Source organism: Gilliamella sp. BG2 (genome assembly GCF_046635645.1).
GTDB classification, from domain to species: Bacteria; Pseudomonadota; Gammaproteobacteria; order Enterobacterales; family Orbaceae; genus Gilliamella; species Gilliamella bombi.
In genome coordinates this window covers 1-57,671 of sequence record NZ_JBIDFF010000013.1, presented here as the reverse complement: position 1 = coordinate 57,671, position 57,671 = coordinate 1, and the positions used below count along the sequence as shown (strand labels likewise).

At 35.7% G+C, this 57,671-nt stretch carries 49 protein-coding genes, 1 tRNA gene, 1 pseudogene, 1 riboswitch and 1 other annotated feature (1 of these 53 running past the window's edge); of the genes and pseudogenes, 20 read left to right on the top strand and 31 right to left on the bottom strand.

Annotated elements, in window-relative coordinates:
* Positions 1-737, bottom strand: the 5' portion of a protein-coding gene (locus ACGH6Q_RS07210; protein WP_411592483.1) for an MFS transporter. Its footprint begins 460 nt before the window's first position; 737 of the gene's 1,197 nt are visible here — the first part of the coding sequence; its start codon is at positions 735-737; its stop codon lies off the left edge, out of view.
* 135 nt (positions 738-872) lie between these two features.
* Between ACGH6Q_RS07210 and dapB the strand changes: the two genes are divergently transcribed.
* From dapB to ACGH6Q_RS07185, 5 genes are all read left to right on the top strand, one after another.
* A complete protein-coding gene (dapB, locus tag ACGH6Q_RS07205; RefSeq protein WP_411592481.1) occupies positions 873-1,694 on the top strand; it encodes a 4-hydroxy-tetrahydrodipicolinate reductase in 822 nt (273 codons plus the stop codon).
* Between the two features lie 7 nt (positions 1,695-1,701).
* Positions 1,702-2,199, top strand: coding sequence for a tRNA adenosine(34) deaminase TadA (gene tadA / locus ACGH6Q_RS07200; RefSeq protein WP_411592479.1), 498 nt, complete (start codon positions 1,702-1,704; stop codon positions 2,197-2,199).
* A gap of 132 nt (positions 2,200-2,331) precedes the next feature.
* Complete coding sequence (hpt, locus tag ACGH6Q_RS07195) at positions 2,332-2,871, top strand: hypoxanthine phosphoribosyltransferase (RefSeq protein ID WP_034909910.1); 540 nt, start codon at positions 2,332-2,334, stop codon at positions 2,869-2,871.
* Positions 2,872-2,927: 56 nt separating this feature from the next.
* Complete coding sequence (locus tag ACGH6Q_RS07190; RefSeq protein ID WP_296300700.1) at positions 2,928-4,604, top strand: autotransporter assembly complex protein TamA; 1,677 nt, start codon at positions 2,928-2,930, stop codon at positions 4,602-4,604.
* A 1-nt stretch (position 4,605) separates the two neighbouring features.
* Complete coding sequence (locus ACGH6Q_RS07185; RefSeq protein WP_411592477.1) at positions 4,606-8,421, top strand: translocation/assembly module TamB domain-containing protein; 3,816 nt, start codon at positions 4,606-4,608, stop codon at positions 8,419-8,421.
* Positions 8,422-8,632: 211 nt separating this feature from the next.
* On the opposite strand, the gene ACGH6Q_RS07180 is transcribed toward ACGH6Q_RS07185, so the two are convergent.
* A complete protein-coding gene (locus ACGH6Q_RS07180) occupies positions 8,633-9,562 on the bottom strand; it encodes a hypothetical protein (protein ID WP_174798042.1) in 930 nt (309 codons plus the stop codon).
* Between the two features lie 172 nt (positions 9,563-9,734).
* A complete protein-coding gene (gene mnmD / locus ACGH6Q_RS07175) occupies positions 9,735-10,442 on the bottom strand; it encodes a tRNA (5-methylaminomethyl-2-thiouridine)(34)-methyltransferase MnmD (RefSeq protein WP_411592473.1) in 708 nt (235 codons plus the stop codon).
* A gap of 86 nt (positions 10,443-10,528) precedes the next feature.
* On the opposite strand from mnmD, the gene ACGH6Q_RS07170 reads away from it, so the two are divergent.
* From ACGH6Q_RS07170 to ACGH6Q_RS07145, 6 genes are all read left to right on the top strand, one after another.
* On the top strand, positions 10,529-11,260 hold the full coding sequence (locus tag ACGH6Q_RS07170) for a 1-acylglycerol-3-phosphate O-acyltransferase (protein WP_034914875.1): 732 nt from the start codon (positions 10,529-10,531) through the stop codon (positions 11,258-11,260).
* Positions 11,261-11,263: 3 nt separating this feature from the next.
* Positions 11,264-12,043, top strand: a complete 780-nt coding sequence (locus ACGH6Q_RS07165) for a methyltransferase domain-containing protein (RefSeq protein ID WP_411592471.1) — start codon at positions 11,264-11,266, stop codon at positions 12,041-12,043.
* Positions 12,044-12,143: 100 nt separating this feature from the next.
* Positions 12,144-13,070, top strand: a complete 927-nt coding sequence (gene rfaD, locus ACGH6Q_RS07160; protein WP_085164186.1) for an ADP-glyceromanno-heptose 6-epimerase — start codon at positions 12,144-12,146, stop codon at positions 13,068-13,070.
* A 15-nt stretch (positions 13,071-13,085) separates the two neighbouring features.
* Positions 13,086-14,135, top strand: coding sequence for an ADP-heptose--LPS heptosyltransferase RfaF (rfaF, locus tag ACGH6Q_RS07155; RefSeq protein ID WP_065589172.1), 1,050 nt, complete (start codon positions 13,086-13,088; stop codon positions 14,133-14,135).
* Positions 14,135-15,097, top strand: a complete 963-nt coding sequence (gene rfaC, locus ACGH6Q_RS07150; protein ID WP_174798037.1) for a lipopolysaccharide heptosyltransferase RfaC — start codon at positions 14,135-14,137, stop codon at positions 15,095-15,097. Before rfaF ends, rfaC begins: the two co-directional genes overlap by 1 nt.
* A gap of 24 nt (positions 15,098-15,121) precedes the next feature.
* Positions 15,122-15,322 carry a YaeP family protein gene (locus tag ACGH6Q_RS07145; protein ID WP_065560145.1) on the top strand — a complete coding sequence of 67 codons (201 nt, stop codon included), beginning with the start codon at positions 15,122-15,124 and terminating at the stop codon, positions 15,320-15,322.
* Here ACGH6Q_RS07145 and ACGH6Q_RS07140 read toward each other — a convergent pair.
* The 3 genes from ACGH6Q_RS07140 to trmA form a co-directional block, all read right to left on the bottom strand.
* On the bottom strand, positions 15,315-16,721 hold the full coding sequence (locus ACGH6Q_RS07140) for a heavy metal sensor histidine kinase (RefSeq protein WP_065589174.1): 1,407 nt from the start codon (positions 16,719-16,721) through the stop codon (positions 15,315-15,317). The genes ACGH6Q_RS07145 and ACGH6Q_RS07140 overlap by 8 nt on opposite strands.
* Complete coding sequence (locus ACGH6Q_RS07135; protein ID WP_034914857.1) at positions 16,699-17,385, bottom strand: heavy metal response regulator transcription factor; 687 nt, start codon at positions 17,383-17,385, stop codon at positions 16,699-16,701. Before ACGH6Q_RS07135 ends, ACGH6Q_RS07140 begins: the two co-directional genes overlap by 23 nt.
* Positions 17,386-17,746: 361 nt before the next feature.
* Positions 17,747-18,844, bottom strand: a complete 1,098-nt coding sequence (trmA, locus tag ACGH6Q_RS07130; RefSeq protein WP_065589175.1) for a tRNA (uridine(54)-C5)-methyltransferase TrmA — start codon at positions 18,842-18,844, stop codon at positions 17,747-17,749.
* A gap of 362 nt (positions 18,845-19,206) precedes the next feature.
* On the opposite strand from trmA, the gene srmB reads away from it, so the two are divergent.
* Both srmB and ACGH6Q_RS07120 read left to right on the top strand, forming a co-directional pair.
* Positions 19,207-20,505 (top strand): ATP-dependent RNA helicase SrmB, encoded by a 1,299-nt coding sequence (gene srmB, locus ACGH6Q_RS07125; RefSeq protein WP_411578130.1) that lies wholly within the window; start codon positions 19,207-19,209, stop codon positions 20,503-20,505.
* 131 nt (positions 20,506-20,636) lie between these two features.
* Positions 20,637-21,239, top strand: coding sequence for a peroxiredoxin C (locus tag ACGH6Q_RS07120; RefSeq protein WP_065589177.1), 603 nt, complete (start codon positions 20,637-20,639; stop codon positions 21,237-21,239).
* Positions 21,240-21,332: 93 nt separating this feature from the next.
* On the opposite strand, the gene ACGH6Q_RS07115 is transcribed toward ACGH6Q_RS07120, so the two are convergent.
* Positions 21,333-21,647 (bottom strand): DMT family transporter, encoded by a 315-nt coding sequence (locus ACGH6Q_RS07115; RefSeq protein ID WP_085164172.1) that lies wholly within the window; start codon positions 21,645-21,647, stop codon positions 21,333-21,335.
* A 24-nt stretch (positions 21,648-21,671) separates the two neighbouring features.
* Positions 21,672-21,995, bottom strand: a complete 324-nt coding sequence (locus ACGH6Q_RS07110; protein ID WP_296300705.1) for a DMT family transporter — start codon at positions 21,993-21,995, stop codon at positions 21,672-21,674.
* 559 nt (positions 21,996-22,554) lie between these two features.
* On the opposite strand from ACGH6Q_RS07110, the gene ACGH6Q_RS07105 reads away from it, so the two are divergent.
* Genes ACGH6Q_RS07105 through ACGH6Q_RS07095 form a run of 3 tightly spaced genes read left to right on the top strand, consistent with a single transcriptional unit; the run spans position 22,555 to position 24,786 of the window.
* On the top strand, positions 22,555-23,211 hold the full coding sequence (locus tag ACGH6Q_RS07105; protein ID WP_411592469.1) for a nucleoside recognition domain-containing protein: 657 nt from the start codon (positions 22,555-22,557) through the stop codon (positions 23,209-23,211).
* Positions 23,204-23,671 carry a YjiG family protein gene (locus ACGH6Q_RS07100; protein WP_065589180.1) on the top strand — a complete coding sequence of 156 codons (468 nt, stop codon included), beginning with the start codon at positions 23,204-23,206 and terminating at the stop codon, positions 23,669-23,671. The genes ACGH6Q_RS07105 and ACGH6Q_RS07100 overlap by 8 nt, the downstream gene beginning before the upstream one ends.
* 14 nt (positions 23,672-23,685) lie before the next feature.
* Positions 23,686-24,786: a M20 peptidase aminoacylase family protein gene (locus tag ACGH6Q_RS07095; RefSeq protein WP_174798032.1), complete on the top strand. Its 1,101-nt coding sequence runs from the start codon at positions 23,686-23,688 to the stop codon at positions 24,784-24,786.
* A gap of 122 nt (positions 24,787-24,908) precedes the next feature.
* On the opposite strand, the gene ribB is transcribed toward ACGH6Q_RS07095, so the two are convergent.
* The 6 genes and pseudogenes from ribB to eco form a co-directional block, all read right to left on the bottom strand.
* Positions 24,909-25,556 carry a 3,4-dihydroxy-2-butanone-4-phosphate synthase gene (gene ribB, locus ACGH6Q_RS07090; RefSeq protein ID WP_065589182.1) on the bottom strand — a complete coding sequence of 216 codons (648 nt, stop codon included), beginning with the start codon at positions 25,554-25,556 and terminating at the stop codon, positions 24,909-24,911.
* A gap of 161 nt (positions 25,557-25,717) precedes the next feature.
* Positions 25,718-25,895, bottom strand: a riboswitch (FMN riboswitch).
* Positions 25,896-26,004: 109 nt separating this feature from the next.
* A complete protein-coding gene (locus tag ACGH6Q_RS07085; RefSeq protein WP_141671718.1) occupies positions 26,005-26,763 on the bottom strand; it encodes an ABC transporter permease subunit in 759 nt (252 codons plus the stop codon).
* A gap of 240 nt (positions 26,764-27,003) precedes the next feature.
* Positions 27,004-27,873 (bottom strand): annotated as a pseudogene (locus ACGH6Q_RS07080) (ABC transporter permease subunit); the annotation flags it as partial.
* Between the two features lie 321 nt (positions 27,874-28,194).
* The gene (potG, locus tag ACGH6Q_RS07075) at positions 28,195-29,331 is read right to left on the bottom strand and encodes a putrescine ABC transporter ATP-binding subunit PotG (RefSeq protein WP_081296719.1); all 1,137 of its coding nucleotides are present in this window, start codon (positions 29,329-29,331) and stop codon (positions 28,195-28,197) included.
* A 101-nt stretch (positions 29,332-29,432) separates the two neighbouring features.
* Positions 29,433-30,542 (bottom strand): extracellular solute-binding protein, encoded by a 1,110-nt coding sequence (locus ACGH6Q_RS07070; RefSeq protein WP_085164164.1) that lies wholly within the window; start codon positions 30,540-30,542, stop codon positions 29,433-29,435.
* A gap of 339 nt (positions 30,543-30,881) precedes the next feature.
* Positions 30,882-31,376 carry a serine protease inhibitor ecotin gene (eco, locus tag ACGH6Q_RS07065; RefSeq protein ID WP_085164162.1) on the bottom strand — a complete coding sequence of 165 codons (495 nt, stop codon included), beginning with the start codon at positions 31,374-31,376 and terminating at the stop codon, positions 30,882-30,884.
* A gap of 100 nt (positions 31,377-31,476) precedes the next feature.
* Between eco and ydiK the strand changes: the two genes are divergently transcribed.
* Together ydiK and pssA are read left to right on the top strand one after the other, a co-directional pair.
* On the top strand, positions 31,477-32,529 hold the full coding sequence (gene ydiK / locus ACGH6Q_RS07060) for an AI-2E family transporter YdiK (protein ID WP_085164160.1): 1,053 nt from the start codon (positions 31,477-31,479) through the stop codon (positions 32,527-32,529).
* Positions 32,530-32,710: 181 nt separating this feature from the next.
* Entirely contained in the window at positions 32,711-34,066 is a 1,356-nt protein-coding gene (gene pssA, locus ACGH6Q_RS07055; RefSeq protein WP_085164158.1) for a CDP-diacylglycerol--serine O-phosphatidyltransferase, read from the top strand.
* Between the two features lie 207 nt (positions 34,067-34,273).
* On the opposite strand, the gene ACGH6Q_RS07050 is transcribed toward pssA, so the two are convergent.
* The 12 genes from ACGH6Q_RS07050 to ACGH6Q_RS06995 form a co-directional block, all read right to left on the bottom strand.
* On the bottom strand, positions 34,274-35,824 hold the full coding sequence (locus tag ACGH6Q_RS07050) for a hypothetical protein (RefSeq protein ID WP_085164156.1): 1,551 nt from the start codon (positions 35,822-35,824) through the stop codon (positions 34,274-34,276).
* Positions 35,825-36,673: 849 nt separating this feature from the next.
* The gene (gene truB, locus ACGH6Q_RS07045) at positions 36,674-37,573 is read right to left on the bottom strand and encodes a tRNA pseudouridine(55) synthase TruB (protein ID WP_411592488.1); all 900 of its coding nucleotides are present in this window, start codon (positions 37,571-37,573) and stop codon (positions 36,674-36,676) included.
* Between the two features lie 66 nt (positions 37,574-37,639).
* Positions 37,640-38,017 carry a 30S ribosome-binding factor RbfA gene (gene rbfA / locus ACGH6Q_RS07040; RefSeq protein ID WP_065560170.1) on the bottom strand — a complete coding sequence of 126 codons (378 nt, stop codon included), beginning with the start codon at positions 38,015-38,017 and terminating at the stop codon, positions 37,640-37,642.
* Positions 38,018-38,083: 66 nt separating this feature from the next.
* Positions 38,084-40,747, bottom strand: coding sequence for a translation initiation factor IF-2 (gene infB, locus ACGH6Q_RS07035; protein WP_411592466.1), 2,664 nt, complete (start codon positions 40,745-40,747; stop codon positions 38,084-38,086).
* A gap of 17 nt (positions 40,748-40,764) precedes the next feature.
* Positions 40,765-42,240 carry a transcription termination factor NusA gene (nusA, locus tag ACGH6Q_RS07030; RefSeq protein ID WP_034910699.1) on the bottom strand — a complete coding sequence of 492 codons (1,476 nt, stop codon included), beginning with the start codon at positions 42,238-42,240 and terminating at the stop codon, positions 40,765-40,767.
* A gap of 16 nt (positions 42,241-42,256) precedes the next feature.
* Complete coding sequence (rimP, locus tag ACGH6Q_RS07025) at positions 42,257-42,718, bottom strand: ribosome maturation factor RimP (protein ID WP_065560173.1); 462 nt, start codon at positions 42,716-42,718, stop codon at positions 42,257-42,259.
* Positions 42,719-42,909: 191 nt separating this feature from the next.
* Positions 42,910-42,986: transfer RNA gene (locus tag ACGH6Q_RS07020), tRNA-Met, on the bottom strand.
* Positions 42,987-43,204: 218 nt separating this feature from the next.
* The gene (gene trpA, locus ACGH6Q_RS07015; RefSeq protein ID WP_296208526.1) at positions 43,205-44,011 is read right to left on the bottom strand and encodes a tryptophan synthase subunit alpha; all 807 of its coding nucleotides are present in this window, start codon (positions 44,009-44,011) and stop codon (positions 43,205-43,207) included.
* Positions 44,008-45,201: a tryptophan synthase subunit beta gene (gene trpB, locus ACGH6Q_RS07010; protein ID WP_065560175.1), complete on the bottom strand. Its 1,194-nt coding sequence runs from the start codon at positions 45,199-45,201 to the stop codon at positions 44,008-44,010. Before trpB ends, trpA begins: the two co-directional genes overlap by 4 nt.
* 27 nt (positions 45,202-45,228) lie before the next feature.
* Complete coding sequence (gene trpCF / locus ACGH6Q_RS07005) at positions 45,229-46,611, bottom strand: bifunctional indole-3-glycerol-phosphate synthase TrpC/phosphoribosylanthranilate isomerase TrpF (RefSeq protein ID WP_411592465.1); 1,383 nt, start codon at positions 46,609-46,611, stop codon at positions 45,229-45,231.
* A 15-nt stretch (positions 46,612-46,626) separates the two neighbouring features.
* Complete coding sequence (trpD, locus tag ACGH6Q_RS07000; protein ID WP_411592464.1) at positions 46,627-48,258, bottom strand: bifunctional anthranilate synthase glutamate amidotransferase component TrpG/anthranilate phosphoribosyltransferase TrpD; 1,632 nt, start codon at positions 48,256-48,258, stop codon at positions 46,627-46,629.
* Positions 48,258-49,820, bottom strand: coding sequence for an anthranilate synthase component 1 (locus tag ACGH6Q_RS06995; RefSeq protein WP_174798023.1), 1,563 nt, complete (start codon positions 49,818-49,820; stop codon positions 48,258-48,260). The genes trpD and ACGH6Q_RS06995 overlap by 1 nt, the downstream gene beginning before the upstream one ends.
* Before the next feature lie 54 nt (positions 49,821-49,874).
* Positions 49,875-49,960: a sequence feature (Trp leader region), on the bottom strand.
* A gap of 219 nt (positions 49,961-50,179) precedes the next feature.
* Here ACGH6Q_RS06995 and ACGH6Q_RS06990 point away from each other — a divergent pair.
* Both ACGH6Q_RS06990 and ACGH6Q_RS06985 read left to right on the top strand, forming a co-directional pair.
* Positions 50,180-51,088, top strand: coding sequence for an SPFH domain-containing protein (locus ACGH6Q_RS06990; protein ID WP_034910684.1), 909 nt, complete (start codon positions 50,180-50,182; stop codon positions 51,086-51,088).
* 107 nt (positions 51,089-51,195) lie between these two features.
* Positions 51,196-51,660 (top strand): NfeD family protein, encoded by a 465-nt coding sequence (locus ACGH6Q_RS06985; RefSeq protein WP_065560179.1) that lies wholly within the window; start codon positions 51,196-51,198, stop codon positions 51,658-51,660.
* Positions 51,661-51,713: 53 nt separating this feature from the next.
* Here ACGH6Q_RS06985 and yqfB read toward each other — a convergent pair whose 3' ends face one another.
* From yqfB to ACGH6Q_RS06960, 5 genes are all read right to left on the bottom strand, one after another.
* Positions 51,714-52,022, bottom strand: a complete 309-nt coding sequence (gene yqfB, locus ACGH6Q_RS06980) for a N(4)-acetylcytidine aminohydrolase (protein ID WP_034910676.1) — start codon at positions 52,020-52,022, stop codon at positions 51,714-51,716.
* Positions 52,023-52,065: 43 nt separating this feature from the next.
* Positions 52,066-54,348 carry a beta-glucosidase BglX gene (gene bglX, locus ACGH6Q_RS06975; protein ID WP_296318335.1) on the bottom strand — a complete coding sequence of 761 codons (2,283 nt, stop codon included), beginning with the start codon at positions 54,346-54,348 and terminating at the stop codon, positions 52,066-52,068.
* Between the two features lie 211 nt (positions 54,349-54,559).
* Positions 54,560-55,051 (bottom strand): YajQ family cyclic di-GMP-binding protein, encoded by a 492-nt coding sequence (locus ACGH6Q_RS06970; RefSeq protein WP_411592462.1) that lies wholly within the window; start codon positions 55,049-55,051, stop codon positions 54,560-54,562.
* 104 nt (positions 55,052-55,155) lie between these two features.
* The gene (gene dapD / locus ACGH6Q_RS06965) at positions 55,156-55,980 is read right to left on the bottom strand and encodes a 2,3,4,5-tetrahydropyridine-2,6-dicarboxylate N-succinyltransferase (protein WP_034910674.1); all 825 of its coding nucleotides are present in this window, start codon (positions 55,978-55,980) and stop codon (positions 55,156-55,158) included.
* A 735-nt stretch (positions 55,981-56,715) separates the two neighbouring features.
* On the bottom strand, positions 56,716-57,671 hold a 956-nt coding region (locus ACGH6Q_RS06960; RefSeq protein ID WP_411592461.1), incomplete at its 5' end, for a hypothetical protein.

Here is a 57,671-nt window from a genome sequence, read left to right as displayed (position 1 = left end):
ATTGGGACTCCATGTGTTCCTAATAAATTCATACTGAAGCCACAGGTAAAAAGCCCAAAACTCAGTTGCCAAAATGGACGTGTTTTTAACACATCTATAAGTTTGATACTAGGCTCTATTTTTTGATTGATAACAGGCTCTATACCAGAGACTTCGATCTCCGATTGATTATCTTTCATAATAAACAAAGCAATAGGCAAAGCGATAATCATAAAAATCACAGCAAATGAAATTAGCGTTGTTTGCCATCCATAAATAGGAATGAAGAAAGCAAAAACAGGTAACATCACTGCAATACCTGCCATACTTCCTGTTGATAAAATAAATAAAGCCAATCCTCTACGCTTGATAAACCAACGTGCCACAATGGGCGTAAAACTGACAGAACCAACAAAGGAAGTACCAAAAGATAACGCAACACCAAAAGATAGAAAAAAGTTCCAATAATCATTTGAGTTAGCTGACCAAACAGTAGAAATAATAATAATGATGGAACCTAATATTAGGACAAAACGAGTACCATATTTACCGACTAAATATCCCGATATTGGCATAGCAATTCCAGAGAAAAGCATACCTATAGCAATGATTCCAGAAAGTACGCTACGACTAAAATTCAGATCATTTGCAATGGGCAGAAAAAAAACCCCCATACTCATTCTTAATCCACTAGAAAGTAAAGTTAGAAAGGAGGCCGCAATAACAATATTCCAACCAAAATACCACGGAGATCGCATAATAAACTCCTGATTATTTTTTATAGAAAACGGTTCAAAAATTCTAGCATTTAAGTTTAGTCGATGTGTATAAGTTATTTATTTTCCGCTATAATATTTATTTATCTATATTCACAAAAAGTTAAGGAAAGTTATATGTCAACAAACATGATTCGTATTGCGATCACTGGTGCTGGTGGCAAAATGGGACGGCAACTTATCCAAGCTGTTTCGCAAATCAAAGGGGTTACCTTAGGAGCAGCATTTGAACGAGCAGGTTCCTCACTAATTGGTAGTGATGCAGGTGAGCTTGCAGGGATCGGTATTTGTGGCATTAAAGTCACCGATAATCTAGAACAAGCTAAAGATCAATTTGACGTATTGATCGATTTTACGCGACCTGAAGGTACACTCGCCCACTTAGCTTTTTGTGTTGAAAATAAAAAAATGATAATCATTGGCACAACTGGTTTTGATGATGCAGGTAAACAAGCTATTGCTGATGCAGCTAAAAACATTGCCATTGTCTTTGCCGCAAACTTCAGTGTCGGTGTTAACTTAGTGCTAAAATTGTTGGAAAAAGCCACCAAAATTATGGGCGGTTATACTGATATCGAAATTATTGAAGCTCATCACCGTCACAAGGTTGATGCGCCGTCTGGTACAGCATTAGCTATGGGTGAAGCAATTGCAGATGCACTTGATTGCAACTTAAAAGATCGTGCAGTTTACTGTCGTGAAGGTCATACAGGGGAAAGACCACAAGGCGCTATTGGCTTTGCAACTATCCGAGCAGGTGACATAGTAGGAGAACATACCGCTATCTTTGCCGATATTGGCGAGCGCGTTGAAATTAGTCATAAAGCATCTAGCCGCATGACATTTGCTAATGGTGCTGTTCGAGCCTCGCTCTGGCTTGCCAAACAGCCAGTTGGTTTATACGACATGCGTGATGTTCTAAATCTCAATAATTTGTAATTTGAAAATGTCAGATGAAATTTGGATGCAACATGCACTAGTGCTTGCTAAACGCGCCGAATTGCTTGGAGAAATCCCAGTCGGCGCGGTGATTGTTGATGAAAATAATCAAATTATTGGTGAAGGTTTTAATCAACCCATTAGTAAGCATAATCCCACTGCGCATGCTGAAATGATGGCTATTGAACAAGCAGGTAAATATTTGAATAACTATCGATTGATTAATACAACTCTGTATACCACTCTTGAGCCTTGCATTATGTGTGCTGGAGCCATTATACATAGTCGTATTAAACGCGTAGTATATGGTGCAAAAGATTACAAAACTGGTGCAGCAGGTTCTTTTATTGATATTCTTGCTCAGCAAGGCATCAACCATTATGCAGAAGTGACAGGTGGAGTGTTAACTAACGAATGTAGTACTATTTTGAGTGATTTTTTTAAAAAACGGCGTTTACAAAAAAAAGTGGCTAAAAATTGTTGTCAAAAAGTTTCAGGTAACTAGGTGTTTGAGTATAAAATACGAAAATCTGTTACTATGTTAGTTTAATAAAAAATGGGATCGCTTATTCTTTTTATATAGGAAAATTGCTAGAATCTCATTTAATTTTTTAAAAATTTAATTTGAGCATTATTAATGAAAAAACACACATTAGAAATGATGATATCTACTGATGATATCCAAAAACGTGTAATTGAGCTAGGCCAACAAATAAGTCAAGACTATAAAAATAGCCAAAATGAACTTATTTTAGTTGGACTTTTACGTGGCTCTTTTATTTTTATGGCCGATTTGAGTCGAGCAATTACTGTCGGGCACGAGGTTGATTTTATGACAGCATCAAGCTATGGTAATGCTGTTATTAGTAACCGTGACGTTAAAATCTTAAAAGACTTAGATGAAGATATCCGTGATAAAGATGTATTAATTATCGAAGATATTATAGATACAGGTAATACTCTTAGCAAAGTCATGGCTATTTTAGAATTGCGCCATCCACGCAGTATTGAAATTTGTACGCTATTAGACAAACCCTCTCGCCGTGAAGTAAACGTTCCAGTTAAATATATCGGATTTTCAATTCCTGATGAATTTGTTGTGGGTTATGGTATTGACTATGCTCAGCACTACCGTCACTTACCTTTTATCGGTCATGTAACTTTACTTGAATCTTAATATTATACGAGGTATATGTGTCTCGATTCTCCTGTTCATTAGGTTTACTTTTAGTTATGACAGCTACGACAAGTTATGCTGACATGAAGTTATCCATTAAGGGATTAAAAGGCGATCTTGCAGATAATGTTGAGGCACGAACTTCATTAATTACACCTGACAAAGTTAGTGATACTCCAAATTTTAAGCGTTATTTTGAAAGCGAAGCAAAAAAAGCATTACGTGCATTGGGTTACTACTCTCCTAGCTTTGAATATAACGCACAAAACCCAAAAGCTCTTGTTGTTAACGTTTCACCTGGCGAACCCGTATTAGTTGAGCAGCTTAATATTAATATTACTGGTGAGGGGAAACAAGATCCTGATTTTCAATATTTACTTAAAAACAACTTACCAAAAATTGGCGATGTGTTAAATCATGGTATTTATGAATCATTTAAGAAAAGCCTGCAAAATTTATCACTAAAAAAAGGTTACTTTGATGCCAATATGCCTAAACATCAATTAGCTGTATCTATGTCTGATCATCAAGCCTTTTGGAATATTGATTATACAACAGGTAGGCGATATCGATTTGGTAAAGTTACTTTTCATAATGCCAAAATTCGTGATGACTATTTAGCTAATATTGTGCCATTTAAAGACGGTGAGGAATATACAGCTGAACAATTATCATTATTAAATAGACGCCTTACTTCTACAAACTGGTTTAATTCAGTGGTTGTTGTCCCAGATTTTCCTCATCTAACCGAAGATAGAGTTCTTCCCATTGATGTAGAAACCTCACCCCGAAAAAAAAATAATATGGACTTAGGGTTGGGCTTTTCAACAGATAACGGCGTGCATGGTAAGATTGGTTGGAATAAACCTTGGATCAATAGTCGAGGGCAAAGTTTTCAAAGTAACTTATCACTATCTTCGCCAGAACAATTGGTGACCATGAGTTACAAAATCCCTTTAAAAAAATCACCTTTAGAGCAATATTACACTATCCAAGGTGGTTATAAAAAGATAGATAATAATGATACCTACTCACGTTCTTATACGTTCGGGGCTTTACGTAATTGGGATAATTTTTATGGATGGCAAACTGCATTAGGGTTAAATGTGTTAAATGATGACTTTACCCAAGGTGATTCAAGTTTTAAAACATTCTTGTATTACCCATCGCTTAGCATATCAAGAATCCGTTCTGATGGTAATTTATTAGCAATGTGGGGCGATTCACAACGTTATTCTGTTGAATCAGCTGGAGAAGTATTAGGTTCAGATATTAATCTAGTGCGATTTCAAGCACAACAAACTTGGATTCGCTCCTTAAAAAAATCGCATCGATTTATAGCTCGTGGCAATTTTGGCATTATACAAGCGAGCAATTTTGACCGTGTTCCACCATCATTTAGATTTTTTGCTGGTGGTGAACGCAGTATTCGAGGTTACAGTTATCAGTCTATTTCGCCTAAGGATAAAAAAGGTAAATTAAAAGGAGCTTCTAAACTCATCACTGGTTCACTTGAATATCAATATAATTTATCTGGATCATGGTGGGGAGCTGCATTTGTAGATACAGGTGAAGCTATAGATAAAGTTGATAAAACTAAATTTTATACAGGAACTGGTTTTGGCATTCGTTGGGCTTCTCCGGTTGGGCCAATAAAGGTCGATTTAGCAACACCACTTAACAAAGATACGGGTTCAATTCACCTATACATTGGCCTAGGAAGCGAATTATAATATGACTAAATATTCAGCTAGAATTAAAAAAGTAAAAAAATTAAAGCGGATACGTAAATGGAAAAAGCGAAGCATCGCCATTTTATCTGTTATCGCCTTTCTAATTGTTTTTGTTATTTTGTTTATATACACCAGTCTTGGTGTAAAACTAACCACCTATGTTTTAAATAAATTTCTACCTGAGTTAAAAATAACTCAAGTTGAAGGCACCTTTCATGATTTGCATATACAAGGACTTTCGCTTGAATTACCGGGTATTAATGTTCAAGTTAATGATGCTGCATTTTCACTCACAGGACTTTGTTTATTAAAGACTGAAGTCTGCATCAATCAATTCAATGCCAATGGTGTAAATGTTTCAATTAACACTAAAGAAATCGAAAGTTCACCAAGTGAAACTACTATTGATACTACCACCGCAGAGCAACATTTTGTTCTCAAAACTCCATTACCTATAGAGCTTAACAGCACACACCTTACTAATGTAAAAGTCACTGTTGATGATATGCAATTTGGAATGTCTGACTTCACGGGTAAAGCCACATGGGTTAATAATCAGATTCATGTTTATCCTGCTGTTGCTACAGAGTTGAATGCTATTTTTACAGATAATAAAGCAGCAAATGTACCAGTAAAAACGTCCGATACAGATATCGCACTTAATGAAAAAATCGCCCAACTTTTTAATCAACCACTGATTGAATCATTGCCTCAAGTTAATATTCCATTAGATATTAATGTAACTAGTTTAAGAGGGACAAACTGGCTATTACATATGGGGGGGCATGATTACCTATTTGATAACGTTACAATTCAAACCAATATTGTTAATAGCCGTATTATTATAAAACAATTAGATACAGATGCTATAATTCCCTATGCTAGCGGACATGTTTCACTTTCAGGCGAAATCACATTACACGATAACTGGCCTATATTAGCTTTAATAAAAGCAGATACTGAACAAAACCGATTGGAAGCACAGTTTTCTGGTAAATTGCTTGGTGAGTTATTAACCAATATAAACCTTGATGGTTCGAATCAAATGGTGATGAGTGGACACATCAATTTTATTGAAAAATACTTACCTATAATCACTCAAATTGAAGGTAAGCATATTCAATGGCCAATTGAAGGGCAAGCACAATATCAATTAAATGATTTTTCCACATCAATAAACGGTAATGTACAGCAGTTTCAAATGTCGGCCAAAGGTATTATTCAAGGGAAAGAATTAATTAATACTTCGTTTGATATTGCTGGCAAAGGAACTAATCAAGAGGCAAGCATTGATCATGGAATCATTAAATTACCTCAAGGTGAAATTAATATAGATGGAAATATAAGTTGGCCACAAGCATTACAATGGAATGTCAACATAAAACTAAATAATGTTGATATGTACAAAGGACTACCTAACTATCCGATTCGATTAAATGGTCAATTTAAAACTACAGGCGTACTAGACAAAGATAAATGGGCGTTTGATTTTTCCAATCTACAACTAAAAGGTAATATTAACCATGCTAATTTTTTAGCATCTGGTAACGTATATGTTGATTCTGAAAACTTAGCCACTGCAAATAATTTTGCAATCAATTGGGGTAAAAATCAGATCGATTTAAATGGTTCAGCTGAAAAAGGCAACTTACTGGCGAAGCTAAATCTCGGATCATTATCGTTAATAGTTGATGATATGCAAGGTTCAATTGTGGGTAATATAAAATTTAATCGCACACATGATAATGCAATTATAGATACTAGTTTAGCTATTAACTCGCTATCTTTTAACACCATCAAAATAGCCAAAGCTAATCTTATAGGTAAAGTTGAGTATAAAGAACAGATCAGTGGCAACATTAAACTCACAGGACAATCAATAGAACTTTCAAATCAAACCATAAAAAAACTAAATGTTGATCTATCTGGTAGTGAAAGCCAACATATATTAACCGTTAATATTGATGGTGAACCTGCATCACTAAAAACATCGTTAACAGGAAAACTTGATAAAGAACGCACAAAGTGGAACGGAACCATTTCAGGTGCGCTACTCAATTTAAACAAAAATAACAGTTGGCAATTAGCTAAATCTGTTGACTTATCTTATGATGTTAATAATCAAATCCCAGCAATTAATGCTCATTGCTGGATTAATGGAAAGTCAAGCATTTGCCTTGATAAGCAATTTTTGTTAGCTAAAAATACCGATACAAGTATCACCTTAAAAAACATTAATCTATCTAGGCTACCAATACCAAATGACGGTGAAACCAAACTTACTGGTAATGTAAATGGAAAAATAACTATTCAATTTAATAATGACAATACAATACCATTAATAAAAGCAAATTTAACAAGTTATGATGTTTATATTCAACAAATGGTTACCTCCCAATCGTTACTATTGCCTTTTGATGTTTTCAAAATAGATGCTGAATTTAATGAACAACAGGCTAAATTGGATTGGAAATTTGGTCTGAATAAATTAGGAAAAATAAACGGTAATCTTGTTATTACTGATCCAATTGAACAAAAAAAATTAAGTGGTCAATTAAGTATCGATCACTTAGCTTTAGCAATTATTAACCCATTATTAGATAGCAAAGACTATGCTAAAGGGGCTATTAATGGTAACGTTAAATTTTCTGGCTCATTAAATGAGCCATTGCTAACAGGAAATATTAACTTACAAAATAGCGAAATCAAATCTAGCCAATTACCAATTGATATTAAATCAGCTAAATTTGACCTCAATTTCAATGGTAAATCATCCACATTAAAAGGTGTTTTAACAACTCAAGCTGGCAATGTTAATATTAATGGTAATGCCAGCTGGAATACTATAGATAAATGGCAAGCCTCGTTAGCTGTTAATGGCGCTGCCATGGAAGTTACTGTGCCACCAATGATTGTTATGTCAATTGTTCCAGATATTAAAATCAATGTAACACAAGATGAATTAACGTTATTAGGTAAAGTTAGCATTCCAAAAGGAAAAATAACAGTTGAATCACTACCAGCATCAAGTGTTGATGTCTCACCAGATGAAGTAATGCTCGATATAAATCGGAAACCTATTAGGCCTCAGGAATTTGGCATTAAGATCAATAGTCATCTTGAAATTGATATTGGTGATAACGTTATTGTCGATGCTTTTGGACTAAAGGCTTCGCTTAAGGGTAGTTTAATTGCGGCACAAACCAATAAAGGACTTGATTTGCATGGTGAAGTTTTGATTCCAACAGGTCGATTCCATGCTTATGGGCAAGATTTAATTATTCATAAAGGCATCATTACTTTTTCAGGATCGGCTGATCAAGCTACACTCGATATAGAAGCAATTCGTAATCCAGAAGCAATGGAAAATAGTAATATTATGGCTGGAATCCGTGTTACAGGATCTTCTGAATCGCCAAAAATTGAAGTATTTTCAGATCCCGCCATGTCACAGCAAGAAGCACTCTCCTACTTAATCCGAGGACAAGGACTCGATAGTACAGAACAAAGCGATAGCGATATGATGACAGCTTTGCTGGTTGGTATTGGCACAGCGAAAACAGGTAAATATATTGGCGATATTGGTAATGTATTTGGTATTAAAAATCTAACACTTGATACGCAAGGTGCCGGTAATAACTCTAAAGTTGTGGTTAGTGGCTACATATTACCTAATTTACAACTTAAATATGGTGTAGGTATATTTGATTCATTGGCCACTTTTACTTTACGTTATCGCCTAATGCCTAGTCTCTATTTAGATGCAACATCAAGTTTAGCTCAAACATTGGATCTGATTTATCAATTCGATTTTTAACATTACCCCAAAGGACTCTATGCCCATTATCTTATGCAGAATCTCAATAGGGTAAAAGGCTAACACCAGCCTAGCCTAAAACGTGCTAACTGACGCTTTAACTAAGCTGCATATAAGGTTAGCCATTTCAACGGTAAAAAAGTGCTATCAACATTCGTTTTTGTTTGATATTACATAATTTGTTCCTGTCTGACATGGAGCTACTATTAGGTTATTCTTCAATTTTTTTATCAAACCAAGAATATCCCATTCCCCTTTTCGTGTAAGCATCCTTTACCTGACTACAAGGGTATCCTTCTTTTATTGCTTTTTGTAATTTACTTTCTTTGTTCCAGTCTAATTTTTGAGATTTAACTGCTTCTAATTTATCTATGCATGAGTTATATGTAGTAATAAATTCCGCATTATTTTCTGTATAGAATTTAATGTACTTATCATTTTCTCTTTTCCATGCTTTTTCCCAACTAATACTACAAACTGGTAAAAAAACTAGATCATCTGCACAGTATAGTGATTTTTTTGATTCAATGGTTTGAATATCAGCATTAGCTAATTCATCAGTCGCCTTTTCCTCTAACGCTTTTTCGGCAACACTACAATTAGAACCAGTTCTTTTGTCTAATTTACATAAAGACTGCATTTTTGCTTTAATTTCATTAAAAGATAGTTGTTTTAACTCTTTTTTACCTTCATCTACTTTTTCTTTATAAATCGTTTCCCAAGCTTCACATTTCGGGCTTTTATTAAATGAAAAACTACTTTTACATTCATCTACCTTTAAATATTCATTAACTGATTCGCCCCACGACATACCAGAAATTTGTTTTTTAATAGCACTCATTTCAGAATCTACTGCTTGTTTTCTTTCGTCTTCTTTCCGTTTGTTTTCTAATTCATATTTTATCTTTTTGTCTTTTTTAATTGCAGACATTGCAGCACGACATTCAGGATCTTTTTCTACCTTTTCGATACCGCCTTTATCACTTGCCATAAATGCCTTTTTTAGATCCTGATTACATTGCTCTACTTTTTTATTTGCTGAGTCTATATTGTTTAAATAATATTCTTCGTTTTTTTCTTCACAACCAGTTAAAACCATAGCGGTGGTTAATATAAGTAAAACGTTTTTTAAGGCTTTCATCTATTCTCCTATTTAACTTACTTTTATTTTCATAAATATAGTATAAATAATAAATTATTATTGTTTAATATTTTATATGAATTACCTTATCATTTCTAGAAAATTACTTAATAGTGGAAATTACTCATGTTGTTTATCTAATTTGCAAAAAGACTGTAACAAATATACATACTCAATTATAGCCAACTAACATTTCACGTTTTGAACCAAAGCCTTTTCGTTTTTGAACGATAAATCCTGCATTAATTAAACGACGACGAACAAATCCTGCTGCAGTAAAAGTAGCAAAACTACCACCAGATGCTGTCAGGCTAAAACAATTTTTAAATAAACGTTCTGACCACATATCTGGATTCTTAGCTGGTGAAAACCCATCAAAAAACCAAGCATCAATCAAAACATTTTGCTTTATTAAAAAATCTGAAAAATTGCTAATATCATCATTACATATCTTTAAACTAACATCGTCAAACTGGAAAGTAGAATCAATTAAAAAAGCCTGAAGTCGTTTTGATAATGAAAGTAATGTTTTATTTTTAAAAAGCACACTATTATGAATCTTTATTAATTCATTTAACGATAACGGGTACTTTTCAACACTAAAAAATGCAAGATGTTTAAGTATATGATTCGGGTATTGACTTCTAAAATGTAAAAATGTTTCCCATAAAATCAAAAAATTTAGCCCTGAACCAAAGCCTGTTTCGCCAACTATAAATGTATCTTGCTTGTGATTCAAAAAACGCTGACGTAAATCATTACCTTCAACAAATACATATCTGGTTTCCTCAATTGCGCCTTCAGTATTAAAATAAACATCATCGAAATAGGTAGAGACAGGAGTTTGATTTTCGTCCCAAGTTATAGTTGGTTTATACATAATCACCCTTTAGAAGAAGCCGTTAACGAACTGTATATTAGCTTAGATTAAGTATATAATACGTAAATTAACTTATGAGGTAAATTATGCTATTTCTTTTTCGCTTAATTAGTGGTGTTATAATTGGTATTATCGTTTGTGTTTTAGGCGTCATTTTTTGCCTATTTAACCCAAGAAATCCCAAAAATGTAGCAAGATTTGCTCATTTATTTAGCTTTCTATTCAAACCTATATTGGGAGTAAAAGTTGATACTCGTACGCCTCCTAATATCAATATAATAGGTAGCTGTATCTATATTGCGAATCATCAAGATAACTATGATATAGTTGTAGCTGGTGATGTTGTGCAACCTAAAACGGTAACAGTAGGTAAAAAAAGTCTGGCTTGGATTCCTTTTTTTGGGCAACTTTATTATCTTACAGGTAACATTCTTATTGACCGTAATAATAAATCAAAAGCTCACGACACAATCGGACAAGTTGTTAATGAAATTAAAAAGCGTGGCATATCTATTTGGATGTTTCCTGAAGGTACTCGTAGCCGTGGACGGGGATTATTACCGTTTAAAACAGGTGCATTTAAAGCTGCCATTGCTGCTGGAGTACCAATTGTGCCAATCTGTGTATCGCAAACCAATAATATTAAATTAAACCGCCTAAATAATGGACATATCATTGTTGAAATGTTAGAACCTATCGAAACCAAAAATCTAGGCAAAGAGGATGCTAGAGCCTTAATGGAACAGTGCTATAGCCAAATGGCAACTAAAATAGAGCAAATAAATGCTGAAGCAGAACAACTAAACAATCAAAAATAAGTCATGAATAAACAAAATCGTAATTTTGATGATATCAGCAATAAATTTGCACAAAATATTTATGGCACAACCAAAGGTCAAATTCGCGAAGCGGTAGTATGGCAAGAACTAGAAAAAGTTTTAGCTACCTATCCACACAATAAATCATTAAATATTCTAGATGCAGGTGGAGGGCAAGGTCAGATCGCCTGTCGGCTAGCCAAACTTGGGCATCAAGTAACGCTTTGCGATATCTCTGAACAAATGCTAGAACTGGCAAAACAAAAAGCTCAATCCGAAAAGATAAATATAGATTGTCTATGCTGCCCTATTCAGCAGCTTGATAACTTAATAAACAAAAAGTTTGATTTAGTCATTTGTCATGCTGTATTAGAGTGGGTTGCTGAACCAATTGAATTAATAAAGTCATTAAAACAACACATTAAATCTGATGGTTTTTTATCGTTAATGTTTTATAACTATCATGCGCTTTTGTTTAAAACGGTCACATTAGGCAATTTTGGTTACACAAAATCAGGGTTAGCTAAGCGTAAGAAAAAGACACTTTCTCCCGATTATCCAAGAGTTCCAACAGACGTATATCACTGGCTTACACAACTTGATTTTGATATTTTGCAAAAAACAGGGATTCGTATTTTTCATGACTATCTAATCAATAAATCCAAAGCAGAAACTCATTTTGTACAACTATTAGAACTGGAACAAAAATACTGCCAAACTGAACCTTATCTTAATTTAGCAAGATATATTTTAGTTACTGCAAAAAATAAAGTGAATTCATAAAAAACTCGTCTTGCCCATGCTTTTTTAAATGAGCACTCGAAAAATTTATCATAAATCGCTATTATAAGCAGATTAGTTTTATTGATTAAGGAAAATGATCATGATTGTTGTAACAGGCGGCGCAGGGTTTATTGGTAGTAATATTGTTAAAGGTTTGAATGACCTGGGGCACAAAGATATTTTGGTGGTTGATGATCTAACTGACGGCACCAAGTTTTCTAATCTAGCTGATCTAGATATTGCCGATTATATGGACAAAGATGAGTTTATCGCAGCTATTATTAGTCATGACGATCTTAATATTGATGTTGTTTTTCATCAAGGTGCCTGTTCGTCAACCACAGAATGGGATGGCAAGTTTATGATGGAAAATAACTATGACTATTCTAAAGACTTGTTGCATTACTGTCTCGATTTCAATATTCCATTTTTATATGCTTCATCAGCCGCTACTTATGGTGGGCGCAGTGATAACTTTATTGAAGATCGCACTTACGAAAAGCCATTAAACGTATATGGATATTCTAAATTCTTATTTGACCAATATGTGAGACAATTACTACCCCAAGCTAATTCGCCAATTTGTGGATTCCGTTATTTTAATGTATATGGACCACGTGAATCACATAAAGGTAGCATGGCAAGTGTCGCATTTCACTTAAATGAACAAATTAATAAAGGTGAAAAACCAAAACTCTTTGCAGGTAGTGAAAACTTTAAACGTGACTTTATTTATGTTGGTGATGTCGTTGCGGTCAATTTATGGTTCTGGAAAAATAAAATATCAGGAATTTATAACTGTGGAACAGGTCGAGCAGAGTCGTTCCAAGCTGTCGCTGATGCGGTTCTTACTTACCATAAAAAAGATGAAATTGATTATATCCCCTTTCCTGAACATCTAAAAGGACGGTATCAAAGCTATACCCAAGCAGATCTGACTAAATTTAGAAAAACTAAATGCCCAATTGAATTTAAGAATGTTGCAGAAGGAACTGCTGAATATATGAAATGGCTCAATGAACAATAAGATGGAATTGATTAAATGAAAACACTCATTATTGGTCCTTCATGGGTTGGCGATATGATGATGTCGCAAAGCCTGTATCGTACATTAAAACAACTTGATTCTAATAACGAAATTGATGTTTTAGCACCGGCTTGGTGTCGAGCGTTATTAAATAAAATGCCAGAAGTGAATCAAGCAATTGCAATGCCATTAGGCCATGGTGAGTTTGCGTTAAAAAAACGTCATAAAATAGGTAAATCACTGCGTGATAACCATTATGATCATGCTATTGTATTACCTAATTCATTCAAATCAGCACTGATTCCATTTTTTGCCAAAATTCCTAAACGTACAGGTTGGAAAGGCGAGATGCGTTATGGTTTATTAAACGATCTTCGTAAACTTGATAAGCAAGCATTTCCGTTGATGATTGAACGCTATATTGCTCTTGCTTATCCTAATAGACAGATTCATTCGGCTTCCGATTTACCACAACCACTACTATGGCCAAAACTCAATGTCGAACAAAATGAAATAACCCAAGCTCTTTCAACTTTTACTATAACACAAGATGAACCATTAATTGGCTTTTGTCCTGGTGCTGAATTTGGTCCTGCAAAACGTTGGCCCGATTATCATTACGCGGCACTTGCTGATATGCTAGTTAAACAGCACGCTAAAGTTATTATTTTTGGGTCCAAAAATGATCGCAAAGTAGGAGAACAAATTATTGCTAAAATGATACATCGCGATAAATGTATCAATCTAGCAGGTCAAACACAATTAGAACAAGCTGTTAGCCTAATTGCTGCTTGTAAAGCCATTGTAACTAATGACTCTGGACTAATGCATATTGCAGCAGCTTTAGACAGACCACTGGTTGCTCTTTATGGGCCAAGTAGTCCAGATTTTACCCCTCCACTATCAGATAAAGCCGAAGTTATCCGTTTAATTACCGGTTATCACCGCGTCCGTAAAGGCGATGCAGAACAAGGTTACCATCAAAGTCTGATCGATATTAAACCCGATATTGTTTTCGAAACTTTGATGAAACTCATCATGCGCTGTAAAAAGAGTAAAGAATAATGAGAGTATTAGTGGTTAAAACATCATCCATGGGGGATGTACTTCATTCTTTACCGGCATTAACTGATGCGGCTAACAATTTACCAAATATATCCTTTGATTGGGTAGTAGAAGAAAATTTTGCCCAAATACCTAGTTGGCACTTTGCTGTAAACCAAGTGATACCGGTTGCAATAAGACGCTGGCGAAAAAATTGGTTCACTAAAACAATTCGTCAAGAGCGCCATGATTTTATTAATACCTTAAGACGACAACGTTATGATGTGATTATTGATGCACAAGGACTCATTAAAAGTGCGTTTCTTATTACTCGTAAAGCACGGGGTATTAAACACGGTTTGGATCGCAAAAGTATCAAAGAACCAATTGCTAGTTGGTTTTATGATGTAAAACACAATGTACCTAAACAAATGCATGCTATTGAACGCGTTAGATTACTGTTTGCAAAAAGCCTACAATATAAATTACCTGATTCAATGGGTGATTATGCTATTGCGCGTCACTTTTTATCTTCATTACCTAACGATAATCAGCAATATCTAATTTTTTTACACGCAACAACACGAGATGAAAAGCACTGGAGTGAAGATGCCTGGCGGAAATTAATTAAATTAGTTGAGCCTACTGGGTTAAAAATAAAATTACCTTGGGGAGCACCACATGAGCAAGCACGAGCAATTCGTCTAGCACAAGGATTCCAACACGTAGAGGTACTTCCCAAGCTTTCACTTTCCGATATAGCAACCGTTATTGCGGGAGCAAAAGCCGTTGTTTCGGTAGATACAGGTTTAAGTCATCTAACTGCTGCATTGGATCGTCCAAATATTACTTTATTTGGCAAAACCGATCCAAAATTGATTGGTGGCTATGGAAAAAATCAATTTAGTATTATCTCAGATGAAAAATGCATGCAAACCATTCAAGCTGAACAAGTTTATAAACAATTAGTTAGCTTTTTATAAGTGGAATAAAAAGAAATGAATTTAATGAATAAATATAGCGATCTTATTTATGAAAAATACGCACAAATTGGCAGTAATGATCTCGGTTATATTGATGATGCCTTAGGCGCTGTTATGCAAGTGTTAGACGAAGTTGTTCGTAACGAAAATGTCCCACAAGAACTAAAAGATAAAGCCGCTTATGCAGCGGCTAATTTACTGATCAGCGACTTTGATGTTAAATAGTGGTTGGTAAATTAATAATAAAACGGGTTGATTGCTCATCAGACTCAGCGTAAATTGAACCTTTATGTGTTTCAATAATGGATTTGACGATAGCAAGCCCTATTCCTGTACCTGAATTATCATTACGATGACGTGATTCGTCAACTCTATAAAACCGATCAAAAAGGTGTGGCAAATGTTTACTATCAACTTTCTTGCCTGGATTCGAAATGATGATTCGAACTCGCTTTTCACTTACTTGACTTAAAATTATAGTGATAGTCTGATTTTCAGGTGTATAACGAATTGCATTGGATAAAATATTACTGATTGCCCTTCTTAACATCATCTTATCACCTTGAATATGGGAACAATTTCCTTCAAGATTAAAGGCAATATTCTTCTCGTCGGTAAGTGGTTCAAAATATTCACACATCATTGTGATCAAGCTATGTAAATCAATATCGATTAAATTAGGCACCAATTGACGATTATCTGCTTGTGCTAAAAATAACATATCAGAAATCATCTGTGACATTTTTTCGTATTCTTCTAAATTTGAATATAATATCTCGCGATATTCATTAGTTGTTCTGGCATTACTCAGTACTATTTGCGTTTGAGTTGTTAAATTGGTAATAGGCGTTCGCATCTCATGAGCGATATCTGCTGTAAAATTACGTTGCCGCTGAAACACATCCTCTATCCGATTAAGCATCTCATTGAATGCTTTCACTAAACTAACATATTTAATTGGTACTAAAGAAGCAGGAATACGGTAATTTAGACTTTTAAAATTAACTTTTTCGATCTTTTTAATCAACCGATTAATTGGTTTTTGGGTAAAATAGACACTGACAAAAGAACCAATTAAGGCCAAAATACAAGCAATAGCAATAAGCAAGCCTAAACCATCGTGTAATCGCCGAATGAATTCGAGATGTAAATCACGACCAACAGCAACTATAGTGGTATATTGTCTACCATTTTCAATCGAAACTCGTGAAGCGGCAATTCGATATGATGCTTTATCTTGATTCCAAATAGCGGTACTGTGATTTGCAATAATGGTATCAAAATCAATATGATTTTTAGCAACGGTTAGATTAGGACCACGTGTTCGATAAACAATTTTACCTTTCTCATCAATAACATAAACAAATAGGCGATGATGTCCTGTCAAAATTAATAATAAATTTTGAATAAATTCGTCACGATTCTCATCTGGGGAATAGTAAACTAATTCACGTTCTATAGAATCAATAACCGAATTAAGTTCGGACACATTTTGTTGGATTGAAATTTTTTCAAAAGAACGTTCAATAAAAAAACTAAAACAATAAAGTAAACCGCAGGTTAATAAACAAACAATAAGAGGCAAGCGAAATGATATTAACTTATTCTGTTTCATCCAAGACATCTAACTTATACCCCATTCCACGGACTGTATGAATCAATTTTGGCTCGAAATCAGCATCAATTTTATTTCGCAATCTCCGAATTGCAACATCAATCACATTAGTATCACTATCAAAATTCATATCCCAAACTTGAGATGCAATTAATGATCGTGGTAATACTTCCCCCGGATAACGTAAAAAATATTCTAATAACAAAAATTCTTTATTGGTTAAATCAATGCGTTTATCTCCACGTGTTACCATACGTTTAGGAAGATCCATGACCAGATCTGCAATACTCAATTGGGAATTATTGACTTGAGGGACATTACGTCGGAGCATAGATTTCACACGAGCTAATAACTCAGCAAACGAAAAAGGTTTTACTAGATAATCATCAGCACCTAAGTTTAGGCCTTTAACTTTATCATCCACACTTCCCATAGCGGTAAGTAACATGATAGGTGTCTCTTTGCCTGCTTCACGCAGTGACTGAACAATTTTCCAACCAACTATATCGGGCAACATCACATCTAAAATAATTAGATCATAATCTTCTGTCATGGCTCTATGATAACCATCAAGACCATTATTTGTTAAATCAACAACAAACCCAGATTCAACTAAACCTTGACGAAGATACTCACCTGTTTTTTGCTCATCTTCAACTACTAACAATTTCATACTTGAATATTTCCTTTGTTATTTGTCTGGTTGTCGTAATTGCATAACACAGCTATAGAATAAATGATAAACACCAAACCAATCATGATGGTTTAATGACTATTTTGTAATCATAATGTCATTAATTAGTTGGTTTATCTTTGTTATAGTAGCTACACAATGATTCATGAGGCTAGACATTATTGTTTCATTGTTTTATTTCCTTTCATCCATTCCTTGCAATTTAATGCAGCCCTAGTTTATCTAGGGTTTTTTTTTGTTATAGATCGATGCAAGTTTACATACACCCGAAACAACAATTAGTTAGGTACGAATTGAGTATATTTTAACAAAAATACTCTACATTGAATATTACTTCCTTTTACTTTTTATACAACACAATACCCGTCTCGACATGATCTGTATAAGGAAATTGATCAAACATAGCAAAATGTTGAATTGAATGTGTTTTAGTCAATAACTGTAAATTGTCACGCAATGTATTAGGATTACACGAAATATAAATAATTTTTTTATAGGTTTTTAATATATTAATGGTATTTAAATCCACTCCCCCACGTGGTGGATCAACAAGTACCGTATCACATTGATATTCATCCAAATTGATTCCTTTTAAACGATTAAACTCTCGTTCTTTTTTAATTGCACTAGTAAATTCTTCGGCTGACAACCGTACAATATCAAGATTATCAATTTGATTAACTAAAATATTATGCTGAGCTGAATAAACAGACGCTTTAGCTATTTCAGTAGCCAATACTTTGCGAAAGTTTTGTGCTAGAGCAATTGAAAAGTTACCATTACCACAATAAAATTCGAGTAAATCACCAGTTGAATTTTTGGTAACCGATATGGCCCACTGTAGCATTTTAATATTTACCGCTGCATTTGGTTGAGTAAAACTATTTTCAATTTGTCGATAAATAAACGTTTTATCCATTACTGGCAACACTTCATCAACATAATCCACATCAATGGCTATTTTTTGATTACTTGCTCGCCCTACAATATTAGCAACTACTCCATGTTCAGCTAATTGAGTTTTTAATTTTTTTGCTTCTATAATCCATCCATCACTTAACTTTTTATGATATAAAAGCGTAATTAATAGCTGACCACTTAAAGTCGAAAAATAATCAATTTGAAACAGCATATGGCGAAGTAACAAATTATGTTGTAACAAAGGTAAAATGGTTTGCATTGCTTGATTAATTAGTTTTGTTGCAATAGGAAATTCATCAACCCGTATTCGTTTTTTTGTTTTTTTATCATACATAATATGATAAAGATCTTCACCATCATGCCAGATCCTAAACTCAGCACGCATACGATAATGACTAATAGGTGAACAATATACCGATAATTCGGGCAGTGAAAAATCTGATAATAATGCTTTTAAATTATCTACTTTTTTTTTCAACTGTTGATTATAATTATCGTTCGAGAAACATTCAGTCATATTCATTATCTGATAGTTATTAAAGAAGTATTATTTAATATGGAAATTTGAGCCAATCCGTGTTAAGCCACAAAATAATTAAACATTAATTATTTAAACCAATTTAGCCTCGGTAGCATAAATAATCATTATGCATGTTATCGCAAACGGATGCGTATCTTATCACAAACAGCTAACAATGATAAGTTTTGCTTAAATAAAACATCTAATTTTAGACATAAAACTATATTTTACACTGCAATAACTACCTTACAATTAATCGCTCCATAAAAATAAAATAATATTCCATCACATTTTTATTGATTGTAGTTACAACGATTAACGTTATAATGTGCCTTATAATTTTAGATGAAAAGAACACTATGACTACACACACTTTTTCTGGTTTAGAATTAGATGATATTTTAATTCACAATCTCCAAACACAAAATATAAATACTCCAACCGTAATCCAAACACAAACAATCCCTGTTGCTTTAGATGGCAAAGATATTTTAGGTTCTGCACCAACAGGCACAGGTAAAACGCTAGCTTTTTTAATTCCGGCCGTACAACATCTACTCGATTTTCCACGCCGTAAACCAGGTCCACCACGAATTTTGATTTTAACGCCAACGCGTGAACTAGCCATGCAAATTGCTGAGCAAGCCAGATTATTAACCGAATCAACAAATTTAAGCATTGCAACTATTACTGGCGGTGTTGCTTATATGAATCACGCTGAAGTGTTTAGTAAAAACCAAGATATTGTTATTGCTACAACAGGCCGATTATTACAGTATATAAAAGAAGAAAACTTCGACTGCCGAGCAGTTGAAATGCTTATTTTAGACGAAGCTGATCGGATGTTAGATATGGGTTTTTCACAAGATGTCGAAATGATATCTGCCGAAACCCGTTGGCGTAAACAAACTTTATTATTTTCTGCCACACTGGAAGGTGAAGGACTGCATAACTTTGCTAGCCGCATTTTGACTGATCCAATCGAAATCAATGCCGAGCCTTCACGCAAAGAACGTAAAAAAATCCTGCAATTTTATTATCGTGCCGATGATTTAACTCATAAAGTGGCACTTCTTATTCACTTATTAAAACAAGAACAATTAAAAAAAACGATTGTATTTGTTCGTAAACGCGAACGTGTGCATGAATTAGTTAGCTTACTACACCAAGCTGGTATCCATAGCTGCTATTTAGAAGGTGAAATGGTACAAGCAAAACGCAATGAAGCAATAAAAAGGATCAGCAATAATACTGTCAATGTACTTGTAGCAACCGATGTTGCTGCACGAGGTATTGATATTGACAATATTACTCATGTTATTAATTTTGATGCACCCAAAACTGCCGATGTATATTTACACAGAATTGGACGCACCGCTCGAGCAGGGAAAAAAGGCACAGCTATTATGCTAGTCGAAGCGCATGATAACGAACTACTGCAAAAAATTGAGCGCTATATTAAGGAACCAATCAAATTAAGAACGATTGATGGATTACGCCCTAAAACTAAAGCACCAAAACCAGTAACTAAGAAAAAACATTCACAAAAAGCAAAACAAAAAAGTGCGAACAAAAAGCAAGAACAAGTAAAAAAGAAAAAGATAAAACAACGCTATCGAGACACAAAAAATAAAGGCAAACCGAAAATCAATAACTAATACCGAATAATAATCACAACTTAATAGCTTAAACTTATGATACCAATCGTTTATAACAACTTTGACAATAGATTTTAATTGCTATAATGCTACGCTACATGAGTTGCAGTTAATTATAAAGGAGAAATACTATGACACTAGTCACTCGCAAAGCACCAGATTTTACATCAGCAGCAGTTTTAGGTACTGGTGAAATTGTTAATAATTTCAATTTATTACAACATATCAAAGGTAAATATGCCGTTGTGTTCTTTTGGCCAATGGACTTCACATTTGTTTGCCCATCTGAAATCATTGCATTTGATCACCGTCTAGAAGAATTCAAAAAACGTGGTGTTGAAGTAATTGGTGTTTCAATGGACTCTGAATATGTACATAATGCATGGCGCAATACTCCACAAGATAAAGGTGGTATTGGTGAAGTTAAATTCCCAATTGTTGCAGATATCAAACACTCAATTATGCAATCTTATGGTATTGAACATCCTGAAGCAGGAGTTGCACTGCGAGCTTCGTTCTTTATTGACAAATCAGGAATTGTACGCCATGAAACAATTAACGATTTACCAATTGGACGTAACATTGACGAAATGATTCGTATTGTTGATGCTTTCCAATTCCATGAAGAACATGGCGAAGTTTGCCCTGCTCAATGGACAAAAGGTAAAAAAGGCATGCAAGCAAATCCAAATGGCGTTGCAAGTTTCTTAAAACAGCATGCTGACGAAATTTAATTCAGTACAATTTTTTATTCATCCATATCTTATTTTACGCTTTGCGTTACCGGAGTTAATCTCCGGTTTTTTTATATATATAAACGCAATTAATTATAGAGTGGCATGTAATCCTACAACACCAACGATAATAATGGTGAGACCAAATATACGAGGAAAATTCTTAGGCTCATTAAATAACAGCATATTGGCTAACACCGCACCCGAAGTCCCAAGACCAACCCAAACAGGATACACAACACTCAATTCAAGATAATGGAGCGAAAAATAGAAAAGCACAAAAGAGACAAAAAAACCTCCCCAATATAAAACCAATCTAAATAGACCTTTTTGCTCAGCATATAATTTAAGGCCTATAGCACCAATTACTTCAAAAACTGATGCAATTAATATTAACAGCCATCCCATGATTAAATTATCCTTATTAAAATATTAACTATCGGCACGTTTTAGTTGTACAACACCAATAATAATTATCGCCACAAAAAAAAGTTGAATTAGCTTAATCTCTTTATTAAAAAGTAAGATATCAATTAGCGTTGCTCCGACAGCACCAACACCTGAAAATATGGCATAAACCGTACCTGTAGGTATTGTCTTGCAAGCATTGGTTAAAAAAGTAAAATCAATAATAATGAGCGATACAATAATAACCCATTGCCAAATCTCGGTTGCGATGCTAAATCCTAAAATCCAACATATTTCAAAAAAGCAGGTTAGCACCACAAATGCCCACTCTTTATTCATGCTAAACATATAGCTACCTCGTTTATGCTACTTTATTTTATGTCGTAATCAATTTTCTGCTGCAATGTGTTTAAGTATAATGCTTGATTATGCCCTATTGCCTAAAAGCAACGACAAGACAAAAGATGGTTCGCAAATAGAATTTGCCGCCAAAAGATATCAATTGTTATATGGTCCTATCCATTAAACCAAAACGCCTAACGTTCACGAAACATCATCACAATTTTTATTATTATTTTTCAAATAAGTAAGTAATTCTATAATGAAGATATATAAATGGCAAGGACAAAATTACACAATTCAATGTTAGAGAGCTTATACAAGCTAACCAATTCACCTCTTTATAATACTTAATTATGCAAGATATAATAAAGATTTGTAATTTATTAGAAAAAAATAAAAAATGTTATATCTTTTTCAATTTAACCTAAAATAGTTATAGAATGCTAAAAACCACTTTTGAGGCATTTTTTAACTAAATTGTATAATAAACATTTTATACTTATTAAATATTGTTAATTGTAATAATACTTAATATTTTTTAAACATTCGGAAAAAGGAAGGCAGCATGTCAAAAAAGACAGATAATGAATTTAAAGTTGGTATAAAAGCCTATATATCACTAATAGTAGCCATTTTATTTTTTTCAGGCTTATTTTTTAATGTAGAAGGTAAAGAATGGCTAGGAGCGTTTGATTTTACCAGCTTAAGCGGCAAATTTGGCACTATGCTACATCCTGAAAAAAATACTTTTGTGGGTGAAGGAGGTAACAGTGCAAGAGCTGGTTTTATTTTCGCCTTATCACTTATACCTACGGTTATGTTAGCGCTAGGCGTGTTAGAAATATTTACCCATTACGGCACCATTCGTGCTGCACATAAATTATTAACACCATTATTAAAACCAATTTTAGGTGTACCAGGTAAAACTGGACTTGCATTAATTACCGACCTACAAAGCACTGATGCTGGTGCTGTATTAACTAAAGAGTTATATGACGAAAAGCAAATTACTAAAAAAGACCTTATCATTATTAGTGCTTGGCAATATTCTGGTGCGGGTTTAATTAATAACTACTTCTCGATTGGTTCGGCATTATTTGCCTCAATGACTGTAGCTATTTTTATTCCTCTTGTCATCATGTTAGTGCTTAAATTTGTAGGCTCAGTAATGGTTCGCTTAGTATTAAATACAATTTATAAAAAGGATTTTATCAATGAGTAATTCACAAAAACAAACTAATAACCCTTTAGATATTTTTGTAATCGGTGCTCGCAAAGGATTCAACATTGCTATTAATAATTTAATGCCCAATATTTTAATGGCATTTGTAATCACCGAAATACTAAAACGTTTAGGTATAATGCAATTAATAGGAACTTATTGTGCTCCAGTAATGGAGATTTTTGGCCTACCTGGCGAAGCAATTACCGTATTACTAACTGCATGGTTATCAGCATCAGCAGGTACAGGCGTTGCAGTTAACTTATTTACCGCAGGAACAATCAATCCAACAGCAATAACCATATTAGCCCCAGCTATTTTCTTAATGGGCTCACAATTACAGTATATGGGACGATTATTAGGCGTTGCCGATGTACCAAAAAAATACTGGCCATTACTCATGTTAACCAGTATTTTTAATGCATTAGTTTCAATGATTATTATGCGATTTTTTGTTTAATAAAGGAGATAAACATGTCTAATGTTTTAGAACATTATCAGTATTTACACCAAATTCCAGAGTTGGGATTTGAAGAACACAAAACATCGGCATATATCGCACAGCAACTTGAACAAGCAGGCTATAAAGTAACTCGCAACATCAATAACACAACAGGAATTGTTGCGCAATACGATAGCGGCAAAACTGGCCCTGTACTCGCTTTACGGGCAGATATGGATGCTCTAGGACATATTATTAACGGCGAACCTTGCGCAAGACATACCTGCGGTCATGATGGCCATTCATCAATATTATTAAGCTCGGCACAAGAGTTAATAAAAGAAGGTAACATCAAAAAAGGTCGATTGAAACTCATCTTCCAACCTGCCGAAGAACTTGGAACAGGTGCTTTAGCTATGATTGAAGGAGGAGCTATTGATGATGTTGATATGATTATCGGTTTACATTTACGTCCAAAAGATGAATGTCCAAAAGGCTTTGCTGCAACGGCAATGTACTATTCAGCATCCACCACAGTTGAAGTAAATATTCATGGTATCCCAGCACATGGTGCTCGACCTCATTTAGGCGTTAATGCCCTTGATGCAGCAACACTGGCCATTCAAGCAGTTAACACCATTCACCTTGCACCTAACTTAAACTATAGTGTTAAAGCCACACGTTGCATTTGCGATGCTGGAGTCACCAATGCTATTCCATCCGAAGCATATGTATGCTGGGATCTAAGAGCGCCAACTAACCCAGCCATGGATGAACTAAAAGCCAAAACGTTAAATGCGATAAAACTCAGTGTTGAATCTATCGGTGCGAAAGTGGATATCAATGTCACTAAAGAAATTCCAGCCGCGGAAATTGATAATGATGTCACAAAAATTATTGCCGAAGCCATTGTCGATGTACTTGGCAAAGAGGGGTTAAAAGAACCTATTTTCACCCCAGGTGGAGAAGACTTTTTCAATTATCCTTGTGAACGTAATGTCAAAGCTGGTTTTTGGGGATTAGGAGCTGATCTAACACCAGGATTACATCATCCTGAAATGAAGTTTGACACTTTAGCATTAGAAAATGGAGTCAAAATAACCAAAGCTTGTGCATTAAAAGTACTTGGCTAATTTCCACCCTATTCCGCCGATACCTTACTTCGGCGGAAGATGATTTAAATCACAAACAAAAGATCTTTCCCTAACTTGTATAATACTGTTGATAAGCACTTAACATTTTTAAGTTAGGATTTTCACTTCAATGCCAAATAGTTACGATATTCAACAATATCTTCGATCGTCACAACTGGCATATGATACTCATTAGCAAATTTAACAACCTCTGGCGCTCTTGCCATAGTCCCATCGTCGTTGGTTAACTCACACAATACTGCGGCAGGCTTTAAACCCGCTAATGTCACTAAATCAATAGATGCTTCAGTATGACCTCGGCGAATTAATACACCACCTTCTTTAGCAACTAAAGGAAACACATGCCCTGGATGATTAAGATCACTTGGTTTGGCGTTATCATTCACAGCAGCCTTAATAGTCGTAACGCGATCAGCGGCTGATACACCTGTTGTAACTCCATTAGCCGCTTCAATTGAGATGGTAAATGCTGTATTATTTTTACTAGTATTATTTTCTACCATCATAGGCAAATTTAACTCATCACAGCGTTTTTTAGGCAAACATAAACAAACAATACCACTGCCGTAACGAATAGTTAGAGCCATTTGTTCAATGGTAATGGACTCGGCAGCCCAAATAATATCACCTTCATTTTCGCGATCTTCATCATCTAAAACTAGTACACCTTGACCGGCTTTAATAGAAGCAATTGCTTTTTTAACACGTTCAATGGGCGTTCCAAATTCATTTAAATTAAACTGATTCATGGTAAATACCTATATTTTTATTAACTCATTTATTTCATTATTTATCTAATTAAAATCAAATGGCTATTTGCTATCTAATTAATTAAGTATAAATAAAATACCAGAATCAGGGCAGTGCTTGACCAGCATGACTTTGCCTTTCAGCAAATATTGGAAAGATAAGCAACTCTCTTTTATCCAGACTTTTACTGTCGGCTTTGGAATTTCACCAAATCTGCTTGTCCTTAATCTATCAAAATCTAACTGAGCAATAAAACAACTACCACAGTTAACAAAATAAATTAAGCGCTCGTGGGCTATACCACCGGTGGGGACTTACACCCCGCCCTGAGAATTTTGCCAAAAAATTGACGAATCACACTATAATACAAAATGATAAAAAAGACACGGAGTTTTAAAATGAAATATTGCCGCAAACAGCGGCAATAATAGAAAGAGCAGAGTTTAATTAATGCCTACGAGTTTCACTTATGCGACGCCGTTCGGCTTTACGCATCCATAGCCACGAAATAAAGCCAATAATACCAACAATTAGCAATATAATTGTTGCTAAAGCATTAACCTGAGGATCAACCCCTAAACGTACTTTTGAAAATATCAATTTAGGTAACGTCATAGCACCTGGTCCAGTCACAAAGTTAGCAATAACCACATCATCAAGTGACAATGTAAATGCTAAAAGCCAACCTGACACTAACGCTGGTGCGATCATTGGTAGTGTAATAATAAAAAATACCTTTAAAGGATTTGCACCAAGATCTAATGCAGCTTCTTCAATTGACTTATCTAATTCACGCAACCTAGCACTAATTACCACAGTCACATAAGCTGTACAAAATGTAGCATGAGCCATCCAAATAGTTATAGCGCCACGGTCTTTTGGCCAACCAAGTACCTGTCCCATTCCCACAAATAACAACAGCAAAGCCAAACCAGTAATAACATCTGGCATAACCAGCGGTGCTGTAGTCATAAACGAAAATAAATTAGAGCCTCGGAATCCTCTAAAACGAATGATAGCATAAGCCGCTAATGTACCAAGCACAACAGCAAAAGTTGCAGCACCTGCAGCAATAGACAAACTTAGCCCAACAGCTTTAAGTAATGTTTCGTTATTAATTAACTCAAAATACCATTTGATCGAAAAATCCGCCCAAACTGTCACCAAACGCGAGCTATTAAACGAATAAACAATCAAAATAACCATTGGGATATATAAAAACGAAAATACCACCAAAAAGATAAGTCCTTTCAAACACCGGAATAGCAATGCAATGGTAACTAAAACGGTAATAATGAAACTAAAAACAAAACAGCTATAGTAAAAGCTCCATTCACCCAAAAGCGATCCCGATGATGAAATCAAAATACTCAATAAAATCGCACCAAGCAATGACGAGATAAAAACAATCAAAGCCGATCGCATAATAACGGGCAAATTGTTCATCTATTTACCTCCCATTTGTCGATTTTGGAATTTATTAAAATAATAAATAGGCACAATCAATATCATCAACATCACACTAGCTACAGCCGAGGCAGCTGGCCAGTCATGATTATTAAAGAACTCAGTCCAAAGCTGTGTACCGATCATAATCCCTTCTGAAGGGCCTAATAATTCAGGGATCACATACTCACCTACAGCAGGAATAAACACCAACATCCCCCCAGCAATCACCCCATTTTTGGTTAAAGGTACAATGATCTTAAAAAATGTCTTTATCGGTTTACAACCTAAGTCTAATGCTGCTTCGATTAACGTTGAATCGACCTTACTTAACGACGTATAAATTGGCAATACCACAAATGGTAAATAAGAATAAACAATACCAATATATACAGCAAAGTAGGTTTTCATAATAATCAAAGGCTGATCAATAACCCCTAACCACATTAAAAAATGATTTAATAAACCATTAGGATTCAAAATACCTATCCACGCATAAACACGAATTAAAAACGATGTCCATGAAGGTAAAATGATTAACAACAATAAAATATTACGGGTTGACTGTTTGCATTGAGAAATAGCCCAAGCCAACGGGTAACCAATTAAAACACAAAGCACGGTTGAAATCGCAGCAATCTTAAGTGATTGCAAATACGAATCAATATAAATCGTATCGCTAATTAGATTTAAATAATTGCCAAAATTTAACGTAATATTAAGCAAACCATCGTCATAACTTAACAAATCAGTATAAGGTGGTACAGCTAAAGCAATTTCAGAAAAACTGATCCTAAATACGATTAAAAATGGTAGCAAAAACAGTAATAGCATCCATAAATAAGGGATCGCAATTACGGTTAACCGTCCATAAAGAGTCATTAAATCCGAATCATCTCGCTGTTGACGCAATTTTTTATATGTATAAAAAATTACAACTAACCCTGCTGGAATAAATAAAATACTGCCAGCAATAATAAGCCGATAAGCAAATTTAGACGACCTATAATGCGCTAAAAAACAACCAAAGCATGACAATAAAAAGCTCAATGTCATTGCGGTAAATAGCGCATCTAAAAATAAATTGTCAAATGCACCTGTTGTTACAAAACGCCAATAAACATTGAGCAACACAAATGCATTTAACAACAATCCCAATACAATGGATCGCATTATGATATCCTCTTTTGTTTATTCAGTAAGCACAACACAACTGTCAACTTCCCAACTTAAGTTAACTATATCACCCCAAGTTGGCATTCCTTTACGATAACGATGCTCATTTTGCAATTGTGCAATAATAACTTGCCCACTTGGCAATTTGACATGATAAATCGATAAATCCCCAAGATAAGCGATTTCAACAACTTCACCTGTAGCGCAGTTATAACCATCTTCAGGTAATTGCTCACATAATTGGATTTTTTCTGGGCGCAGAGCAACTTTAATCGGCACACCTTCCACAGCTGGAGAATCATAATCTACTTTAAATGGATGTTTAATAGTAGGACAACTCAAAATCAAACCATCTTCTAACGTATCTTGCAAGATACCATCAAAGATATTAACCGAACCGATAAACTCAGCACTATAACGGCTATTTGGATGTTCATAAATTTCTTCTGGCTCACCAATTTGCACAAATTGACCTTTATTCATAATGGCAATACGACCAGCCATAGTCATAGCTTCTTCTTGATCATGGGTAACCATAACGCAAGTTGCCCCCACTTGTTCTAAAATGCTCACCACTTCAAGTTGCATTCGATCACGAAGTTGTTTATCAAGTGCACCCATTGGCTCATCAAGTAACAATAATTTTGGTCGTTTGGCTAAGCTTCTTGCTAAAGCCACGCGTTGGCGCTGACCACCTGATAATTGGTGTGGTTTACGTTTGCCAAATTGCTCCATATGTACAAGCGCTAACATCTCTTCAACTCGATGTTTAATTTCGCTATTGCTTAATTTATCTTGCTTTAAGCCAAAGGCTATATTTTGTTCAACCGTCATGTGAGGAAATAAAGCATACGATTGGAACATCATATTAATAGGACGATTATAAGGCGGAACCTGTGATAAATCTTTTCCATCTAAAATGATTTGCCCCGAAGTCGGTTGCTCAAAACCAGCTAGCATACGCAATAGTGTTGATTTACCGCTTCCAGATGCTCCTAATAATGCAAAAATTTCACCTTTATATATAGTCAAATTTACATCATCAACGGCATAATAATCATCATTAAAAACTTTTGTTAAATTTTTGATCTCCAATAAAGGAGTTATCATCTTTTTTTTAGGCTGTACCTGATTTGTTGTTTTATCGTTCACTCTTTTTTCCTCATAACAACAAGCCAAAAAAAACGAGACGGAAAGACTCACAGCCTCTCCGTCTTGGATTATTAGTTAAGATTCGATATACAAAATATCGATTATTTACCAGTTTTGAGCTTAGTCCACGTGCGGGTAATTATACGCTCAAGTTTTGGATCTTTAACTTTTAAAGTGAATAGTTTTTCCATCACTTCTGGTTTTGGATAAACTGCTGGATCATTTTTCACTTCTGGTTTTACAAAATTTTCATTAGCAACCTGATTAGCGCTAGCAAAGTTAACATCGTTAGTAACTTGTGCTGCAATTTCTGGTTTCATAACAAAATTTAAAAACTCATGAGCTTCATCTGGGTTTGCTGAATCTTTTGGAATAGCAAAGGTATCAAAAAAGACTAAAGCACCTTCTTTTGGTATTTGATAACCAACATGCACACCGTTATTTGCTTCGTTAGCTCTATCTCGTGATTGTAAAATATCGCCAGACCAACCCAAAATCACACAAATATCGCCATTAGCTAGATCGGTAATATATTGTGAAGAGTGGAAGTAACGAATATTTGGACGAACTTTTTCTAACAGCTCATAGGCAGCACCAGTATAATCCTTGGCATCTGTACTATTTGGATTTTTACCTAAATATTGAAGAGCACTAGCAAAAATTTCGGTAGGTGCATCTAAAAATGCCACACCACAATCTTTTAGTTTTTCCATATTCTCTGGTTTAAACACTAAATCCCAGCTATCAACTGGTGCATTATCACCTAGACGCTCTTTAACTTTATCAATGTTATAGCCAATCCCTGTTGTCATCCACACATAAGGGATAGCATATTTATTATCAGGATCATGTGTTGCCATTAATTTCATTAGATTAGGATCTAAGTTTTTCCAATTAGACAATTTACTTTTATCTAACGGAAGATAGATATCAGATTTAATTTGTCTAGCTAAAAAGCTATCTGAAGGCGAAACCACATCAAAGCCAGAATGACCTGCCATTAATTTACCTTCAAGAGCTTCGTTAGAATCATAAACATCATAAACTAGTTTAATACCAGTCGATTTTTCAAAATCCGAAATCGTATTAGAACCAATTTGCCCTGCCCAATTGTAAAAATGTACGACACGATCTTTAGCTATAGCAGATTGAGATAACGCTAGTGAAACACCAGCCACGATTGAAAGAATTGTTTTACGTTGAGTAAACATGCTCACCACTTCTCCTCTAGTTGTAGGGATATTACATGTTAGACACAAGCCCATTGCAAAGACACAACGGACCCCCAAATTTTACTATCGACATTGTTAACAATAATAAAAATTATCAAAGTAACAACCATCTAGCGAAACCGAGGTAATCAGGCAATCACAAGTCATTAATAACATAAATGAACTAGTAGAGCTAACCTTGCATTACGAGGGATAAAATACCTTTTTTTTTAAAGATGTCCACTTAAAAAATCAAATATTGAAAGTTTAAGGATTGAGTGGTTGTATTTTAACCACCCAAGGAGTAAGGAACAACCAATTAACAATTAGATAACAAAATTATTCAGCACTTGCTTGCATAATTTTAGCATTTGGTTGCCACACACGATATTTAACTTGCAAATCGTTCGGAACATAAAAGACTAACGGTAATTGGCTGTTATAGCTAAACAAACCTAAATTATGGTTGATTGTCACAAATTGATTTTTATTAGTACCTTCAGGGCAAGCCATTAATGTTGAAATGTTACCAACAGTCTTTTCAACTACGTAATAAGAGTATCCCCAACCTTTAAGCTCTTCTTGCTTAACTACACCACCTAAATTTTGCAAATTACAATCAACATTCATTTCTTTACCAATGATCACCTCAACTTTCGCATTGTTTTCATTAGCAATAGTTGGTAAATGAATAGCATAACGAGTATAGCCAACTTGAGCTGCAGGGAATGGCGCTATATCATTGACACTTTGTGCAACAGGTTGCGTTTTTTGTGAATTTGCGCATGCTGTTAATGCTACACCTAATAATGTTAATAACAATAATTTTTTCATTTTTATCTCCTTTAACTAATTAATCATAAACACCATCGTATTAATTTTCAGTGATAATGCGTATAATAACACCATCTAGATTAATAAAATTGGTGTAAAAATGCCAGCAGAAAAAAATACTACCGATTTACTTAAATTGATTTTAAACCTGTTAATAATTGGTTTACTAATCATTATTACCTATCGTGTTGTTGAAGTTTTTTTATTCGGTTTCTTCTGGGCGGTGATGGTCGTAATTGCCACTTGGCCCTTAATGATAAAAATACAACGAAAATTATTTAACAAACGCTGGCTATCACTACTAGTAATGGCTCTGATATTAGCCTTTGTTTGTATTATACCTTTCATATTAATTATTAGCTCGGTAGCACAAAACGGTCACCATCTTATTGAATGGGCAAAAACGCTATCTCACCAAAAACTACCAACACTTGACTGGCTTGAAAGCGTACCTGCCTTCGGCTCTGAACTACACCAAAAATGGTTAAACTTAATACAAACTGATGGCTCTGATTTAGTTTCAAGCATACAACCTTATATTGGCACCATGATAGGTTGGCTACTTGAGCAAGCCACCAATATTGGACTATTTATCTTTCATGCTGGTGTAATGATTATTTTTAGTCTATTACTATTTTTAAAAGGCGAAAGTATCACCAAATACGTTTACCTACTAGCCAACCGATTATCAAAACAATATGGCGAAATCACTGTCACATTAGCAGGACAATCCATTCGAGCTGTAGCTCTTGGTGTTGTGGTTACTGCCATTACCTTAGCCTTAATTGGTGGATTAAGTTTTATATTAACCGACATGCCGTTACCAGGTATACTCACTCTAATTTTATTTATTTGTTGTGTCGCACAAATTGGTCCCGTGATTGTAATGCTTGGGTGCATTTTTTGGCAATTTTGGGCGGGCAACACCATAGCTGGTATCGTATTAATTGTTGTGGCAATTATCTTAACCACCTTAGATAGCGTAATGCGAGCTTACTTAATAAAAAAAGGTGCCAATTTACCGTTTTTACTTATATTATTTGGTGTGATTGGTGGCTTACTTGGCTTTGGCATAATGGGATTATTTATTGGTCCTGTCGTACTAGCTTTAACTTACAAAATAATTCAAACTTGGGTTGATGAACAATCTTAAACAATTTATTATCACCCAGTAAGAAGCATAAGCGCATAAACAAGTTGCTAAATACGCTACATAACTTAAAGCAACTGAGCTAAAATGCATACAAATTAAAAGGAGTGTTATTTTTACTGGCTTAGCTTATATTAGAAAACAAGTTTCTAAAGTAACTTGACAGTTATAATGACAAAAAATCATGCGAATACCATTTATAAAATACAATCACCAAAAGCATCTTGACGAATTAGGTAAAATTCAGCAAGATGCCAAGCAATATCATATCTGCTATACCCCAAAAGCATATCGACTGGCTTTAATTGAAAGTATAAAAAGAGCTCAGCACCGAATTTATATAGTTGCGCTCTATCTAGAGCAAGATGAGGCAGGTCAAGAAATTCTTAATGAACTGTACCAAATCAAACGGCAACGCCCTAATTTAGATATCAAAATATTTGTTGACTGGCACCGTGCACAGCGCGGAAGAATTGGCGAAGACAAAGCCCATACCAACGCAAATTATTATTACCAACTAAAACAGCAATATCCAGATATTGACATTCCTATTTATGGTGTACCTGTCAATCGTCGTGAAGTACTAGGCGTACTGCATTTAAAAGGTTTTATTATTGATAATACTGTCATTTACAGTGGAGCTAGCATTAATAACGTATACCTACACAAGCGTGAAAAATACCGTTACGACCGTTATCACTTTATTACTAACCCACTATTAGCAAACAGCATGGTGCAGTTTATTCACGACCACTTTTTACCATATCAAGCGTTGCAACTACTTAATACTGGCACCCATAAAACCCGCAAACAAATTAAGTCTGAAATTAAAGAGCTACGCCAACACTTAATGAATACCAGCTACCAATATAACAGCAATACCGACAACAACACCTTATCGGTTGCACCAATAATGGGGCTTGGTCGCAATAACTCGCTCAACAAAATCATCCATCATTTAATCAACGTAACCGAACAAAAAATCATATTTTGCACGCCGTACTTTAATTTGCCTAACATCCTAGTTCGCGATATCATTCGTTTGCTTCGTAAAGGTCGCCAAGTTGAACTGATTATTGGTGATAAAGAAGCAAATGATTTTTATATTCCACCAGACCAACCTTTTAACATATCAGGTGGATTACCCTACTTATACGAAATCAATTTAAGAAGCTTTATTGAGCGCCTACAATCTTTTATTGACAAAGAGCAACTTATCATACGTCTGTGGAAGGATGGAGAGCAAACCTATCATCTTAAAGGTATCTGGGTGGACAATACTTGGGTACTTATAACAGGCAACAACCTAAATCCACGCGCTTGGCGACTTGATCTGGAAAATGGCATATTAATACATGATCCAAAGCAAGAATTAAGCCATAAATTTAACCAAGAACTTGACACTATTCGTCAAAAAACCACATTGATCACACATTTTCAACAAATCCAAGCGAGTCAATTTTATCCAAGTCAAGTTCATAAGTTGATAAAGCGACTGAGCCGCATTAAAGTGGATAGGATTATTAAGCGGTTGTTGTAAAGGTAAGATGTTTTGAAAGAAAAGGTTTCTTAAAAAACATAATAAAAACAATATTTTTTCAACTAATTTTGAGAAAAAAGCGCTTTTGCTGTTTAACAACAAAAGCGCAAATTTGATCTAGACTTCATATTAAAGGTCTACAGATAGGTGCGTTCTAATCATTGCAGTAAGGCAATATCGCCTTTAACAAGAAAAGCACATATAGAATTAAGGGGTAACACAAGCCATAAAGTGACTATTAGCTGTACTCTGCAGAAAAATTCCCCCATCGGCTGAATAAACACCATATAGACTGCCATTATATGAATTAGCCCAATATCCTGTATCATTAGCCCAGTTGTTACCAATACTGAGATTCCAATCACTACCTTCATAGAAATTATTCATAGTATTGGCAGTAAAACCCCACTCGTTAAATAGTCCGCCAACCCATTTACCGCTAATATCTTTATAACTGACTTTTCGTTGACAGTTATTAATACTTCTTCCAGGTAAACCTTCTGTCCAACCAGCTCCATTCCCATTGGTATAGTCATTTATATCGGGAATTCGATAACCATTACCTAAATTACGACAAAAGTTTTGAGCATCCGCATATCCATATCTTACTGTGATTCCTGGTTGAGAGATATACCAACGTTCTATCTTAAAGCTATACAGTAATTTTGTATGATTTACATCAGAGTAAAGCTTAAATAACGAAGGGGAAAAAGCCTTATTACTTGAATTTATGGAAGGGCCTTTTAATATAATCTTTAGTGCTTGTTCGCCACCAGGATAAAGGTTACCATCTCTAATACAAGTTCTACATATCCTATCAATGTCAATAGCCCAATGTTGTGTATTCTCTTTGCTTAACGATAATGATACACCACTACCGCTAACCGCACTCACCGTTGTACCATTTGCAGCTATAACTTGTTCAGGAGAGATTCCTCCCAATAATAAATAGAAATATAACCTATCAGATCCTGTCGTCGGAAAGTTTTCTGCTATATTGCTATTATTTGTGACTTTAAACCCTTTTAACGAAACCCAATTTGGACCATCCATATCCCAAATGGTAGTACCAAAAGCATGGTCATCGTAAGCTAAATTTGGTTGCGCATAGCAAGCAACTGGCCTATTCATATTGGCATTAATATAGTAACTATGCTCATTACCCGTAAAATTGCTACTATTGGGAACACCATACTGCGTCGATAAGGTGCTTGCAGTTGCTGTTAAGGTGAGTTTATAAGGCCCATCACAAAGATTTAGCCGTCTATTCGGATTTGCTTTAACTTCTCCTGTAATATCTGTACCATTTTTATCTTGCCATTTTATGGTTAAATTTCCTGTTGCATTTATATTATCATCGCCATCATCGTCTCGACCATAATTATAAGGTGAATCCATTAATTCGCTTAATTGAATTCTTGGGTAATTTACCAATGGTACTATTGCTTGTATATCAGCAAATGTATCTGTTATATTTGGCATTTCAATTGGTGCATCTACGTTAGATTGATCTATTACTGCATTGGGATAAAGTGCACTATTTGCTCCCTGAGGAATATAACTAATATTTGGTAGTCTTATACCCAATAAATCTTCCATACTAGCAACTTTAGTTACACCATCAATACTTAAATATGGTGCAGAGCCGTGAATGACCTGTGATGTCTTTGCCGATAACGCCTGCGAGCTCAGCGAATAAGGCAATAAAAGCAATGGAGCAAAAATCAGCGGTGACTTGGATAGCAATCTAGAAATCAAAGATATCCTTGCCAACAACTTTATCGATTTCGATAGATTTGGTGATAAAAATAAGAATCGAATCTGTTTTTGACTACTGTGAAATTGAAAAAGATTTAAGGCGTAGGGTTGCCAGTGCTGGTGCCTGGTGCCTGGTGCCTATTATGATAGCGCATAACATTCTACCTGTCAAGTAATTTGTTGTTTTATTTGTGTTTTTATGATTATTTGCTTATTTAATAAGCTGTATTATACTAAATAATGCGTCGAAATTATAGCTGGTTAAACACTAAAGAGCTAGTATTTGTTAATTTATTGTAATGTCTTGAATACGATTGAAACATTACAAAAAACTTAGCATAAATATTTTTTCGCTATATTTTATCGTCATTTATAAAAGTCAAATTACCCATGCCATATTTATGGAAAAGCCCTTTAACGGAAATACTCACTTTAATTTTTTTAAAATAGGACTTAGGCAGATATTTTCTGAACCTAGTATATAGTCATGGATCGGCTACACTATGTGCCCATTTATTGCTTTAGTATGCCTTATTATCTTGTAAAAAAGATTCAGGAGTTTATACCGTTTCATATCTCAACGAGTCGTTAAAAACTACTAGCTTGAAGATCTTGTTTTTGTAGTCGATTTAAACCGAGCAAGACAAGCTGATAAATGTTGAATATTGATTAAACATTCTTTTTTATTTTTGATCTTTTAAGAAAGTAATTTTGAGACAACTACTGGCATAAATGTAATGCCAGTGCCAAATAATTTTTTTGCTATTTCAGGATGAAGTCCTAGATATCAACAAATATAGATCTTTTTAATATCAAGTAATTTAGGAAAAATTTAACTTTTTAAAAGAATTAGAATGTTGATATTAAACGCTTTGACGATAATTTGTTATTTTGCATTATACCAGCGCCAATAAATTGCTTGCCTTGATAAATTCGCACTAAGGTTTCAACTTGCGTGGAGCTTTCAAGTTCAATAGTTCGTCCTAATAATATGTCTTTACCTTGCGTATCGCTAAGGGTAACTTTTGGGCGATCTTGCAATGGGCTGTCAACGGGCATTAGTAGATCATCTTTAAGTTCAATATTTTGTAGCTGTTCTAAGGTGACCATGTTTTCAATCGGGTAATTGGAAACTTGTAAACGCCTTAAATAAATAACGTGTGCTCCGCAACCCAATAATTCCCCTAAATCATCAATAATGGTTCGGATGTAGGTGCCTTTTGAGCAGTGTATTTCTAACGTTAATTCGTTTTTTATTGCATCAAATTGGATAAATTGATTTTCGTAAACGGTAATTGGTCTAGCTTCACGTTCAACCACAATACCTTGGCGAGCATATTGGTAAAGCGGTTTTCCTTGATATTTTAATGCCGAAAACATAGTTGGCACTTGTAAAATATTACCGCGAAAATGAGTTAAAGCTTGGTTGATTTGTGATTCAGTCACTTTAACAGGTTTGGTACATATAATTTGACCATCGGCATCAGATGTATCGGTTCGTTCTCCTAGTTTGGCGATCACACGATAACGCTTATCTGAATCCAATAAATATTGTGAAAATTTGGTTGCTTCACCAAAACAGATAGGAAGCATCCCTGTCGCTAGTGGATCAAGAGCTCCCGTATGCCCTGCCTTTTTAGCATTAAATAACCATTTTACTTTTTGCAACGCATCATTTGATGTCATGCCTTGCGTTTTGTCTAGCAACAAAACGCCGTGAAGATCACGGCGAGTTTTTTTTATATTCATCATTTTTATACTGAAACACATAGTTACCTGAAACTTTTTGACAGAGTTCAGGACTATTTTTTAATATTAATCTTTATGACGCTCATTATCTTGTTTGATAACATCCGCCACCAAACTCGACATTTGCATTCCCTTAACGAGCGACTCATCGTAAAAGAATTTTATCTCTGGAATGATTCGCAAACGCATCGCTTTGCCAATTAAGGTTCGAATGTAACCTTTAGCATCATTAAGTACCGTTAATCCTTGTTCAATAACTTGTGGATCATCGTCATTCAAAAAAGTCACAAAAACTTTGGCATACGAAAGATCACGCGAGATATCAACGCCTGAAACGGTTACCATACCAAGACGAGGGTCTTTGATTTCTCGTTGTAAGATAATTGCAATTTCTTTTTGTAATTCATGCCCAACTCGAGATGAACGATTAAATGCTTTTGCCATATCTATTTTCCTTATAAATGAATAAGCAAGGACTATACCTTGCTTATAACATCAAATACGTTGTAATTAGATCGTACGTTTGATTTCGATAGTTTCAAAAACTTCAATCGTGTCGCCAACACGAACATCGTTGTAGTTACGCACACCAATACCACATTCGGTTCCATTACGTACTTCGTTAACATCATCTTTAAAGCGACGTAATGATTCAAGTTCGCCTTCATAGATAACAACGTTATCACGCAATACACGAATTGGGTTGTGACGTTTAACAACACCTTCGGTTACCATACAACCTGCAATTGCACCAAATTTAGGTGATTTAAACACATCACGCACTTGAGCAAGACCAATAATTTCTTGTTTGTATTCTGGTGCAAGCATACCGCTCATGGCTTGTTTAACTTCGTCAATTAGATCATAAATAACAGAGTAATAACGTAGATCTAAATTTTCTGATTCAATCACTTTACGTGCTGAAGCATCGGCACGAACGTTAAAGCCTAAAATGATCGCATTTGATGCAGCAGCCAGTGATGCGTCAGTTTCGGTTATACCACCCACACCTGATCCAATAATTTTAACTTTAACTTCATCTGTTGATAGTTTAAGTAATGAATCAGAAATCGCCTCAGCAGAACCTTGAACATCTGCTTTTAGAACAATATTAAGTTCAGAAACATCGCCTTCTGTCATGTTGGTAAACATGTTTTCAAGCTTCGCCTTTTGTTGACGAGCAAGTTTTACATCACGGAATTTACCTTGTCGATAAAGCGCAACTTCACGAGCTTTCTTTTCATCGCGTACAACAGTAGCTTCGTCACCAGCTGATGGTACTCCAGACAAGCCAAGAATTTCAACTGGTATTGATGGACCAGCTTCAGTCACTTCTTTACCTAGTTCATTACGCATCGCTCGGATACGACCGTATTCAAATCCACAAAGTACGATATCACCTTTATGCAATGTACCTGATTGAACAAGTACTGTTGCAACTGAACCACGCCCCTTATCAAGGAATGATTCAATCACAACGCCGCTTGCCATACCTGTTTCGTACGCGGTTAATTCAAGCACTTCAGCTTGTAGTAAGATGGCTTCAAGTAGTTGATCAATACCAGTACCTGCTTTAGCAGACACATGAACAAACTGAGTATCACCACCCCAATCTTCTGACATCACGCCATATTGTGCAAGTTCGCCTTTTACACGCTCTGGATCAGCTTCAGGTTTATCAATTTTGTTAACAGCAACAACAATTGGTACATTTGCCGCTTTAGCATGTTGGATTGCTTCTATAGTTTGTGGCATTACACCATCATCAGCAGCAACAACAAGTACTACAATATCCGTTGCTTTAGCGCCACGAGCACGCATAGAGGTAAACGCCGCATGCCCAGGAGTATCTAAGAAGGTAATTTCACCGCTTGCCGTTTTAACATGATAAGCACCAATGTGCTGAGTAATACCGCCAGCTTCGCCTGAAGCCACTTTTGCTTTACGAATATAGTCAAGTAAAGAGGTTTTACCATGGTCAACGTGTCCCATAATGGTAACAACTGGTGCGCGCGAAACTTTTTCAGCGCCTGTATCACGGTCGCTCATGAGTGATTCTTCAAGTTCATTCTCACGACGAAGTACTACTTTATGTCCCATTTCTTCAGCCACTAATTGTGCTGTTTCTTGATCGATAACTTGATTAATAGTTGCCATTGCCCCCATTTTCATCATAGTTTTGATCACTTCGGAACCTTTTACTGCCATTTTATTCGCTAATTCAGCAACGGTAATGGTTTCACCAATAACAACATCACGATTAACTGCTTGGACAGGTTTAGTAAAACTTTGTTGCAACGTGCTTTTACCTTTCTTTTTATTATGGCCGCCACGAGTCACAGCTCGAGCTTCTTCACGTTCCGCTTTGCCTTCTGATAGCTTGTTGCCTTTTTTCTGTTTAGTTTGTTTAGTGTTTCGACCACGTCCACGAGCGCTTTCAACTTCACGGTCAGTTTCATCTTCTGCTGCTCTAGCGTATTTAGAGGTTGTCACATGATAATCTTCATCTTCTGTATGATCACTATCATCAACTTCATTATATTGTTCTGCTAGCTTACGAGCTTCTTCAGCCATACGCTTGGCATCTTCCTCTAATTTTCGACGATTTTCTTCTTCCGCTTTACGTTTAATTTCATTCGCTTCAGCTTCTAATCGTGCTTTTTCTTCTTGCGCTTTTTTTACTTTTGGATCAACTGCTCGCTCTTGTGCCGCTTTCGCTTTTTCCTCTTGAGCACGCTTTTTCGCTTCTTCTTCAGCTTTCTTTTCTTTTTCTTCCGCTTCTTTACGCGCTTTTAATTCGGCTTCTTGTTTCGCTTTTAATTCTGCTTCTTGGCGAGCTTTTTGTTCAGCTTCTAAGCGTGCTTTTTCTTGCTCCGCCGCAATTTCAGCTGGATCGCGTTTAACAAAAGTTCGTTTTTTACGAACTTCTACTTTTATTTCTTTGCTTTTGCCACCACCGCTCGACACATTTAAGGTTGAGTGCGTCTTACGTTGCAATGTTAACTTTGTTGGACCTTGCTGAGGTTTTAAATGAGCAAGCAAAGCTTCTTTCTCCTTTTGTGTGACAGTGTCTGTTGCAGATTTCTTCATACCTGCATCAGCAAACTGTTGCAAAAGTGTTTGCACTGGTGTATTGATTTCTTGAGCCAGTGTTTCTATTGATACTTTGGTCATGTATTACTTTTCCTCAATTATTCATCTGCAAACCAACAAATATTACGAGCAGCCATAATAAAATCGCCAGCTTGTTCGTTTGTTATACCCTCAATTTCAGCTAAATCATCAGTACCTTGTTCTGCTAAATCTTCCAAAGTAATGATGTCATGTTGTACTAATTGATAAGCTAACTCTTGTGTCATACCAGGTAGATTTAGCAAATCTTGAGCTGGTTGTTTTTCGCCACTATTTGCTAGTGCAAGTGTTGTTAATGCATCTTTTGCTCGCGTTCTTAATGCTTCAACAAGATCTTCATCAAGTTCTTCAATTTCAAGCAATTCGTCAACTGGCACATAGGCAAGTTCCTCAAGTGAGGTAAAGCCTTCTTCAACTAATAGCTGTGCAAGCCCTTCATCAATATCAAGATGTTTCATCAAATTATTGATTGCAGCAAAAGATTCTGCATGATGTTTTTCTTGTAAATCTTCGTTACTCATCACATTTAGTGTCCAGCCAGTAAGCTGTGAAGCTAAACGGATATTCTGACCATTTCGACCAATGGCTTGTGGTAAAGTTTCAGCATTGACGGCTACATCCATGGTGTGTTTGTCTTCATCAACAACAATTGAAACAACATCTGCCGGCGCCATAGCATTAATTACGTATTGTGCAGGATTATCGTCCCATAAAACAATGTCAATACGTTCTCCACCAAATTCATTAGATACTGCTTGTACGCGCGCACCACGCATACCAACACAAGCACCAACAGGGTCAATACGACGATCATTACTACTAACTGCGATTTTAGCACGTGAGCCAGGATCACGTGCCACGCCTTTGATGTCAATCATCTCTTCACCAATTTCAGGGACTTCAATACGGAATAACTCTTCCATCATTTCAGGGTTTGAACGGCTAATGCATAATTGTGCAGGTTTATTATTTTGTTCTACAAGATATAAAATACCACGGACACGATCGCCTATGCGGAAGTTTTCACGCGGTAACATATCATGGCGTGACATCATTGCGTCTGCATTGTTACCTAAATCAAGAATCACGCTATCGCGATTGGTTTTTTTGACAATTCCAGTCACAATATCACCAATACGATTTCTAAACATGTCAATGATCATTGCACGCTCAGCTTCGCGTACCTTTTGTACAATAACTTGTTTTGCTGTTTGTGTGGTTATACGGTCAAAAGCAACGGATTCAATTTGCTCTTCAACGTAATCGCCAAGTTTAACAGATGGGTCTTCGTATTGTGCAGCGTCTAATGTCATTTCTTTAGTTGGTTGCGTAACTTCATCAACAACAAGCCAACGGCGGAAAGTGTCGTAATCACCTGTTTTATGATCTATTTTAACAACAACGTCAATATCAACATTATGCTTCTTTTTTGTGGCCGTTGCTAATGCGGTTTCTAAAGCTTCGAAAATTTTATCACGCGTAAGTGCTTTTTCGTTTGATACAGCTTCAACAACAGCTAAAATTTCTTTATTCATCCTTTACATCCGTACTCTATTTAAGGTTAAAATTAGGTACAATATTCGCTTTTTGAATATTACTAAAAGCAAATACTTCATCTTTATCATCTACAGTTAATGTAATCATTTGGCTATCGATAGACTTAATTCGTCCTTTCCATTTACGGCGATTAGCAACAGGTATACGTAGACTGACTGTAACTTCTTCACCAATAAACCGCTGATAATGCTCAAGCGTAAACAAAGGTCTGTCCATTCCTGGTGATGAAACTTCAAGATTGTAAGCATCTTTGATCGGGTCTTCTACATCAAGCACCGCACTGATTTGACGGCTTGCATCAGCGCAATCATCAACCGTAATACCATTTTCACTATCAATATAGACTCGTAGTATAGGATAACGACCACGAATATATTCAACTCCGACTAATTCAAAACCAAGTGCATTAACTGGCTCTTGGATAATATCGGTTAATTGTTGTTCTATATTAGCCAAACAAACCTCCACAGCAGAAAATAAAAAAGGGCATAAAGCCCAACATTCTTTTTAAACTTACGCTTAAATCACTACACGAAAAAAAGCCTCGACATGCGAGGCTTACATTCAAAAACTAACTATAATGAAGCCACTTTATTCGAACTTTCAGACAATAACAGGATAAATTGGTTTATGAATGAAAATTTAAGTGGTTGCGGGGGCTGGATTTGAACCAACGACCTTCGGGTTATGAGCCCGACGAGCTACCAAGCTGCTCCACCCCGCGATAGATGAATGAGAATTATACGGCATTTTAAATAAAATGCAACTGCAAATCACACTGATTTTATCAGTAACCTTAAAATTATTAAAAATATGCTACACGTCAATTTTAATATATATACCACTTAACTTAAGCATAATTTTTTAACTTATATTGGCACAATAATTCCATTCTCAAGCCTATTATTGTGCCCACTATTTAGTACTATAAAGTAATATAAATTACTTGCTAGTTGCCTGTTTCATTGATTGAACAAATTTGGCTAATTGGTTAAGCATTTGTTCAGGATTGTCGAGGTTTTTCTCAATAATTTTTACTGTTGCCGATCCGCTAATTGCCCCAACTGCACCGGATTTAATCGCTTCGCTAACTTGATTCGGTTCTGAAATACCAAACCCTTGTAACGCAGGTGGAGCGCCAAACTCAACTAATTTTTTGATCAGATGGGTAAGCGGTTTGTTAGCTCGATTTTCAGCACCAGTAACACCTGCTCGTGATACCAAATAGGTATAACCTTTGCCTTGCTTAGCAATACTTTGAATGACTTTATCATCAGCATTTGGTGGACAAATAAAAATCGGTGCTATATTGTATTTTTCGGCGGCCACTGTAAATTCTTGTGCATATTGAGCTGGCAAATCAGCAATCAATACTGAATCAACTCCCGCTTTGGCACACTTGGCATAAAAGTCGTCGATACCATTTTTGAAAACTAAATTAGCATAAATAAGTAATCCTATTGGAATATTGGTGTATTGCGCTCTGACATTGGTTAAAATTTCAAAACACTTTTCAACTGTTATTCCTGCTTTAAATGCCCGAATATTGGCATTTTGAATAGTTGGACCATCGGCCATAGGATCTGAAAATGGGATCCCTAGCTCTAGTGCATCAGCGCCAGATTCAATTAAAGTTTGAATGATTTTAAATGACAGTTCTGGCGTTGGATCACCAACTGGAACAAAAGGAACAAAAGCACCTCGTTTTTCGGCTGTTAATGTTGCAAACAGTTTTTGATAACGGCTCATTCTATTTCTCCTTTTGCTTTTAAAATATCATAAACGGTAAAGATATCTTTATCGCCACGCCCTGACAGGTTAACTATTAGTAGCTGTTCTTTAGTTGGATTTTCTTTTATCATTTTCATAGCATAAGCTAATGCGTGTGATGATTCTAACGCAGGAATAATACCTTCATGTCGTGATAATGCTTTAAATGCATCAAGCGCTTCATCATCAGTAATTGAAACATAATCAGCACGACCAATACTATCTAAATACGCATGCTGTGGACCAACTGATGGAAAATCTAACCCTGCCGATATTGAATAAGATTCTTCAATTTGTCCTTCTTCCGTTTGCATCATCGGTGATTTCATACCGAAATAGATGCCAAGCTTACCATGTTTTAACGAAGCTCCATGTTCGCCACTTTCAATCCCATGACCTCCTGGCTCTACACCAATTAATTTGACGGATTTATCATCAATAAAATTAGCAAACATACCAATTGCGTTTGAACCACCACCAACACATGCAATTACTGCATCAGGCAAACGCCCTTCTTTTTCAAGGATTTGTTGTTTAGCTTCACGGCTGATCATCTGTTGAAACTCACGTACAATAGTTGGAAAAGGATGCGGACCTGCTGCCGTACCTAACATATAATGCGCTTTTTCATAACTGCCAGACCAATCACGTAATGCCTCGTTACACGCATCTTTTAAAGTCGCTGAACCAGTTTCAACTGGGATGACTGTTGCGCCCATCAACCGCATTCTAAATACGTTAGGTGCTTGGCGTTTAACATCTTTTGCACCCATATAAATTCGGCATTTTAAGCCAAGTAGTGCGCAGGCTAAAGCCGAAGCAACACCATGTTGCCCTGCACCTGTTTCGGCTATAATTTCAGTTTTGCCCATTCTTTTAGCAAGCAATGCTTGTCCTAAAACTTGGTTAGTTTTGTGCGCACCACCATGCACTAAATCTTCTCGTTTTAAGTAAAGCTTGGTTTTGGTGCCTGCCGTTAGATTTTTACATAAAGTTAATGCTGTTGGTCTACCAGCATAGTTAACTAATAAGTCGTTAAACTCTTTCTGAAAGTTTGGATCGTTGACTGCAGAGATAAAAGCATCTTCAAGTTGTTCAAGCACTGGCATTAATATTTGAGGAACATATTGCCCACCAAATTCGCCAAAGTAAGGATTTAACTTAGACATAACTATTCCTTTTTTTTTAAATAAAAATTAAATTTGTTCAAATACAGCTTGGATTTTTTGTTTATCTTTAATTCCTGGGGATATTTCAACACCAGAGTTTAGATCAACGCCTATCACCCCAGTTGCTAAAGCTGACCTTATATTTTTTGAGTTAATACCCCCTGCTAGAATGACATTATTTAAATTATGATTAGTGAGCATTGTCCAATCAAAACATTCACCTGTACCACCATCCCCGTTATCAAACAGATAACGTGAGATTAAGAGATTATTATGTTCAGGAACGGTGCTACCAATACTTAATGCTTTCCAAATTTGGCAAGTTCTGGGTAATTCTTGGCGCAATGTTTTGATATAGTTTGCATCTTCATCTCCATGCAGTTGCACTGCATATAAAGATAACTGTTTTGCTATTTGGCATACGGTTTCAATATCTTCATTTCGAAATACACCAACCCAATTAAGCGGTGCTGCAACAATAACTGTTCGAGCCTTAATTGGCTGTATATAACGTGCTGAATTTGTGACAAAAATCAAACCACCATAAACTGCACCAGCTTGATAAGCACTAACAGCATCTTCGGGACGTGTTAAACCGCATACTTTATTTTCGCCTAACATCACCTTACGAATTGCCAAAGTTAAGTTTGGTTCAGACATTAACGCACTGCCAATTAAGAATCCATCTGCAAAACGACTCAGTTCTTTAACCTGATTGTGAGTATAAATACCCGATTCACTAATAATAATGCGATCGTTAGGAATTGATTTGGATAAGGCCTTTACCCGATTTAGATCAACCGTCAAATCCCTTAAGTTACGATTATTAATACCGATTACTTTCGCACCCAGTTGGATGGCTCTTTCAACTTCGTTTTCAGTACTAGCTTCTGTCAATATCCCCATATTGAGCTTATGAGCAATGTTACTTAGATGACGATATTCATCATCCGTCAATACAGATAGCATTAATAGTACTGCGTCAGCTTGATAATAACGTGCCAAATAGATCTGATATTCATCAATAATAAAGTCCTTACAAAGTACAGGTTGCGTAACTTCATTTCGAACTATGGGCAAAAATTCAAAGCTACCTTGAAAATATTTTTCATCAGTCAATACTGAAACTACTGAAGCATAATCTTTATAAACTTTAGCAATAGCGGCTGGATCAAAATCATCCCGAATCAATCCTTTTGATGGCGACGCTTTTTTACACTCTAAAATAAAAACCGTTTTAGGTTGATTTAACGCTTGATAAAAATTGCGATCACTAGGGAATATCGCTGATTTAAAGGTATTAATTGGCTTTACTGCTAACTGCTCAGTTAACCATGTTTGTTTATCTTCAATGATTTTTTTCAATACTGTTGCCATTTCAACATTTTTTACTAATGCTGCAATTGCCATGTTATTCTCCACTTATTATCTTGCTGCTAGTTGTTGTAATAATGCATAAGGTTTACCACTTTGCATCATTTCAATTGCCCGTTGTGCATTTTGTTTTAAATTTGACTCGCCAAATAAGCTCATTAACATCGCAACATTAGCGGCAATTGCTGATTGGTGTGCTGGTTTTCCGTGACCTTGTAAAATGGCAATTAACATATCACGATTCTGCTCAGGTGTACCCCCTTCAATATCTTTTAAGGTAAATGTTGGCAAGCCAAAATCGTCAGGTTTAAGCGTAAAATAACGAATTTCACCATCTTTAACTTCAGCAACGTCAGTTTTACCATGAATAGCAACTTCGTCCATTCCTGCACCATGCACCACATAAGCATGTTTATAATTAAGCATTTTTAATGTTTCAGCAATCGGTTGGATTAAATCTGGATGATACACGCCTAATAAAATACGTTTAGGACGAGATGGATTAATCAATGGTCCTAACACATTAAAAATGGTCCGAGTTTTTAATTGTTGGCGTATTGGTGCTGCATGGCGAAAACCTGAATGATATTGCTGGGCAAATAAAAAGCACACGCCAAGTTCATCTAATGCCTGACGAGATGTTTGTGCTGACATATTTAATTTAATGCCTAAGGCAGAAAGCACATCGGAAGAGCCTGATTTACTTGATACACCACGATTACCATGTTTAGCCACTTTATAACCTAATGCTGCAGCCACAAAAGCACTAGCTGTTGAGATGTTAATGCTATTGGTGCCATCACCCCCAGTACCAACAATATCAGTAAAATCATAATCTGGAGAATCAAAAAGATCGGCATTCTCAAGCAATGCTAAAGCTGCCCCTGCTATTTCATCCGGTTTTTCACCACGAACTTTCATACTAATTATTGCGGTAGCCAATACAGTTGGTTCAATCTTACCTTGAATAATTAAATTAAATAGTATTTTACTTTCCTCTTGTGTAAGGACTTGCCCTAAATATAATTTATTAACAATAGGTTGAATATTGTACTCTTGCTTATCAACAATAGCTTCCTGTTTTGGCTTCTCTTGTTTTTGTGGAGGATTTAGTGCCCATTTAATAGTTTGTTCTAATAATTCTACACCTTGAATGGTTAATATCGATTCTGGATGAAATTGAAAACCACAAACCCGATCCTCATCATTACGAACTGCCATTACAATATTATTGCAAAGCGCATTGATGGTTAGTGTTTTTGGAATATTTTCACCTTTTAAAGAGTGATAACGAGCCACCGGTAGCGGATTTGGTAATCCTTTAAACATCGCTTGCTCATCATGCTCAATTAAAGATGCCTTACCATGCAAAATATCGCCAGCTGGCACAATCGCTCCACCATAGGATTCCACAATAGCTTGATAACCAAGACAGATACCAATAATAGGCAATTTACCTTTTAAACGTTTTAACAGTTCTGGCATGCATCCAGCGTCACTTGGCGCTCCTGGACCTGGTGATAACATTAAAATAGGGTTTTGCATTTGTGACAATTTTTCAATAATTACATTTGCAGGGATAGTATTTCGATAAATCGTCACACAATGCTTACTATTACGTAATTGATCGACCAAGTTATAAGTAAAAGAATCAATATTATCAATAAATAAGATATTAGCCATTAGAATACACCTTCTACATTATGCGCTGCCATGATAGCTCGAATAACTGCACGTGCTTTATTACGTGATTCATCAGATTCTGATTGTGGCTTTGAATCTAGCACCACACCACTGCCTGCTTGTACTGTCGCTATGCCATCTTCGACATAGGCACTTCGAATCACAATACAGGTATCAAGATCGCCATTCGCGGTAAAATAGCCAACAGCACCACCATAGCTACCACGTTTAACTTTTTCTGATTCAGCAATTAATTGCATCGCACGAACTTTGGGTGCTCCTGTTAATGTTCCCATATTCATAGTGGCTTGATAAGCATGAAGCGCATCTAAATCACTGCGTAACTGACCAACCACACGCGAAACTAAATGCATCACAAAAGAGTAACGATCCACTTTTAACAAATCTTTGGTATAACGGGTACCGGGTTTACAGATACGCGCTAAATCGTTGCGAGCTAAATCAACTAACATTAAGTGTTCAGCCAGTTCTTTTTTATCGGTACGCATTTCGAGTTCTAATCGACTATCTAAATCATAATCAATATCGCCATTAGCAGTTAAACCTCGTGGACGAGTACCGGCAATTGGGTAAATTTCAACTTGATTAGTTGCTTTAGTATACTTAAGTGCACTTTCAGGTGAGGCGCCAAATAACACAAAATCACTATCTTGCATATAAAACATGTAAGGGCTTGGATTATTGTTTTTTAATACCTGATAAGCCGATAATGGCTCAGGGCAAGGTAATTTAAAACGCCGTGAAGGTACTGCTTGAAAAATTTCCCCCTGCTCAATTGCATCTTGCATTTTTTTGATAATTGTATTGAAATCATCATCACTTTTATTACATGTCACATCGATATTAGTAAGGGACTGAGTATGAATGGCTTTCATTGTGCTATTTAATATTGCTTGTAAATTAGTTAACCGTTGCGTTAAGCGCTCAGTTTCTTTTGAATCAGAAGTGAAAACCGTCGTTTTTAAAATGGATTTATGATCTTTATGATTTATTTCTAATATTGTTTCAGCTAAATAAAAACAGAAGTCTTGACAACGCTGCTCAGTTGGTAAATTAGGTAAGTTTTCAAATCCAGCGACAAGGTCGTAACAAAATAGCCCACCAACAAAAATCGCATCTTGACCACATTGTTCAGGGATATTCACAATAGTCAATAATGTGCGTAATGCATCAAAAACTGATAGCGACTTTAATCTTGAATCTTCATCTTGCATACTATCAATAGTGGGAAATACCAATTTAAGTGTTTGTTCATCCACTTGTACATTATCTAACTTGTCTGTAAAAGCCTGTTGTAATAAAGGTAATAGCTTTTCACCATTTGTGGTCAATGCCTTAAAACTCACTTCATTATTTATTGCCGAAATACGTAATGCACTATCGACAATCATGACACTTTTAATTCCTTGCTTATTATCAATTTCGGCTGATTCTAGTAACAACGTTGCCGGTTTACTATCGCACAATTGATAAAACACTTGAGTTGGATCTTGATAATAACCGATGGTTTGGGTTATTTGTGTTAATGTCGGCTTATTCATTGTTGACTCTCTACATTTAAATTTTTATTTAGCTGATTCGTTTAACATCCAAAAACTAAAAAACCCGCATAAAGCGGGTTGTGTAAAAAAGACAATACATCATTACATCACCCGCAAAAGGTAACGCACCACCAACCAAAGCGGGTGAATTGACGAGTAATAAGATGTAAATATTGTGCTTTCATAATTTTATCGATTAAAAATAAATTTTGTACTATTAAACTAGTTTACTAGCACACTGTCAAGAGATTATTTATTTTTAAAAACAAACTTCTCATTTATAACTAGGCAAAAAATTTAATAATCTATAAAATGGTTGACTCATTTTTATTATAAAAAATTATAAGGATTTTTGAACTATGCCAGTATTTTATATCGTCATTGGTGTTATTGTTTTGCTTGCGTTAATTACTGTCTTAAAGGCAATTACAATTGTTCCCCAAGGTTATCAATATACTATTGAACGTTTTGGTAAATATACCCATACACTTGAACCCGGTTTAAATATCATTATTCCGTTTATGGATGGTGTTGGTCGTAAAATTAATATGATGGAGCAAGTACTCGATATTCCATCACAAGAAGTCATTTCAAAAGATAATGCTAATGTGCAAATTGATGCTGTTTGCTTTATCCAAGTACAAGAAGCGGCAAGGGCTGCATATCAAGTAAATCAATTAGAGCGTGCTGTCATTAATTTAATGATGACTAATATTCGTACTGTTTTAGGTAGCATGGAATTGGATGAAATGTTATCACAACGTGATCATATTAACTCTAAGTTACTAAGTATTGTCGATGAGGCAACAAGTCCATGGGGAATCAAAATTACCCGTATCGAAATTCGAGATGTTCGCCCACCAGCAGAATTGATTGCTGCGATGAATGCGCAAATGAAAGCAGAACGTAATAAACGTGCCGAAATTCTTGAAGCAGAAGGTGTTCGTCAAGCAGCGATTTTACGCTCTGAAGGTGAAAAACAATCTGAAATTTTAAAAGCAGAAGGTGAAAGACAATCTGCCTTTTTACAAGCCGAAGCGCGTGAACGTGCTGCCGAGGCAGAAGCAAGAGCAACTCAAATGGTATCCGATGCTATTGCTGCAGGTAATATTAATGCTATTAACTACTTTGTTGCCCAAAAATATACTGAAGCATTACAACAAATTGGTTCATCGGATAATAGTAAAGTGATTATGATGCCACTTGATGCGTCAAGTTTAATGGGTAGTATTGGCGGTATTGCTGAGTTGATTAAAAACACGAAATAAAAAATCAATTTTTATACTTAAACATAGTGTTTCCTGAAACTTTTTAACAAAATCTATAAACGCTATGTTTAAGATTTTTACTGAATGTATTATAAAGGTAATCAACAATGACTGATTTTTTTATGGTTTTCTATAGTTCGCCCCATTGGGTATTTATTGCTTTAGGCGGTATTTTGCTGATTATAGAATTACTTGGTACTGGTGGATACGGGCTTTGGAGTGGGATAGCTGCTATTATTGTTGGTTTAATTGCTTGGATTTTACCTCTTTCTTGGCCAATTTTATGGATTTTATTTGCAATTCTAACGCTTGTATCTGCTTATCTTTGGTGGCTTTGGCTCAAAAAGCAAGGTAAAGATAAATCAAGTAAAGGCGAAATCAATCAGCCACAACAAGATTTAATTGGTATTAAAACAGTTGTCACAGATGCTATTGTTAATGGCTCAGGTCGGGTAAAAATCAAAGATGGAACATGGTCGGCAAGATGCGTTGAAGATCTTAATGTTGGGCAGCGTGTTGAAATTATTGCTGTGGATGGTTTAATTTTAGATGTGCTACCTATAAATCAATAGTTTTTTGCTAGTTATAAAAATAAATAGGGCGCATTAACAATGCGTCTTTTTTATTATAAGAGCGAAAAATGAATTACAAAAAAATGATTTTCATTGGGGTATATGTCAGAAATTACTTTTTTCAAATCACTCAAAGTCATATTCTCTTGTTGGGCATGGTTTTCGGTAAGTTGATCAAATGTAATTTGTGTAATGTTAACTATTTTAATTGTACAAAAATACTCATCAGTTTCAAAAGTTCCAACACGAAGCTTATCACCAACTTTAAAATGTGATTCACTCTTATCTCGAATGGTAATGACTTTTAAACCAGCTAAAATATCAGACTTAAAACGTTGATAAAAAGTAATATCATTTTGCACAGCATTATCCTATGTGAAAATTACCCAAATTACTTAACAAGTATTAATCAAGCAAAGTAAATGTTTGCTTGTCCTGAGTTGTCGAATCACTACCGATATACACATTAAATTTTCCTGGTTCGGCAACATATTGCATTTTATTGTTCCAGAATTTCAGCATATCATATTTAATCACAAATTTTACTTGACCCTTAGTGTGCGGTTTTAAAGTAATATTATCAAAACCAATTAACTCTTTCACTGGGCGGCTAACCGACGCTGTCACATCTTGCAAATAAAGCTGGACGGTCTGCATACCTTCTCTATTTCCTGTATTTTCAACATTAACGGTGACAATAATTTCACCATCTCGATTCATTTTAGTACTTGATAACGAAAAGTCCATCGCAAAATTGGTATAACTCAAACCAAATCCGAAGGGGAATAACGGCTCATTAGGACTATCAAAATACGAGGTTGTATATTTGCCCATATTTTCCGTACCACGAGGACGGCCTGTATTCAAATGGCTATAATAGACTGGGATCTGCCCAACATTATAAGGAAAAGACATGGGCAATTTGCCCGAAGGGTTATAGTCACCAAATAGCACATCGGCAATAGCATTACCACCTTCGGTTCCTAAAAACCAAGTTTCAAGCATAGCATCTGCTTGAGCATACTCTTCAGATAATGTTAAAGGACGACCATTCATTAAGACAATGACCAAAGGTTTACCTGTTTTTTTCATTGCTTTAATTAATTGTTTTTGAGTTGCTTGCAAAGATAGATCTGTTCGACTTGATGACTCATGAGCCATACCTTCTGCCTCACCAACAAAGGCAATAACAATATCAGCTTTTTTAGCTATTTTCACCGCTTCTGCAATCATTTTATCGGCTGGTCGATTATCAAATTTAGTTGTTTCTCCGTATAAATTTAAAAACCGATATAAATTTTCATCATCAGAAAGATTGGCACCAAATGCATAGCTAATTGATTCAGGATTTTTAACTGCATTTTTAATACCTTCTAATGGAGTTACCGCTAAATTAGCACGCCCAGCTCCCGACCAACTCCCCAAAATATCACGTTTTGAATCAGCTAATGGACCAATCACCGCAATTTTCTTATTTTTAGCTAGCGGTAATATCTCATTCTCATTTTTTAATAACACAATACTGCGGCGTGCCACATCACGAGCTTCTTCACGATGTAATCGATTATCAGCAAACATTGTATCGATATCTAATTTTGGATCTAAATTACGATTAGGATCACTAAATAACCCCATATCATATTTAAGTTCAAGTACATGACGACAAGCTTGATTTATTTCATCTTCTGTAATGGCACCTTCTTCGACTAATTCAGGTAAAAATTGTAAGAAATATTCATCATTCATACTTATATCAATGCCAGCTTTAATCGCAACACGTACAGCATCTTTCGGATCACTAGCTACGCCATGATTAATAAGTTCACGAATAGCCCCATGATCACTGACAACAACACCATCAAAATGCCACTGATTCCGTAGCACTTCGGTTAACAACCAATGATTCCCCGTTGCTGGAATACCATTAACGCTCACTAACGAAACCATAACTGCCCTGCTACCTGCATCAATTGCTGCTTTATAAGGCACAAGATATTCTTGGAACATTTTGCGTTCGCTCATATCCGTACTGTTATACTCACGCCCTGCTTCAACTGCGCCATAAAGTGCAAAATGTTTTACTGATGTCACCAATGATTTTTTATCGGCAAGCGATTGCTTTTGCATCTTTTCAACAAAAATCCGCCCAGCTTCTGAGGTTAAATAAGGATCTTCTCCAAACCCTTCAGACACACGCCCCCATCTAGGATCACGTGTAATATCAACCATTGGCGCCCAAGTTATATTTAATCCATCCGAGGTAGCTTCGTCAGCTGATACTTCAGCAGCTTTTGCAATTGCACTACGATCCCAAGTGGATGCAATACCTAAATTAATTGGGAAGATAGTTCTATGTCCATGAATTATATCAAAACCAAAAAATAGAGGAATTTTATTGCGAGATTTTAGAGCACGCTCCTGCATTTGAGAAAGGTCAGGTTCGACAACAGTATTAAAAATGCCACCAATTTCACCTGCTTCAATTTTATCAAGTACTTTATCTAACGTTAGATCACCACCAACACTAATTAGGCGCAATTGTCCCGCTTTTTCTTGAAGCGTCATTTTTGATAATAGATTATCAATAAAAACTTTCTTTATTTCCTTTACTTCGCTATTAGGTTCTTGTGCAAACAAATGCCCAGAAAAGATAAGAAAAAATAAATATATAGCTACTTTTTTCATCATAATAAATATTGTTATAATTAAGAGGATAGACAAGCAGACAGCATAACGTATTTACAAAAAATCTCGTTTTTTTATCTACTTACATTCAGGTTTAAAACATCATAATAGTTATTGCATCCCCTTATTCAAACACTGTCTTTTCTGAAATTTTTTACAAAGTTTAAGGGATAATATTGCCGACAATTGTTGGCAATATCAACTCAATAACACATTAATCTCTAAAATTGGTAAATTGAAACGGTTGACCAAATTCGCTATTTTTAACCAATGCCATAGTAGCTTGTAAATCATCACGTGATTTACCTGTAACACGGACTTGTTCACCTTGTACTTGAGCTTGTACTTTAATTTTGCTGTCTTTGATCGCTTTTACAATCTTTTTAGATAGCTCTTTATCAATACCCTGCTTAAGCTTAACCGTAATGCTATAAAGTTTACCGCTGTGCTCCATTTCTTCAGGAATTTCAAGTGCACCACCATCAATACCTCGTTTAGCTAGCTTATCGCGCAGGATATCGAGCAGTTGCTGTACTTGAAAATCAGATTGGCTTGTTGCTTTAATCGTTTCATTTTTTTCATTTAATTCAAACGATGCTTCAACATTTTTAAAGTCCCAACGAGTAGCTAACTCACGAGTGGCATTTTCAACACCATTTTTAACTTCTGGCATTTGAGTTTCTGAAACGATATCAAAAGAAGGCATAAATTCTCCTCTTCTAATGGTTATAAAACTAAAATTATCTAGTTAATAAATAGAATAATCGTCGCCTAACAATAATTTAGACGACTTTAAAATATAAGCGTGAATTAATCGATAGTACGAAGCAATTCATTGATACCTACTTTACCTAAAGTTTTAGCATCAACTTTTTTCACAATAACTGCACAATAAAGACTATATTTGCCATCTTTTGTCGGTAAGTTGCCAGAAACAACTACTGAACCAGCTGGTACACGTCCATAGTGAATTTCACCAGTTGCACGGTCATATATTTTAGTACTTTGACCAATAAATACACCCATTGAAATTACGCTACCTTCTTCAACAATAACGCCTTCAACAATTTCGCTACGTGCACCAATAAAACAGTTATCTTCAATAATGGTTGGGTTAGCTTGTAACGGTTCTAAAACACCACCAATACCAACACCACCCGATAAATGAACATTTTTACCAATTTGCGCACAAGAACCAACTGTCACCCATGTATCAACCATCGTACCTTCATCGACATAAGCACCAATATTGACATAAGATGGCATTAATACAGTATTTCGAGCAACATAGGCACCTTTACGAGCAATAGCAGATGGAACAACACGGAAACCTTCTTGTTGGAATCTTGCTTGATCATATTCAGCAAATTTTAATGGCACTTTGTCATAATAGTTAGTCGGACCGCCATCAATCAGTTGGTTTTCGTTAATACGGAAAGAGAGCAAAACCGCTTTTTTTAACCATTGATGAGTTACCCAATCACCATTGATTTTTTCTGCGACACGCATTTTACCACTGTCTAATAAAGCAATGCATTGGTTAATCGCATCACGTGTAACTGTATCAACATTTGACGGTGTAATCTCAGCACGACGTTCAAATGCTGCTTCAATAATAGTTTGTAATTGTTGCATCTCAAGTTTCCTTTAATTTATAGTCCGTTAGCAAATAATAATTAGATGGACAGTATAATATAATCTTTCTTGCTTTTTAAGTGGTTTAATCAAAACACCACAATCAATATCCAAGCAATCAAAAACAATCGAAATCTTAGTAAAGTCATAGGAAATCACAAAAAAACAGAAAAATAAAAGCTTTAATAAAAATCAATACTTTTTCTGATCACTTTTGGGATGTAATTGCACTGCTTTTTAACACAAAACAACTCACAAAAACCACCTAAGGCTATGTTATTTGTCTTATTCTCGCGTCAGACAAATTTGTCTGGAACAAATTTGAACATCTGAGCACAGAGAAGATGGCCTCGAAAAGGCGAGTATCAGGATGATACGAGAAGCGCCGTAGACACATTATGCGCTAAAGCGTGGGATTGCAAAAGGAGTTCACTCTAATTCCCCTTGCTAGGACATATTCAAGATAGCTATTTTATTCCCCAAAGGTCAATACGTCCGAAACCTTGCCGAACTAAAATAGACCACAGCTTTAAACCGCCACAGCGTAATACTGGACTACCTGCCACGCTTTCTGCGTCGGCGGCGGGGGGCGGCGCTATTGTGGCTTTGCCACAACGGCGCAACCCTAAGGGAAACGCCCCAACTTACGCTGGGGCTTTATTCTTTTTTATATTTTCCTCTCTGGCACCATAAACACTTTCCGCGCCCTAAGGATCAAGAACTAAACGCTAAAAACTAAGGTGCGGTGCAAGCAGCAGAGAAGCTGTAACTGTTACCGTTGCCGTCAACGCCGCCACTAGTAGAGAGAACATGGAAATTACGGATACTTGTGGCATCACTCGTCCAGTAGTTGTTGCTGATGAAACCCGTATCAGCATAGCTGTTCATATTACCCCACTCCGTGAAAAAACCTGCTCCTACATGACGTCTATAATAAAAAGTACCTGACGACGGCATCGCACCATCTATGTTATTTATACATGGGAACCTACTACTATTTACATCACACTTCGCATTGGTTAAATCACTTACCCGTGACAAACGATAACCCAAACTATTACACCATGTGGTTTGATTAGAAACGCTAGTTCTTTGAGCCCCCCGATTGACGAACCACTGCTTTAAGACAAAGCCATATCTCACCCCATTACCACTTCTATCACTTCCCACCAACTCAAATGTCTGTGGCAAAGATGGCACGGTAATTTGACTAGGATTAGAATTGCTCCACAAGCTTCTTGCCTCTGGACCATTCAACGTTACCCGTGTTACATTCTTGGATTTATCTCTAATCCAATTATCATATCGTACAGTACTTCCCCATGGGTCTATAAATGAACCTGAACGCGGCCTAACCCAACTCACCGTTGCCGTTATATCACCACGTGTGGTAACTGTCCAACTAAACTGACTTGCATCTATCCCAACTATATCCAAATCAAAATACAATCTATCTGCACCTGTTGTTGGAAAATTTAAACCGTAAGATGATGGATTTGTTGACTGAACTAAAAAACCCTTTGCTGGATTCCACATGCTAGGTGGACCTGCATAATCGCCTGTACCTTTATTTAGATTTGGCCTGACCGCACAAATAACGGGCTGTGACGGTAAAGTGATATAATACTCCGCTGTTCCTCCACTAAAAGTACTACTATCTGGCAAACCATATTGTGTAGTTAAACTACCTC

Excerpts from the sequence above, each read along its gene's own strand:
- dapB (WP_411592481.1), top strand. The coding sequence starts at position 873 with ATGTCAACAAACATGATTCGTATTGCGATCACTGGTGCTGGTGGCAAA.
- tadA (WP_411592479.1), top strand. The coding sequence starts at position 1,702 with ATGTCAGATGAAATTTGGATGCAACATGCACTAGTGCTTGCTAAACGC.
- hpt (WP_034909910.1), top strand. The coding sequence starts at position 2,332 with ATGAAAAAACACACATTAGAAATGATGATATCTACTGATGATATCCAA.
- ACGH6Q_RS07190 (WP_296300700.1), top strand. The coding sequence starts at position 2,928 with ATGACAGCTACGACAAGTTATGCTGACATGAAGTTATCCATTAAGGGA.
- ACGH6Q_RS07185 (WP_411592477.1), top strand. The coding sequence starts at position 4,606 with ATGACTAAATATTCAGCTAGAATTAAAAAAGTAAAAAAATTAAAGCGG.
- ACGH6Q_RS07180 (WP_174798042.1), bottom strand. The coding sequence starts at position 9,562 with ATGAAAGCCTTAAAAAACGTTTTACTTATATTAACCACCGCTATGGTT.
- mnmD (WP_411592473.1), bottom strand. The coding sequence starts at position 10,442 with ATGTATAAACCAACTATAACTTGGGACGAAAATCAAACTCCTGTCTCT.
- ACGH6Q_RS07170 (WP_034914875.1), top strand. The coding sequence starts at position 10,529 with ATGCTATTTCTTTTTCGCTTAATTAGTGGTGTTATAATTGGTATTATC.
- ACGH6Q_RS07165 (WP_411592471.1), top strand. The coding sequence starts at position 11,264 with ATGAATAAACAAAATCGTAATTTTGATGATATCAGCAATAAATTTGCA.
- rfaD (WP_085164186.1), top strand. The coding sequence starts at position 12,144 with ATGATTGTTGTAACAGGCGGCGCAGGGTTTATTGGTAGTAATATTGTT.
- rfaF (WP_065589172.1), top strand. The coding sequence starts at position 13,086 with ATGAAAACACTCATTATTGGTCCTTCATGGGTTGGCGATATGATGATG.
- rfaC (WP_174798037.1), top strand. The coding sequence starts at position 14,135 with ATGAGAGTATTAGTGGTTAAAACATCATCCATGGGGGATGTACTTCAT.
- ACGH6Q_RS07145 (WP_065560145.1), top strand. The coding sequence starts at position 15,122 with ATGAATAAATATAGCGATCTTATTTATGAAAAATACGCACAAATTGGC.
- ACGH6Q_RS07140 (WP_065589174.1), bottom strand. The coding sequence starts at position 16,721 with ATGTCTTGGATGAAACAGAATAAGTTAATATCATTTCGCTTGCCTCTT.
- ACGH6Q_RS07135 (WP_034914857.1), bottom strand. The coding sequence starts at position 17,385 with ATGAAATTGTTAGTAGTTGAAGATGAGCAAAAAACAGGTGAGTATCTT.
- trmA (WP_065589175.1), bottom strand. The coding sequence starts at position 18,844 with ATGACTGAATGTTTCTCGAACGATAATTATAATCAACAGTTGAAAAAA.
- srmB (WP_411578130.1), top strand. The coding sequence starts at position 19,207 with ATGACTACACACACTTTTTCTGGTTTAGAATTAGATGATATTTTAATT.
- ACGH6Q_RS07120 (WP_065589177.1), top strand. The coding sequence starts at position 20,637 with ATGACACTAGTCACTCGCAAAGCACCAGATTTTACATCAGCAGCAGTT.
- ACGH6Q_RS07115 (WP_085164172.1), bottom strand. The coding sequence starts at position 21,647 with ATGGGATGGCTGTTAATATTAATTGCATCAGTTTTTGAAGTAATTGGT.
- ACGH6Q_RS07110 (WP_296300705.1), bottom strand. The coding sequence starts at position 21,995 with ATGTTTAGCATGAATAAAGAGTGGGCATTTGTGGTGCTAACCTGCTTT.
- ACGH6Q_RS07105 (WP_411592469.1), top strand. The coding sequence starts at position 22,555 with ATGTCAAAAAAGACAGATAATGAATTTAAAGTTGGTATAAAAGCCTAT.
- ACGH6Q_RS07100 (WP_065589180.1), top strand. The coding sequence starts at position 23,204 with ATGAGTAATTCACAAAAACAAACTAATAACCCTTTAGATATTTTTGTA.
- ACGH6Q_RS07095 (WP_174798032.1), top strand. The coding sequence starts at position 23,686 with ATGTCTAATGTTTTAGAACATTATCAGTATTTACACCAAATTCCAGAG.
- ribB (WP_065589182.1), bottom strand. The coding sequence starts at position 25,556 with ATGAATCAGTTTAATTTAAATGAATTTGGAACGCCCATTGAACGTGTT.
- ACGH6Q_RS07085 (WP_141671718.1), bottom strand. The coding sequence starts at position 26,763 with ATGGTTATTTTGATTGTTTATTCGTTTAATAGCTCGCGTTTGGTGACA.
- ACGH6Q_RS07070 (WP_085164164.1), bottom strand. The coding sequence starts at position 30,542 with ATGTTTACTCAACGTAAAACAATTCTTTCAATCGTGGCTGGTGTTTCA.
- eco (WP_085164162.1), bottom strand. The coding sequence starts at position 31,376 with ATGAAAAAATTATTGTTATTAACATTATTAGGTGTAGCATTAACAGCA.
- ydiK (WP_085164160.1), top strand. The coding sequence starts at position 31,477 with ATGCCAGCAGAAAAAAATACTACCGATTTACTTAAATTGATTTTAAAC.
- pssA (WP_085164158.1), top strand. The coding sequence starts at position 32,711 with ATGCGAATACCATTTATAAAATACAATCACCAAAAGCATCTTGACGAA.
- truB (WP_411592488.1), bottom strand. The coding sequence starts at position 37,573 with ATGAATATAAAAAAAACTCGCCGTGATCTTCACGGCGTTTTGTTGCTA.
- rbfA (WP_065560170.1), bottom strand. The coding sequence starts at position 38,017 with ATGGCAAAAGCATTTAATCGTTCATCTCGAGTTGGGCATGAATTACAA.
- infB (WP_411592466.1), bottom strand. The coding sequence starts at position 40,747 with ATGACCAAAGTATCAATAGAAACACTGGCTCAAGAAATCAATACACCA.
- nusA (WP_034910699.1), bottom strand. The coding sequence starts at position 42,240 with ATGAATAAAGAAATTTTAGCTGTTGTTGAAGCTGTATCAAACGAAAAA.
- trpA (WP_296208526.1), bottom strand. The coding sequence starts at position 44,011 with ATGAGCCGTTATCAAAAACTGTTTGCAACATTAACAGCCGAAAAACGA.
- trpB (WP_065560175.1), bottom strand. The coding sequence starts at position 45,201 with ATGTCTAAGTTAAATCCTTACTTTGGCGAATTTGGTGGGCAATATGTT.
- trpCF (WP_411592465.1), bottom strand. The coding sequence starts at position 46,611 with ATGGCAATTGCAGCATTAGTAAAAAATGTTGAAATGGCAACAGTATTG.
- trpD (WP_411592464.1), bottom strand. The coding sequence starts at position 48,258 with ATGGCTAATATCTTATTTATTGATAATATTGATTCTTTTACTTATAAC.
- ACGH6Q_RS06995 (WP_174798023.1), bottom strand. The coding sequence starts at position 49,820 with ATGAATAAGCCGACATTAACACAAATAACCCAAACCATCGGTTATTAT.
- ACGH6Q_RS06990 (WP_034910684.1), top strand. The coding sequence starts at position 50,180 with ATGCCAGTATTTTATATCGTCATTGGTGTTATTGTTTTGCTTGCGTTA.
- ACGH6Q_RS06985 (WP_065560179.1), top strand. The coding sequence starts at position 51,196 with ATGACTGATTTTTTTATGGTTTTCTATAGTTCGCCCCATTGGGTATTT.
- bglX (WP_296318335.1), bottom strand. The coding sequence starts at position 54,348 with ATGATGAAAAAAGTAGCTATATATTTATTTTTTCTTATCTTTTCTGGG.
- ACGH6Q_RS06970 (WP_411592462.1), bottom strand. The coding sequence starts at position 55,051 with ATGCCTTCTTTTGATATCGTTTCAGAAACTCAAATGCCAGAAGTTAAA.
- dapD (WP_034910674.1), bottom strand. The coding sequence starts at position 55,980 with ATGCAACAATTACAAACTATTATTGAAGCAGCATTTGAACGTCGTGCT.